This is a genomic window from Mesorhizobium sanjuanii, from assembly GCF_002529485.1.
Classification (GTDB): Bacteria; Pseudomonadota; Alphaproteobacteria; order Rhizobiales; family Rhizobiaceae; genus Mesorhizobium; species Mesorhizobium sanjuanii.
In genome coordinates this window covers 1-56,392 of sequence record NZ_NWQG01000083.1, presented here as the reverse complement: position 1 = coordinate 56,392, position 56,392 = coordinate 1, and the positions used below count along the sequence as shown (strand labels likewise).

The window sequence follows — 56,392 nt, the reverse complement described above, 5'->3', positions numbered from 1 at the left end:
TGTTCGGGGTGGGCGGCGGCTTCCTTATCACGCCGCTGCTGATCTTCTACAACATTCCGCCTGCGATCGCGGTCGCCACCGGCGCCAACCAGGTCATTGCCTCCTCCTTCTCCGGCGCATTGTCGCATGTGAAACGCGGGACGCTCGACTTCAAGCTCGGCGGGGTGCTGTTGGCGGGCGGCATCGTCGGCTCCACCGCCGGCATCTTCGTCTTCGGGTTCCTGCGCCGGCTCGGCCAGCTCGACCTGTTCATCTCGCTGCTCTATGTCGTGCTGCTCGGCACTGTCGGCGGGCTGATGCTGGTCGAGAGCGTCAATGCACTGCGTGCCACCCGCGGTGGCGCCGCCCCGGTGCTGAAGAAACCCGGCCAGCACAACTGGATCCACCGCTTGCCGCTGAAGATGCGCTTCAGGGCCTCGAAGCTGTTCGTCAGCGTCATCCCGGTGCTTGGACTGGGCGCCGGCATCGGCTTCCTGTCGTCGATCATGGGCGTCGGCGGCGGCTTCATCATGGTGCCGGCGCTGATCTACCTCTTGAAAGTGCCGACCAACGTCGTCATCGGCACCTCGCTGTTCCAGATCATTTTCACCTCGGCCTACACCACGCTGGTCCACGCCACCACCAACCAGACGGTCGACGTCATGCTCGCCTTCCTGTTGATGGCGGGCGGCGTCGCCGGCGCGCAATATGGCGCCAAGGCCGGCCAGAGGCTGCGCGGCGAGCAGCTCAGGGCGCTGCTGGCGCTGCTGGTGCTGGCGGTAGCGATCCGGCTTGCCATCGATCTGTTCGTGACGCCGCCCAATCGCTATTCGCTCACCGGCGTGGATCTGGGCTGATGGCAGGCGCGAGGGGGTTCGTTGCCGCTGTCTGTCTGACGCTCTCGGTCGTCGCCGCGTTGCCGGCGTTGGCGCAGACGCCACCGACCGAAAACATCCAGATCGGCCTGTCCACCGACAATGTCTCGATCACCGCTGGCTTTTCCGGCGCCGACCTCACCATTTTCGGCTCACTGGAAAACGCCGACCCGCTTGTCGCGCGTCAGGGGCGCTACGATGTCATCGTCGTCCTGGAAGGGCCGGCCCGGCCGGTCGTCGTGCGCCGCAAGGACCGGGTGCTCGGCATCTGGATCAATCTCGAATCCGAGACCTTCGAGAACGTGCCGGTGTCCTATTCGGTGGCGACGACGCGACCGCTGCAGGACGTCACCGACCCGAACAGCTATAAGCAATTGTCGCTCGGCGCCTCCAACCTTTACATGCAGCCGGCAGATGCCGGCGACAATCCGGCGACAATCCAGGAATTCACCGCGGCGCTGCGCGAGCGCAAGACGGCGACCGGCCTCTACAGCGAGAATGTCGGCGGCGTGCAGTTCCTGTCGCAGAACCTGTTTCGCGCCACTGTCAGGCTCGCGCCCAACGTACCGGTCGGCACCCACAAGGCCCGAGCCTTCCTGTTCAAGAGCGGCCTGTTCATCAAGGAAAGCTCTGCCCAGCTCGAGATCCGCAAGTCCGGCTTCGAACAGTCGATCTTCCGCGTGGCGCACGACTATTCCTTCCTCTACGGCGTGTTCGCCGTGTCGCTGGCCATGCTGACGGGTTGGCTCGGAAGGCTCGTCTTCCGCAAGGATTGACGTCTCGGGAAAATGGAAGCCCATTTTCCCGGCGGAAAGGGGTTTCCCTTTCCGCGATCTTGCGATAGACCGCCGCCTCCCGGCCCACGGGTAAACACGCACAAATCAATCCGGCAGAACGGTCCGGTCCTCCGGACCACGGCGCGCCTTCCGACGCCGCTGGTTCTTTGCCCAAGAAGCCATGACAGGGAGCGACCATGCGACCGGCATTCGGCGGTATCGACTTCGGCACGTCCAATTCCACCGTCGGGGTCATCCATGACGGCCGGCCGCGGCTGGTGCCCCTTGAGGGCGGACAGCCCACCTTGCCAAGCGCGGTGTTCTTCAATTTCGAGGACGGCTACACCTATTACGGTCGCCGCGCGATTGCCGACTACACCGACAGTATCGAGGGCCGGCTGATGCGCTCGCTGAAGAGCGTGCTCGGCAGTTCGCTTGCTCACGAAAAGACCCGCATCAAGGCGCGGTCGATCGGCTTCATGGAGATCGTCGGCCTGTTCGTCGGCCATCTGAAGAAGCGGCTGGAAGAGGATACCGGCGAGATGGTCGAGAGCGTGGTGCTCGGCCGTCCGGTGCAGTTCGTCGACGACGATCCGCAAGCCGATGCGAAGGCGCAGGGCGAGCTTGAGAACGCCGCCCGCGCCCAAGGCTTCAAGCATATCGCCTTCCAGTTCGAGCCGATCGCCGCGGCGCTCGATTACGAGCAGAAGGTGACGCGGGAAGAACTGGCGCTGATCGTCGACATGGGCGGCGGCACGTCCGACTTCTCGATCGTGCGGGTCTCGCCGCAGCGCGCCCGCTCGCTCGATCGCAAGGACGATATCCTGGCCAGCCGCGGCATCCATATCGGCGGGACCGACTTCGACCGGCTGCTGAGCATCGCCCATGTCATGCCCGAGCTCGGTTACTTGACACCGACCAAGGACGGCAAGCGCAATCTGCCGGCCAGCTATTTCATCGACCTGGCGACATGGCAGCGCATCAACCTCGTCTACACCGCCAAGGCGATGACGCATCTCAGGCAGATCCGCTACGAGGCGGAGCGCGCCGATCTGGTCGACCGCTTCGTCCATATCGTCGAGCATCGCTACGGGCACGCGCTGGCCGCCTTGGTCGAACGGGCCAAGATCGAGCTGACCGAGCAATTGTCGGCGCAGGTCGCCGTTGCTCTGCCGGGCGTGGAATTCGCGGCCGAAATCACGCGCGCCGGGCTGGAGGCAACCATCGCGCGAGATATCGGGCAGGTGACGGCCACGGTCGAACAGACCATCAGGGATGCCCGGGTGAAGCCGTCCGACATCACCGCGGTGTTCCTGACCGGCGGCTCGACCGCGATCCCGCTGGCGAGACAGAATATCCTGGCACTGGTGCCACAGGCGTCCGTCATCGAGGGCGACATGTTCGGTTCGGTGGGGCTTGGGTTGGCGTTGGACGCCCAGCGGAAATTTGGCTGATCCGCTTACGCTTACGCTGACGCCACGCGCTTCGCGCCCAGATGCGCCTTGAGCGCCATCTGGGCGAGGCTTGCCTGCCGTTCGCGGTGGGTGATGATGGCGAAGTCGCGCTGCGGCAGGTCGATCGGCACCGAACGCAGGCTGCCTTCGGCGATTGCGCCGGCGACGACAAGCTCCGAGATGATGGTCGCCCCGGCGCCGGCCTCGACCGCCTGGCGGATCGCCTCGTTGCTCGGCAGGACCAGGAATATCTGGAGATCGGCGAGCGAAACCGCCTGGCGGCGCGCCAGATCCTCCAGCACCTCGCGCGTGCCTGAGCCGGCTTCGCGGATGATCCAGCGCAGCTCCCTGATATCAGGGGGGCCGTGCGGCGGCGCAGCGATCTTTGGATGGGATCGGGCCACGACCAGCAGCAGTCTGTCGACATCAACCTTGGCGCGCCGCAGCACGTCGGATTCGGTGCGCCCCTCGACCAGGCCGAAATCCGCCGTGCCATCGAGAACATGGGTCTCGACCTGTCTCGTATTGCCGATAGCGACGCTCAGCCGGACGGCGGGATAGGCCTCATGGAAAGAGGCCAGCCGGCGCGGCAGCCAGTAGCTGGCGATGGTCTGGCTGGCGGCGATGGACAGGCTCCCAGTAATCGTCTGTGAGACATGTTCCAGCACATTGCTTGCGGCGGCGGCGCGCTCGAGCACGGCCTTGGCCTCGGGCAGGAACCGGAGTCCGGTCTGGGCAAGCTCGATGTTGCGGCCGACCCGGTTGAACAGCCGGACGCCATGCTGCTGCTCGAGCGAGCGGATGGCGGCCGACGCCGCCGATTGGGAAATACCCAAAAGCTCGGCCGCCTTGGTCATGTGGCCACGCTCGGCGACGGCGACGAAGATGCGCAACTGGTCCAAGGTCATGCCTCTGATTAAGAAGCAAAATCGATTGGAATTACAAGAGCAAGTTATTAGACAGATCGATTGCTTTGTTCTAAATTTCTGACCGAAGTTGGAAAAAAATCGCAGCCAAACGGCAAAGGCTAGAAATTGATAGGGCGGTTCAAATCGCTGTTTGCCAGTTGGACCCGCAGCCTGCGGCGGCGGCTCGCGGGCGACGGCTATCACCCGGAAGAACATTACATGCGTGAACCCGGGCCAAAGACACGAGCCAAATACTCGGACGACAAAAGCGGATCATGACCCAAGGACCGCCGCGCGGCGCCAATTCCGCACCGTCCCAACGGCCGCTTGACGATACGCGCGCGCCCGATGAGGGCGACGGCGTCGACACTTCGCCCGACGTCTCCGACCGCATCGCCAAGACCACCTGCTACATGTGCGCCTGCCGCTGCGGCATCGACGTCCACATCAAGGACGGCAGGGTCCGCTACATCAATGGCAACAAGGACCATCCGGTCAATCGCGGCGTGATCTGCGGCAAGGGCAGCTCCGGCATCATGCAGCACTACAGCCCGGCGCGGCTGAAGAAGCCGCTGCTTCGCACAGGTGCACGTGGTTCGGGAGAGTTCCGCGAGATCGAGTGGGAGGAAGCCTTTTCGATCGCAACGGAGCGGCTGTCGGCCATCCGCCGGACCGATCCGAAGAAGCTCGCCTTCTTCACCGGACGCGACCAGTCGCAATCTCTGACCGGCTGGTGGGCGAGCCAGTTCGGCACGCCGAATTTCGCCGCCCACGGCGGCTTCTGCTCGGTCAACATGGCGGCCGGTGGGCTCTATACGATCGGCGGCTCGTTCTGGGAATTCGGCGAACCCGACTGGGACAACACCAAATACTTCATGCTGTTTGGCGTCGCCGAGGACCATGATTCCAATCCGATCAAGATCGGCCTGGGCAAGCTCAAGGCGCGCGGCGCCAAGGTCGTTTCGATCAATCCCTGCCGCACCGGCTACAACGCCATCGCCGACGATTGGATCGGCATCCGGCCCGGCACCGACGGCCTCTTCGTGTTCGCTCTGATCCACGAATTGCTGAAGGCTGGCCGCGTCGATCTCGACTATTTGCTGCGCTACACCAATGCGCATCAGCTCGTCATTCAGGATCCGGGCGCGGCCGACGACGGGCTGTTCGTGCGCGACGGCACCGGTAGCCCGCTGGCCTGGGACAGGGTGGCCAAGACCACCGTCAACGCCACGACCCCCGATGCGAAACCGGCACTGACCGGCAGCTTCACGGTGGATGGGCGCCGCTGCGTTCCAGTGTTCCAGCTCATCGCCGACCGTTACCTCGACGAAAGCTATGCACCCGATACGGTCGCGGAGCGCTGCGGCATTCCCACTGAGACGATCCGCCGGATTGCCGCCGAACTGGCGCATGTCGCGTTCGAACAGACGATCGAATTGCCGGTGGCCTGGACCGACTGGGCCGGCCGCCGCCACGAGACGATCAAGGGTCGCCCTGTCGCCATGCACGCCATGCGTGGGATCTCGGCCCATTCGAACGGTTTTCACACCTGCCGCGCCATCCACCTGTTGCAGGTGCTGCTCGGCACGGTGGATGTACCCGGCGGGTTCCGCTTCAAGCCGCCCTATCCCCGGTCGGCGCCGCCGGGACCGAAGCCTGCGGGCAAGCACGTCAGGCCTATGACGCCGCTGGAGGGCATGCCGCTCGGCTTCGTCTGCGGGCCCGACGATCTGCTGGTCGATGAAGCCGGCGCGCCGCTTCGCATCGACAAAGCCTATTCCTGGGACGCGCCGCTGGCCGCGCACGGCCTGATGCACACGGTGATCCGCAATGCCTGGGCCGGCGATCCCTACCCTATAGATACGCTGTTGATGTACATGTCGAACATGGCCTGGAATTCGTCGATGAACACCGTCGAGACGATCGCCATGCTGACCGACGCGGACGAGGCCGGCAACTACAAGATCCCGTTCATCATCTATTCCGATGCCTATTACTCCGAGACCGTGCCGTTCGCCGACCTGGTGCTGCCGGACACGACCTATCTCGAAAGGCACGACTGCATCAGCCTGCTCGACCGGCCGATCAGCCATGCCGACGGGCCGGGCGACGCCATCCGCCATCCCGTCGTCGAGCCTGATCGCGACGTCAGGCCGTTCCAGTCAGTGCTGATCGAGCTCGGCGAGCGGCTCGACCTGCCCGGTTTCGTCGATGAGGATGGCGTCGCCAAATATCGCGACTATGCCGACTACATCGTCAATCACCAGCGCACGCCGGGCATCGGCCCGCTCGCCGGATGGCGCGGCGAGGACGGCGCTTCGATCGGCAAGGGCAAGCCCAATCCAGACCAGTTGCAGCGCTATATCGACAATGGCGGCTTCTGGCACCACGACTTTGCCGCCGACCAGCGCTATTACAAGATGGCCAACCGCTCCTATCTCGACTTCGCCGAGCAGATGGGCTTCATCCCCAAGGCCGAGCCCATCGTCTTCCAGCTCTATTCCGAGCCGATGCAGCGCTTCCGCCTTGCGGCGCGCGGCCATGGCCGCGTGCTGCCGCCGGAAGCCGAACGCGACCGCATCGAGATCTATATGGACCCGCTGCCGTTCTGGTACGCGCCGTTCGAGGAAGCCGCGGTCGACCTCCAGAAATATCCGCTGCACGCGCTGACGCAACGGCCGATGCACATGTATCACTCCTGGGGCTCGCAGAATGCGTGGCTCAGGCAAATCACCAGCCAGAACCGGCTGTTCGTACACGCGAAGACGGCTGCCAATCTGGGCCTCGTCGACGACGACTGGGTGTGGATCGAGAGCATCAACGGCCGGGTGAAGGGGCAGATCAAGCTGGTCGACGGCGTCAACCCCGACACGGTGTGGACCTGGAACGCCATCGGCAAGCGGCGCGGCAGCTGGGGGCTGAAGGACGATGCGGCGGAATCCAACCGTGGCTTCCTGCTCAACCACATCATCGGCGACCAGACCTCTGCCGATGCGAACGGCAAGCGTTACTCGAATTCCGATCCGGTCACCGGGCAGGCGGCATGGTTCGACCTGCGCGTGCGCATCGTCAAATGTGCGGCCGGGGAAGCCGGCTTCACCGAGCCACAGTTCGAGCGTTTCCGCCAGCCGCCGCATTTCGCGCCTTCGCCTGACATACTCCGCTTCGGCGCCGAGTTCCGCATGAAAAGAGAAGCCGCCGAATGACCTGTCTTCCCGCCCACACCGACAAAAGGCTCGGCCTGGTCATCGATCTCGACACCTGCGTCGGCTGCCAGGCCTGCGTCACCGCCTGCAAGGAATGGAACACTGGCGGCCATATGGCGCCGCTGACCGACATCGATCCCTATGGCGGCAATGTCGACGGCGTCTGGTTCAACCGCGTCCACAGCTACGAGCACACGACCGAGATGGGCGGGCGTACGGTGAACTTTCCGCGCTCCTGCCTGCATTGCGAGACACCGGCCTGCGTCACCGTCTGCCCGACGGGAGCCTCCTACAAACGCGCCTCGGACGGCATCGTGCTGATCGACGAGGACAAATGCATCGGATGCAAATTGTGCAGCTGGGCCTGCCCCTACGGGGCGCGCGAGTTCGACACCGATGTTGGTGTGATGAAGAAATGCACGCTCTGCGTCGACCGCATCTACAACGACAATCTGGCCGAGGAAGACCGCGTGCCGGCCTGCGTCGCCGCTTGCCCGACCAGTGCCCGGCATTTCGGCGACCTCGGCGATCCAACCTCGGCGGTGTCGCAACTGGTGGCCGAGCGCGGCGGTGTCGACCTGATGCCGGAGCTGGGCTATCACCCGACCAACAAGTACCTGCCGCCGCGCGCCCATACCACGCGCGCCGCATCGGTGCCGGCGCCAGCCCTCGAACCGGTGCGTACCGAAGGCGGTTTCCTCGGCTGGGTCGACCGCATGCTTTCGAACTGACATCCAATGCATCCAGCTTTCTCGGTCGTCTTCTTCACCACCGCCACGGGCGCCGGTTACGGCCTGCTCGCGCTGCTCGGCGTGCTTGCCGGCGTCGGCGCGATCCCACCCGATTTCTGGCTCGGCTTCATTGGTCTGGGATTGGCGCTCGGCCTGATCGCCGCCGGCCTGTTGTCCTCGACCGGTCATCTCGGCCGGCCGGAGCGGGCATGGCGCGCCTTCTCGCAATGGCGCAGCTCCTGGCTGTCGCGCGAAGGCGTTGCGTCGGTCATCACCTTTGTCCCGGCCGGGGTGTTCGGCATAGGCTGGGTGCTGCTCGGCCGCACGGATGGCTGGGTGGCTATCGCCGGATTGCTGGCGGCCGTCGGCGCGGTCGTCACCGTCTGCACCACCGGCATGATCTATGCGTCGCTGAAGCCGATCGCCCAGTGGCACAGCCGCTATACCTTGCCAGGCTACCTTATCTTTTCGGCGATGACCGGCAGCGTGCTTCTGAACGCGCTGCTGCAGGGCTTTGCCGTCGGCTCGAACATCCTTCTGGTGGTTTGCCTGCTGCTGACCTTGCTTGGCTGGGGCTGGAAGCTGGCGACCTGGCGCTACAATGACCAGCTGGAGCTCCCGACCACCGCCAACACCGCGACGGGCTTGGCCGGCGGCACGGTGCGATCGCTGGAATGGCCGCACACCGAGGAAAACTATCTGCTCAAGGAGATGGGCTTTCGCATCGCGCGCAAGCACGCCGCGAAGCTGCGCCGGATCACGCAATTGCTGGCGTTCGCCCTGCCTGTCCTGCTGCTTGCAATTGTGTTCGCCCTGCCCTGGCCGATTGCGGCGTTGCTGTCGGTGCTGGCGGCTGCGGCCCAGTTCGCCGGGGTGCTGGTCGAGCGCTGGCTGTTCTTCGCCGAAGCAAAGCACACAGTTACGCTGTACTACGGCAGGTAGGTTTCAGCCCGGTCGCAGCATCGAGCGCGAAATGGCGAAGATGCGTTCGGCGCCAAGCATATAAGCCATCAGCGTTTCCAGCCGAAACAGCCCGGCATAGGCGCGGTCGAGCACGTTGAGCGAGCCGGTATAGGCGCCGAAGGCCGGCATGATCATGCGGCCACCGTCGCCGGCAAAGCAGCGCCGCCGAACCGAGCGGCCACGTTGCACGATGCGGGCACAAGGATGCAAATGGCCCGCGATCTCGCCTTCAAGCCTGATCTTCGACGGCTCATGCCGGAACAGCAGCGAGCCGATGGCGAGTTCGCGCACGGTGTCGCCGGGCAAGTCGGCGGGCGCCTCCGGATCGTGGTTGCCGGCGACCCAGAACCAGTCGCGGCCGGCCATCAGTGCTTCCAGCCTTTCGCGGAAGCTTGCGTGCATGCGCGCGGCGCCGCCGCCATCGTGAAAGCTATCGCCCAGGCTGATGACAATGACAGGCTGGTAATCAGCGATTACCGCTTGCAGCCTCAACAACGTCGCGCCGGTGTCATAAGGCGGGATCAGGGCACCGCGCCGGGCAAACGACGATCCTTTTTCGAGATGCAGATCCGAGACGGCGAGAAGCCGAAGCTCCGGAAAATAGAGCACGCCGCGCGGGTCGCAAACCGCACGTTCGCCGGCGATGCCGACGAAGTCGGCCTCGGCGGTCAGCGATGCGCGCGCCAGCGAATAATTCATGCTTCACTCATTCCCGGACCCATTGCCTCCTCGACCAGTGTCGCCGCGTCCATCAGCAGCGTTTCATCGGCTTCGCCATGCACCGGCATCTTGCCGATCTCCAGCATGATCGGCACGGCTAGAGGCGAAATCTGTTCGAGATTCCTATGCACGATTCGTCCCTGGATGCGCGAGAGCATCTCGGCAAGTCTGCTGACATCGAGCAGACCGGTGGCCGCATCGGCACGCGTGGCCTGCAGCAGGATGTGGTCGGGCTCGTGGCTGCGCAGAACGTCGTAGATGAGGTCCGTCGAAACGGTGACCTGGCGGCCGCTCTTCTCCTTGCCCGGATGACGTTTTTCGATCAGTCCCGAGATCAGCGCGCAGTTGCGGAAGGTGCGCTTCAGGAGCCAACTGCCGGCCAGCCAGGCTTCAAGGTCGTCGCCCAGCATGTCCTGGTCGAAAAGTGCGCCGAGCGACGGTTTCTTCGCCGTGAACATTTGGCCCATGTCAGCCAGCGACCATATGGCAAGCGCATAGTCGGTGGCGACGAAGCCGAGCGGCCTGGCTCCAGCCCGGTCGAGGCGGCGTGTCAGCAGCATGCCAAGCGTCTGGTGCGCCAGCCTGCCCTCGAATGGATAGGCGACCATGTAATGCCGGTTGCCGCGCGGAAAGGTCTCGATCAGCAGGTCGTCGCGTTTGGGCAGCACCGATTTGTCGGCCTGGAAACGCAGCCAGTCGGCCACCTGTTCCGGCAGCTGTTTCCATCGCCGCGGGTCGTCCAGCATGATGCGGACCTGTTCGGCGAGGTAGGTTGAAAGCGGAAACTTGCCGCCACCGTAATAGGGCACCTTGGCATCGCTGCCCGGCGCGTTCGACACGAAGCACTCGTTCTCGCGAATACCTTCGAAGCGCAGCACCTTGCCGGCAAACATGAACGTATCGCCATGCGTCAGCGTTTCGAGGAAGGCCTCCTCGATCTTGCCGAGAACCCGGCCGCCCCGCGAGGCCGAACCCTTGCTGCCGGCCTGGACATATCGCACGTTGAGCGCCGGCACTTCGATGATGGTGCCGACGTTCAGCCGGTACTGCTGGGCGACACGAGGATTGGATACGCGCCAGACCCCGTCCTTGTTCTGGCGGATGCGGGCGTATCGTTCGTAGTTCTTCAGCGCATAGCCGCCGGTGGCGACGAAATCGATGACGCGATCGAAGGTCTCACGGTCGAGATCGGCATAGGGCGCCGCCGTTCGTACCTCATCGAACAGCGCGTCGGCATGAAACGGGGCGCCGCAAGCACAGCCCAGCACATGTTGCGCCAGCACGTCGAGCCCGCCATTGACCAGCGGCGGCGTATCCTGGGCACCGAGATAGTTGGCGTCGAGCGCCGCCCGGCACTCCAGCACCTCGAAGCGGTTGGCCGGGATCAGGATCGCCTTGGACGGCTCGTCCATGCGGTGGTTGGCGCGGCCGATGCGCTGCGCCAGGCGGCTCGCCCCCTTCGGCGCGCCGACATGCACGACCAGATCGACATCGCCCCAGTCGATGCCGAGGTCGAGCGTCGAGGTGGCGACGATGGCGCGCAGCGCATTCTCGCCCATCGCCTTTTCGACGCGCCGGCGCTGAGCGACGTCGAGCGAGCCGTGATGCAGCGCGATCGGCAAGGTGTCTTCATTGACCCGCCATAATTCCTGGAACAGCAGCTCGGCCTGGCTGCGCGTGTTGACGAAAAGCAGGGTCGTCTTGTGGCGCTTGATCTCATGATAGATCTCCGGCGTGGCGTAGCGCGCCGAATGGCCGGCCCATGGCACACGCTCTTCCGAATCGAGAATGGAGATTTCGGGTTTGGCGCCCCCCGTCACGACAATCAGTTCGGCCATGCCGGGGCCTGTCGAGTTTTTGGGTGGATTCTGAGCGACCAGCCAGCGGCGCAATTCGTCCGGTTCAGCCACCGTGGCCGAGAGGCCGATCGTCCGCAAGCCGGGCACGTAGCTGCGCAACCGGGCAAGCCCAAGGGCCAGAAGGTGCCCGCGCTTCGAGATCACCAGCGAATGCAACTCGTCGAATATGACGTAGCGCAGATCCTCGAAGAAGCGCCGGGCATCGGGCGCCGCGATCAGCAGCGCCAGTTGCTCGGGCGTGGTGAGCAGGATGTCAGGCGGCGCCAACTTCTGGCGCTGGCGCTTGTGTGCCGGCGTGTCGCCGGTGCGCGTCTCGATGGTAACGGTTAGTCCTATCTCTTCCACCGGCTTGCCGAGATTGCGCTCGATATCGACGGCCAGCGCCTTCAGCGGCGAGATGTAGAGCGTGTGGATGCCGCGATGCGCCTGCCCAGGCTTCCTCCTTGGCCGATCGGCCAGTTCGGTCAGCGACGGCATGAACCCGGCCAGCGTCTTGCCGGCGCCGGTCGGCGCAATCAGCAATACCGACTGCCCTGCTTGAGCCTTTGCCAGCAAATCGATCTGATGAGCGCGCGGCGACCAGCCTTTTTGCGCGAACCATTTGACGAATGGCTCCGGCAAGACCACGGCGGTATTTTGTTCGGCAAGGCGCGGCTGCTCTGTCACGCGCCAGACGTACCGCGACGGCACGCAATCGCCAAGCGGAATCGGAACAAAAAGGGATCAAGATTCGCTCTAAGGCCGTCGGTATCCCGTCGGCCCACCATAGAGATAGCCGATGCGGGCAACGGCATCCTTGAACCCCTCGCGCGAGACCAGCATGGTGTGGCCGTTGGCGTGGATCATGGTCTTGGCATCTGTCATGATAGCGACATGGCCTTTCCAGAAGACCAGGTCGCCGCGCCTGAGCCCGGCAAAATCCGGGCCGGGGTCGAGCGGCGCGCCGATGGTCGCCGCCTGCATGTCGGAATCGCGCAGCACTTGCCTGCCGGCCATGCGCAGCGCCAATTGCACGAGGCCTGAACAGTCGATGCCGAAGCCGGAGACGCCACCCCACAAATAGGGCGTCCCGAGAAACGTCTCCGCGACGGCGACATAGTCCGGGACTGCCTCGCCGACTGACCGCAAATGGCCCGATATGATCGCCTCGCCGGATGGCAGCAGCGCATAGTGCGTGCCGCGCGTTTCAGCAGCACCAGTCACCGTTACCGCCGATCCCATCGAGAGTTGTCCAGTGATGGGAAACCGCAAATCCGGGCCGGGATAAAGGAAAGTGCGCGGCACCGAAACGACATGGGTCGGCGTGTGATCCCGCGCTCCCAGCACAGTGTCGGCAACATAGCCGACATAACCGTCGCGTTCGGCCTGGATCCAGGCCCAGCCTTCGGCGTCCTCGAAGACGAGGACATCGTCACCGAACAGGGCTTGCGTGTTGACGCCGGCATCGGGCCGCGGCGCCTTGCGTATGTCGGCCACTAACGCAGTGATCCGCGCCGGCCGACCAGCGACAAAGCGCTCGGCGGCAACCTCGCCCTTCAGCCTGGCGTCGGCGAGATCGGATCGGAAGGCGTGGAGGCGAGCGTCACGGGCGGTCAAATCGGCAACTCTGTTCTATCTTGTCTGTTTTCATCTTGGCGTTTGAGCTTTTGCCCTAGATGGGCAGTTCCTGGGCTCTGGCGATGATACCATCGCCGAAGCGCTCGACAAAGAGCGCGCCTTCGACCGTGCGCTTGACCAGCACGTTGCGCTTGTCGAGTTCGTCGCGGTGGCGCGAGACCAGCTTCAGCGCGCCCATCGTGTCGAGCGCGCGGGTGATGACCGGCTTGGTGACGTTGAGCCGTGCGGCCAGCCCGCGCACCGTATGCGGCGGTGGATCGAGATAGATGGTGAACAGGATCGCCGTCTGGCGCATGGTCAGATCAGGCGCGCCCTCGCGCACCTGCGACAGCATGACCTGCTGCCACAGTCGCATGGCCTGGCTCGGACGCATCGCGATCGACATCCGGCCAGCATGACGGCAAATTGTTTCGGTTCCGTTTCAGTCGCGAACCTTCGTTGGTTATGAGCCAAAGCGTTTAGAGATGACGCTCTCCAGCGCGCGGATGCCTTGCGCTTCGCCGCCGGCCGGACCATGGGGACGATCGGACGGGTTCCAGGCAAAGATGTCGAAATGTGCCCAGGTGGCCGTTTTCTCGACAAAACGCTTGAGGAACAGTGCCGCGGTGATCGAACCGGCGAAGCCGTCAGTGGTGACGTTGTTGATGTCGGCAATCCTCGACGACAGCTTTGCGTCGTAGGGGCTCCACAGCGGCATGCGCCACAGCGGATCCTCGACCGCAACGGAGGCCGCCGCCAGTTCGGACGCCAGCGCTTCGTCGCCGGTGTAGAAAGGCGGCAGGTCGGGACCGAGCGCGACGCGCGCGGCCCCCGTCAGGGTCGCCATGTCGACCAGCAATTGCGGTTTCTCGTCATCGGCCAGCGCCAGGGCATCCGCCAGCACCAGCCGCCCCTCGGCGTCGGTGTTGCCTATCTCGACGCTGATGCCCTTGCGGCTCGCCAGCACATCGCCGGGCCGGAAGGCGTTGCCGGCGATCGAATTCTCGACCGCCGGGATCAACACGCGCAGCCGGACCTTCAGCCGGGCCGCCATGATCATCGAAGCGAGGCCCAGAACATTGGCGGCACCGCCCATGTCCTTCTTCATCAAGAGCATGCCGGACGACGGCTTGATGTCGAGGCCGCCGGTGTCGAAGCAGACGCCCTTGCCGACCAGTGTCACCTTCGGCGCATTCTTCGGTCCCCAGGTCATGTCGATCAGGCGCGGCGCATCGGCCGATGCACGGCCGACCGCGTGGATCATGGGGAAATTCTGAGTCAGCAGATCATCGCCCCTAGTCACCGACACTTCGGCCTTGTGCGCCGCGGCCAGTTTCCGAACCGCCGCCTCCAGCTGATCCGGTCCCATATCGCTGGTCGGCATGTTGACCAGATCGCGCGTCAGGAAGACGCCGTCGGCGATGCGGCGAATACGCGCCGCATCGACGTCGCGCGACAACGCGAAGCGCAGCGTCTTGCCCGGTTTCTTGCCGTAGCGGGTGAAGACATAGCCACCAAGCAACAGTGCAATCGCCGCGAGTTCCGGCTCGGCCAATGCGGAGGCGAAATGCCAGTCGCCCTCCGGCAAGGCTCTCGCCAGGGCGCCGATGGCGAGAGCACCATCGCCAATGCCAAACAGCGCGCCGGCCAGCGCGCCGCCTTCACCGGGTACGATGAGCGTCCTGCCGGCCTCGCCGGAGAAGCCGTTGGCCCTCGCCCAGGCGATCGAAGACGGCGCAAGGTTCGCTGTCTCCAGGCCGTCCCTGGCGACCAGATGCACCGGCAGTGCGTTCTTGGGTTTCGTCTCGACGAGTTCGACGGGCATGGATGGTCTCCGGCTTTCGAGTCGGCGTTTCTTAACTCTCCGTTAGGGTTAACAGAATATTTCTTTGGGAGGAAAGACGGCCACGCAATGGCCACGCGCACGGATAGAGGCCGACGTTGATGCCGAGCAACCGAACGATGAACGCCACGGGAAAACGGCTGATCACCACGGCGCTTATGATGGCGCTTGCAGCCAGCGTCGCCGGGTGCGCAACCAGCAAGTTCACCACCGGCTCGATCGCGCGTTCCAGCGGCAAGCCGCTGGAAACCATGTCGGCCACCGAGCTGCACAGCGCAACGACCAGACTTGGCGAATCCTATGCCAGGAACCCCAACGACAAGCGGATCGCGACGAATTATGCAGCCGCGCTGCAGATGGATGGCGATGCCGACCAGTCGCTGGCGGTGATGCGCAAGCTGGCGATCGCCCTGCCAAAGGACCGCGACGTGCTTGCTGCCTATGGCAAGGCGCTCGCCGCCAACGGCCAGTTCGAGCCGGCACTCGATGCCGTGCGCCGGGCGCAAACGCCGGAATATCCGGACTGGAAGCTGGTATCGGCGGAGGCCGCCATTCTCGACCAGCTCGGCCAGAAGGACGAGGCGCGCCAGGATTACCGCAAGGCGCTCGACCTCAAGCCGAACGAGCCCTCGATCCTTTCCAACCTCGGCATGTCCTATGTGCTGGAAGGCGATCTGCGCACGGCTGAAACCTACATGCGCTCGGCCGCCCAGCAGCCGAACGCGGACAGCCGGGTCCGCCAGAACCTGGCGCTGGTCGTCGGCCTGCAGGGCCGTTTCGACGAGGCCGAGAAGATCGCTTCGCAGGAACTGTCGCCCGAGCAGGCGCAGGCGAACGTGGCCTATCTTCGCCAGATGCTCGCCCAGCAGAATGCCTGGAGCCAGCTCAAGGACCAGGACAAGGCAAAGCCTGCCACCAACTGACAATAGCAGCTACCTCGACATCCAGCCGCAGAGAAGCGCGTCGCGTTTTTAGAGCTTGCGCGACAGGTACTGGAGCGGCGGTCAGGTCTAACCATGCCCCGCTCTATCTTTTTGTTCGAGCATCGGATTTTCCCAAAACCGGTTCCCACTTTTTGGGTCCGATGCTCTAGACATCAGAGCCGCGCGGCGTCAGCAGCGCGACTTTCTCCTTGACTTCGACAGGTCGCTTACTGGCTGCTGGTTTTCGGCGTATCGCCGAAGATGCCGCGCTCGCTCACCTGGATGCCTGCGGGGCCCAGAATGATGGCGAACAGCACCGGCAGGAAGAACAGGATCATCGGCACGGTGAGCTTGGGCGGCAAGGCCGCCGCCTTCTTCTCGGCGGCGTTCATGCGCATGTCACGGCTTTCGGCGGCTAGCACGCGCAGCGCATGCGCCACCGGCGTGCCGTAGCGTTCGGCCTGGACCAATGCCTGCGATACCGACTTCACCGATTCGAGGCCGGTGCGGCTCGCAAGGTTTTCGTAAGCCTGTCTGCGTTCCTGCAAATAGGAAAGCTCGGCATTGGTCAGGATGAACTCCTCGGCGAGCGCCACCGACTGTGCGCCGATCTCGTCGGCGACCCTGCGAAGTGCCGCCTCCACCGACATGCCCGACTCGACGCAGATCAGCATCAGGTCAAGCGCGTCCGGCCAGGCCATCTGGATCGACTGCTTGCGCTTGGTCGCCCGGTTGTTGACATAGAGCACCGGCGCATAGAAGCCCCCATACGCAACGACGATGCAGACGAATATCTTGATCAAAAGCGGCTGTTCCGGCAATCCGCCGAGCACGAACAGGTATATCGAAGCCAGCGCGAAGCCGACAAAAGGCAGGACCAGGCGGAAGAACAGGAACCGCGTCAGCGGGTTTTGGCCGCGAAAGCCTGCCACTTTCAGCTTCTGCAACGTGCCTTCATCGGCCAAGGCGCGCCTCAGATCGAGGCGATCGACGATGTTGCGCATGCCGATCGATTGTTCCTCGCGCAGGCCCTTGCGACGGCGATCGGCCTCGGCGGCCAGCCGCGCGCGCTGCTTGGCGCGCAACTCGTCACGCTCCAGCGCAACGGATCTCATGCGAGTCTTGAGCTGGTTCCCGCCGAAGGCGGGCAACAGAGTGAGGGCGGTCGCAAACACCGCGATGGCGACCAGCATGGCAATGAGAATTGCCGGGTCGGTAAGGGTTCCGATGACGTGTTCGGTCATGCGCTCTCAATCCTAGACTTCGAAGTTCATCATCTTGCGCATCACCAGGATGCCGATCGACATCCAGACGGCCGAACAGCCGAGGATCAGATTGCCGACGCTGGTGGTGAACAGCGGCATGATGTAGTTCGGGCTGGTCAGGTAGACGAGAAAGCCGACGATGAAAGGCAGGGCGCCGATGATCACGGCGGATGCCTTCGCTTCCATGGACAGCGCCTGGACCTTGGCCTTCATCTTCTTGCGGTCGCGAAGCACGCGCGAAAGATTGCCAAGCGCCTCCGAAAGGTTGCCGCCGGCCTGGGACTGGATCTGGATGACGATGCCGAAGAAGCTCGCCTCGGTGCATGGCATGGTTTCGGCCATGCGCAACGATGCGTCGGGGATCGACAGGCCCATCTGTTGCGAATCGACGATGCGGCGGAACTCGGCCTTGACGGGTTCGGGAGATTCGTTGGCGATCAGGCGGATGGCGTCGTTCAGCGGCAGGCCTGATTTGACCGCACGCACAATGATGTCGAGGGCATTCGGGAATTCGTTGAGGAAAGCCTTGACCCGGCGAGCACGGGAAAACGAGACGAACCAGCGCGGCAGGCCGAGAGCACCCACCAGCAGCACACCCGGCAAGGCAAGCAGCGGCGCACCTATGAAATAGGCAAGAAACGTCAGGACGACGCCGCAAACGGCCGAGTAGACATAGAAACGTTCGAGCGAGACCTTCATGCCGGCCTGGCGGATCTGGGCTTTCAACGGTGGCTTCTTGACGATGCGCTGGTTGGACTTCTGTTTTTGTTCGAGTTCCTTCAACGAGTCCTGCACCGATTTGCGCCGCTTGGCGGCTTCCACCACACGATCGCGCGAGGCCTTGACGACGGCACGATCCGTCTCGGCGGTCTTGATCGTCTCCAGCCGCCTGCCGACCTGCTTCTCCTCGCTGATCTGGTTGAACAGAAAAGCATAGGCAACCCCGCCGGCGCTGAAGCCGGCGAGCACGACAAATGCCAATACGGTGGCGTCAATTCCGAACATCGACCGTGGCCCCTGCCCCTTCGTCAGTCAGCACGTTTCTCCATCGCCTCGAGCGCATTGGCGAGACGCTGTTCCTCGCCATAGTAGCGGGCGCGGTCCCAGAAATGCGGGCGACCGATGCCTGTCGACACATGCTCGCCCAACAGCCTGCCGTTCGCGTCCTCGCCCTTGATGTTGTAGAGGACGAGGTCCTGCGTAATGACGACATCGCCTTCCATACCGATCACCTCGGTGATGTGGGTGATGCGCCGCGATCCATCGCGCAGGCGAGCCGCCTGTATGATCACGTCAATGGAACCGACGACGATTTCGCGCACGGTTTTTTGCGGCAGCGTGTAGCCACCCATCGCGATCATCGATTCGATACGGTTCAGGCATTCGCGCGGACTGTTCGAGTGGATCGTTCCCATCGAGCCGTCATGGCCGGTGTTCATCGCCTGCAGAAGGTCGAACACTTCCGGTCCGCGCACTTCGCCGACGATGATGCGCTCGGGCCGCATGCGCAGGCAGTTCTTGACCAGGTCGCGCATGGTTACCTCACCCTCGCCTTCGAGATTGGGCGGGCGGGTTTCCAGACGCACGACATGCGGCTGCTGCAGTTGCAGCTCGGCCGAATCCTCGCAGGTGATAACGCGCTCCTCGCGGTCGATATAATTAGTCAGGCAGTTGAGCAGCGTCGTCTTGCCCGAGCCGGTACCGCCCGAAATGACGATGTTGCAGCGGACGCGGCCGATGATCTTGAGGATCTCGGCGCCATGCGGCGAAATGGCACCGAACTTGACCAGCTGATCGAGCGTCAGCTTGTCTTTCTTGAACTTGCGGATGGTGAGCGCGGTGCCGTCGATGGCGAGCGGCGGCGCGATGACGTTGACGCGGGAGCCGTCTGGAAGTCGCGCGTCGCAGATCGGGCTCGATTCATCGACACGGCGGCCAACCTGGCTGACGATGCGCTGACAGATGTTGAGGAGCTGCTGGTTGTCGCGGAAACGAATGCCCGTCTGCTCGACCTTGCCGTTGACCTCGATGTAGACGTTCTTGGAGCCGTTGACCATGATGTCGGCGATGTCGTCGCGGGCGAGCAATGGCTCCAGCGGCCCGTAGCCCAACACGTCGTTGCAAATATCCTCGAGCAGCTCTTCCTGCTCGGAAATCGACATCGCGAAATTCTTGATCGCGATGATGTCGTTGACGATGTCGCGGATTTCCTCGCGCGCGCTTTCGGGGTCGAGCTTGGCGAGTTGCGACAGGTCGATCGTGTCAATGAGCGCCGAGAAGACCTGGCTCTTGGTGTCGTAGTAGGTTTCGCTCTTTTCGCGCTGGACCCGTCTGGGTTCCGGCGCCAATGGCGGCGCCTCCACCGCCCGGCGCGCGGGCGCCGATGCAGCCGCGCCGGACGGCGGCGGCGTGGGCTTGGCAAGAACCGCCGTTTCCACCGGGTTTGCCGGCACCGGGGCGGCAGGCGCAGGTGCCGGCTGACGGAATTCCGGCGTAAACCGGCTGCCGTCGTCGCTGCCTCTCTTACCAAACATGATCGACTACCAATTTCGCCACGGAAACATCATTTCTTGTTGCGCGAGAACTTGCCGAGAAGATTGCCAAGGCCCGCTTTCTTTCTCGCTTTGATTTCGCTGCGCCCGGTCAGCACATGCGCAATCTCGTTGACCATGGCGACGACCGGATTCTTGGCATCCATCTCGCCGAGCATGCGCCCATTGTTGGCGGCGTTTCCGAACAGCAGAGGCTCGAAAGGAATGACCGACATTGGCGAGATGCCGAGCGAGTCGGCGAAATCGGACGACGCGATCTCCGGACGCTTCGGCACACCGGTCTGATTGATGATCAGCTTCGGCGGCGGATCGTTCGGGCGAAGCCTTTTGAACATGTCGACCAGGTTCTTGGTGTTGCGCAGATTGGCCAGTTCGGGCGTCGCCGTGATGACGATTTCGTCGGCCTTGGTCAGCGTGTTCTTGGTCCAGCCCGTCCAGATATGCGGGACATCGAGCACCAGAAGCGGCACGCTGCGCTGGGCGATGTCGACAAGCTGCGTGAAGGCGTCGGGATCGAAATCGTAGACGCGGTCGAGCGTTGAAGGCGCTGCAAGCAGCGACAGGTGCTCGGCGCATTGCGCAAGCAGCCGGTCGAGATAGACCTCGTCGATACGTTCCGGTGAAAAGACCGCCTCGGCAATGCCCTGGGCCGGATCCTGATCGAAATTGATGTTGGCGGTACCGAAAGCAAGATCGAGATCGGCGACGAGCACTTCCGACTTGAACAGGGACGACATCGCCCAGGCCACATTGTGGGCGATGGTCGAGGAGCCGACGCCGCCCTTGGCGCCGATGAAGGCGATCGAGCGGCCGATCGGCTCGGCTTCCGGATCGACGAAGATCGACGATATCACGCTGACGATATCGGCCATCGACACCGGCGCGATGACATATTCCGAAATGCCGGAACGGATAAGCTCGCGGTAGAGGCCGACATCGTTGTAGTGGCCGATGACGACGACCTTCGAGGTCGGATCGCAATATTCGGAGAGCTGCGTGAGTTGTTCCAGCAGCTGCTTCGGCTCGCTGCGTGATTCCAGCAGGATCAGGTTCGGCGTCGGCGCCGATTGGTAGAATTCTATGGCGGTCGGGATGCCCCCCATATGGACCTTCAGATGGGCCTTGGCCATGCGGCGGTCCTCGCCGGCGCGCTCGACCGGATTGGCAACACCATCGGTCTCGCAAAATGCCTGGATCGAGATGCGCGGGATCGGCCGCAAGGCCTGCATCGCGGCGATATCCTGCTGCGAGGTTTCGCCGCTGTCCAAAGAGGTTTCGTAGGCCAGATTGCTCATGTCCGCTGCTCCAAACCGCGATCGGTCAGTAGTCGACTTCTGTTTCCGGAGTTGGCGAAAAGAATGGGACGTTTCGATATCCATCAATGACGATCCCACGCCTCTCGGCATCGATGGGCGTCTGCTTGCGCGGCCCGAGCAGATCGGCCGGATTGGACATCTGGGCGGCAAGATTGTTCTGATACGAGCAGCCGAAATCGGCATAGTGCTTGTTTTCCGACGTCTGCAGCAGGTCTTCGGGCCAGCGCCCGCATTTGTCGGTCTGGGCCTTTACCGAGACATAAGCGACGCGGATCGGCGCGGACGCCTCGGCCGAAACCGACTGATAGGTGGTCATGACGATCCGGTTGCGGCTGATGCCGCTGGCAATCGCCAGCCTGGCGAAATCGCGGCCGGCAGCGGTGGCGGCGATTTCGTTGGCCGAGCCGCTCGGGATCGCTATGGTCAGGGTGGGAGCGGCGCTCTTGTCATAGCCGTCGAGGAAGCCCAGCAGCGTATCCCGCTGAGAGCGGGTCATGCCGCGATCGCCGGCGCCGACCGGGAGGTCGATCTTCTCGTTCTTCTCCGCGATCACGATCGGATGGTTGGTGCGATAATCGTCCGGAACAGCGCCGACCGTGATGCTGTCGCGCCTGAGGTCGGCGCAGCCGGCCAGCAATGCCGCGACCGCCAGGACCGGGATGGCTGGCCGATAGACTCGCAAATAGCCGGACCACACCGCCGCGGTGATCGTCCGTGCCTTCGATGCTGACTGAGACATATCCCGCTTCCCCGCTTACTTGTAGATGAAGCCGACAACGCCGTGATAGCGGCCGTTGGGCCTGTCGGTCTGCATGGTGCCGTAGACGCGGTTGACGCGGCCAAGGAACATGGCGGCGCCATCGCTGGCGGCGTTGAAATTGTCGTCCGGCTTGGCGAGATCGTTGCGCGCCACCGGCTTTACTAGATAGGGCGTGATGATGATGACGAGCTCGGTCTCGTTGCGGACAAAATCCCTGCTGCGGAAGAGCGTGCCGAGCACCGGTATCTTGGTCAGGCCAGGCAATCCCGATACCCCCTGACGAACGTCATCGCGAACGAGACCGGCGATCATCATCGAACCGCCAGAAGGCAGTTCAACGGTGGTGTCCGCGAGGCGTTTGCGGATTGACATCAAAGTGAGACCGGGCAGGTCGCCGCCCCCTTCGAGCGTTGTTGCGCCCTCCGACGTGGGTTCCGAAACCGACGTCCTCACCTTGAGACTGATGCGGCCCGCCGAGAGCACCACCGGCTGGAATTCAAGCCCAATGCCATATTCGAGCTTTTCGTTGGTGTACGTAACCTGGCCCGTTTGGTTGTCGTTTGAAACGTTGTTCGTTCGGGCTGTGATAAGATTGAATTCACCGCCGACCTTGAACGTTGCCTTCTCGCCCGAAACGGCAGTGAGGGTCGGTTCGGCAAGCGTCTTCATGACGCCGCTTTGTTCCATCGCGTTGATATAGGCCTGAAGTCCATTTCCCAGCCCGTCGCCCAGTCTCAAGACTGAATTCGCCGAAATTGGCTTGCCCAATCCGTAATTGGGCGAACTTAGCGCGCCGTAGCTGATGCCATTCGCGCTGCCGCTGCCGATCATGTTGACGCCGAGCTGCTTCATCACCGAGCGGCTGACTTCGGCGACCGTCACCTTAAGCGTGACCTGGTCGTCGCCGATGATCTGCAGCAGGTTGACGATCTGGCTGACGCGGCGCTCGGCATCCGGATTGTCGATGGCGACGCCAGCGTCGGCCGAGCCGCCGGCAGCGGTCTGCGAATACTGGCCCGTGGTCGCTTCGCCGCCGGTCACGAATATGTTGGCCAAATCGGCGGCACGCTTGGCATCCAGCGGTGTGTCAACGGTCCCGGTCAGAACGACGTTGTCATTCAGCAACTCGACTTTGACCTGAGACGACGGGATGAAGCGCTTGATATAGTCTTCCAGTCCTGCCACGTCGCGTTCGACCGACAGATCCAGGCTGGCGATCTGTTCGCCATTGGGGCCGAAGACGAAGATGTTGGTCTCGCCAACCTGCTTTCCGAAAAGATAGATGCGCCTGGCGGTGCGCGTCACCGCGTCGGCGACCGCCGGGTTGGCGACGAGAATGTCATAGGCGTCGCTCGGCAGATCGATGACCACCGATTTGTTCAATCCGAGCTTGACGCGCTGGGTGGCGGTCGAAGCCGTCACCTCGGCATTCCTGCCCGCCGCATTCGCCTCGACGAGGCCATGCGTATTCGTTGCAAGCAGAAGGCCGATTACCGCCGCCAGGGTGACCGGTAGTTTGCCGTTTAGCCTCATTTCCTTGTCCCCACTTCGGAAACTTCGCCCGACTTGATCAATCGCACCGTTCCGCGCCGCCCATTGCCGGAAACAAGATAATCGGCCTCGCCCAGATTCTTCTCCTGGGTGTCGGTGATTGACCGCAGCGCCAAGGTCAGGCGATCCGCCATCTGCTGGGCGACGGTGATGATCTCCGCCTGTTGCGGCGTCAATTCCAGCGTGGCGGTCTGGCCGACCCTGGTCTTCTTGCCTTCCTCGTCTTCCTGGATGGTCTGGTCGATCGCCAGGACGCGGATGTTCTTGAGAATGGTTTCGGTCGTGAAGCCAGCGGGCGCGCCGTTGGTGGCATCGGCTCTGCGGGTCATGATAACGTCGACGAAGTCGTTGGGGAGAATGAAGCCGCCAGCCGACGTGTCGGCCGATATGGTTGTCGCGACAGCCCGCATACCGGAGGGCAGGATCGACGACATGAAGCTTTGCCCCTCGCCGACCAGCTTGGAGCGCCGCAGCGGCTCACCGGCATACATCGCCACACGGGCGACTGCGCCTTTCAACTTCTCCAGCGCTTCGGGCTCGGCGGCGCGCGTGATGAAATTCGCGTTGATCCCGTCAGCCGGCCAGGACTGCCAACTGATGTTGTTCTCGAGCTGGCTTCCCATCGTAACATCGCCGGACAGGACAAGGACGTCCTGTAGCGCGATCGCCGGCGCCTGGGGCCCGGACTCGACGATTTGCGGCGGAGGAGCCGCCACCATGTTTTTCGCAACATAGCCTGCGCCACCCGCCGCAGCCACCGCCACGCCTAGAATGATCAGTCGGGATGCTGGCATCTGTCCGAACCTCGCCCTTGGCAAACCACGTAGCCAAGCCGGACATTGCAGCGGCAATCGTCAAAACAAGGTTAATGTAATGCTTACGATCGTGATTAATTTAAGGTTTACATAAATTGGAGCGATCCGGCCTGGCAGGCGAAAAGGCGGCCAAGCCGCCTCTTGCACGGCACGAAGAAAGAGGCGGCCAAGCCGCCTCTTGCGAACACATCCTGGAAAAGAAGCTAGGCCGCCAGCCTTGCGAGAGCCCACGCCATCAATGGCGAAGCCGGAAAGGTGAGCAGCCCGCCAATGCCAAGCGCGATGCCATAGGGAACGCCGGTCTTCTCGTCCGCGAAGTGGCGCAAAAATGGGTTGTGGCTCGTAATGGCCGCGAGCGGCGATTTCCGATAGACGAGAATGGCAAGGGTCAGCAGGCCGCCGATGAATGTCGAGGCCACGAGATATTCAACGAGATGGATATTCAGGCCCATCCAGATGGCGGTGGCGGCCAACAATTTGGCGTCGCCGCCTCCCATGCCGCCGAGCGCAAACAGACCGAACGTCACGGCGAGAACGAGGCCGCCGGCGGCGAAATGCCAGCCATAGGTCGCCCAGTCCATGCCCGTCAACGGCGCGACCAGCGCAAAGACGACCACAAGCAGCACCGGCACGCGATTGGCGATCGTCATCGACAGCATGTCGGAGATCGCGGCGAAAAGCATGCAGAACGGGAAGACGACGAAGATCAAGGCTTCAAGCATCGGCGCGGCGCCCATGGTCAGCTGTGTCCGGTGTATCCGGGGTCAAACTATGCTGGCTCCAGCCTAGGCAAGTTGGATTAACGATTGATGAGGTCGCCAACTGAAAAACGACCGGCACAGCGAAAAAGGGCCGCCAATGAGGCGGCCCTTGCTCTGGAAGACGACGAGACGTCGTTAGTTGGTTTCGTTGAGCTTATCGGCGACGTTGGTGAACTTCGCGTTCAGCGCGTTGCCCAGCGAGCCGGCGCCGACCATGATGGCGAGCGCGATGAGAGCGGCGATCAGACCGTATTCGATAGCGGTCGCGCCGGATTCGTCCTTCACAAAACGTGCAATGAGATTAGACATCAGGAACTCCTACTCCACGTGTTACAGCAATTCCGTCAACTTCTCTTGGTGGTTGATCGGATGCTGCCAATCTATGGAGAAGCTCTTTCGATCGGCTTAATAAACAGCCTTACCGATTCCTTTCGCGCGTCCTGGGCATTGTGTGGTTAACCATCAGCTAAAGTAAGGCCAAGGCGCTGAAAAGCAGACCATGGGGCCCAAAGGACCGGGTTTCGGAATTTGAACCGGGCGATCCGGGCGAGCCATCGGATCACAAGGTTCTTCCCCGGCACCTTCGGGAGTTCCCATTCGCTTAACCGTTGGTTCACCAATCTCGTTCATATTCCGTTGAGCAGTTTGTCGCCGTGGAGCGCTTTAATGACCGGGCCGAGATCGTCATTTTCGATTGCCGCGTTTCTGGCGGCGGCGGCCTTTGTGGTGCCGGCCAAGGCCGGCGCGGGCATCGAGGTCACGATGAACCAGGCCAAGATCGTCAAACTGTCGCGCCCCGCGGACACCGTCGTCGTCGGCAATCCGGCGATCGCCGACGCTTCCGTGCAGGATGCATCGACGATCGTGCTGACAGGCAAGGGCTTCGGCGTCACCAATCTGGTTGTTCTCGATCAGGACGGCAGCCCGATCGTCGACGAGCAGATCACCGTCGTGCGGCAGGCCGCGTCGTCGGTGCGCATTTACCGACGCGCCGAAGTGCAGACCATGTCCTGCGCGCCATATTGCGAAAGCTCGTACAAAAGCGAAGCGGAGAAGACCTCCGAAGCCGAAATGAACGCCAATCGGTAGGCCAACGGACTATTCTTTTCTTCATCTCGCTGAGATGTCGCTTCGGTTATCGGCCGGTTAAAATCCTTCCGCAGAATTTATCGGCCATCCAAACTGGACCTCAATGCATTTCCGCTAATGATCCTCCCACACCGCGTCAGGATCGGCAGGAATAGAGTATGGGCAAAGCAGGGCGAACAGGTTTTTTCGGACGCTTCGTCCGCGACCGGCGCGGCAGCACGGCGCTGGAATTCGCGATCCTTGCCATTCCGTTCGCCCTACTGGTCTTCGCCATACTGGAGAGCTGCATTTCTTTTGCGGGCCAAGAGGTGATGGCCAACGCCACCGACGACGTCGCACGCCGGCTGCGGACGGGCCAGGAAAAGCAGGCCGACATGAACGAGGCCACGCTGAAGGCCATGATCTGCAGCCGGTTGGAGATCATGGTCGCCAAGGACTGTCCCGGATTGGAGGTGGATCTGCGCAAATACGATACCTTCGCCGCAGCCGCGGCCGCGGGCTTCAAGATCCAGGACCGCAAGATCGTGCTGACGGGCACGACTCCAACGACTTTTACGGTGTCCCCGGGCCCGGCTGAATCAATAAACATGCTGCGGGTTTTCTACAAATGGCCTGTCATGACCGATTTGATGGCCAGTTCGATGGCCAATCTGGAAGGCGGCAAGACGCTGCATTTCGCGTCGATTACCTGGCAGAACGAGCCGTTCGACAACTGAGAATTGCACCGTCGTGCGAGCAAAGAAGGACAAGGGCATGGTTCGTGCGGGGGCACATCTGGGCATCGCAGGCTTCGGTACGAGAGCAATCCGGTTTTGCTGCGACCGCCGCGGTATCGCGGCCGTCGAGTTTGCCTTGATCGTGCCTGTCCTGCTGATCATGTACTTCATGACCATGGAAGCATCGCAGGCCATCGAGACCAGCAAGAAGGTCAGCCGCATCGGCAGCATGGTGGCCGATCTCGTCACCCAGCAGCAGTCCGTCAACAAGGCCCAACTCGATGCGATCATGCAGATCGGCAATTCCACTCTTCAGCCCTATAACCGCTCGACCCCGAAAATCATCATCACCGCGATAGAGGTCACGAGTGATACGACGCCAAAGGTCCAGGTCGTCTGGTCGCGCAAGATGGTCAATGACGCCTTCAGCGCCGACGCGGCGAAGAACTCCATCACGGAGGTGCCGCCAGCGCTTAACGTCAAGGGCACTTTCCTCATTCGGGTCGAAAGCGAGCTTGACTATGAGCCGATCATCGCATGGACGGCCGAGAAGGCGAAGCCACTTGGATTGACCGCCGCCTTCGCCAACATAACTATGGGCGAAACCTACTTTCTCAGAGCCCGCAGAAGCCCGACGATCTCCTGCAGCGACTGCTGAAGCAACCGTTTGGGCAATATGCACTATCGTTGATGGTCGCTGCCTGACACCAAGCGCACGACGGCCGCGGCCATTGCGTAATCCCGCGGACGGGCAACGGTGAACCCGCCGGAATGTTTCGCTTCCAGAAGCTCGTAGATATCCGGCGATATCGATCTGAGGTTGGTGAGGAACACGGTGAGCCGCCGCTTGGCCTCGGGGTTGAGGTCGCTGCGAACCGCATGGGGCCCATACCGCAGCAGGCCGGACTTCCACACGACCTGAAGCGCCGTCTTCGAAAGTCCTGCCGCTTCCAGCCTGGCGACGGTGCCGCCCGCAATTTCCGGCCTGTCGTCGGCTGCTGACGGTATCCAGCCGAACAGGGCATCGGCCTCGCCATCGACCAGCATTGCTTCGGCCGCCGCAGCCGAACTGGCGTGTGTCAGAAACGGCGCGTCCTCGCCGACCTTGACGCCTTCAGCGGCCAATCCTGCAAGCGGCAGGAGCGAGCCGCCGACGCTGTCCGAGGGTGACATGACGATGCGGTGCCCTGCCATCGCCGCCAGATCGGGAACCTTGTCATCCCGCGTCAGCAGAACCGATCGGATGCCGAAGGCGCCGTCGGAATCGACCGGCGCCACGAGAGGTTCGACGCAGCCGCAGCGTTCCGACGCGGTGGCGTAGGCGGTCGCCGAATAGATCGCATATTCGATGCGGGCATCGGCCTGCGCCTCGATCAGCGCCGCATAGTCGCGGGCAACGACGAACTCCACTTTCATGCCAAGCGCCTTGGTGTAGGCGTCCGTCAACAGAGCCAGACCCGGAACGCTGTTGCCGGCGCCGGGTTCGGCGACGATGCCGATGCGAAACGTACCAATATCATCCCGCCAATCGGCGCGCGCCGGGCCGGGCCACGAAGCGCCAAGCAGCGCCAGGATGGCAGCGGAGGCCTTCAAGGCATGTTTCATGTGTTCCCCCGCCGGATTTCCATCGAGCCATGCCATTCGGCAATCGCTGTGTCTCAACTATCGCGCCATGCCGTTGCCGTTTGGTTTCCGAATTGCCAATGGCAGCGCGGCCCCCTATGTCTTGGCCAACAGACAGAGAATAATGAATTCCTGATAATGGCGCGCGCCTTCCTTTTCGTTCTCGATTCCTTCGGCATCGGCGGCGCAGCCGACGCCGAGCGCTATGGCGACGCCGGCGCCAATACGTTCGGCCACATCGCCATCGCCTGCGCGGAAGGCCGCGCGGATCGTGAAGGCTTGCGCAAGGGACCACTCGCCGTACCCAACATGTTCTCGCTCGGGCTTGCCCGTGCGGCCGAGACCGCGACCGGGCTGAAACTCGGCAACGGCGAGTTGTCGCAGGCGACGGCTTTTCATGGGGCGGCGGAGGAAGTCTCCAGCGGCAAGGACACGCCATCGGGCCATTGGGAAATCGCCGCCCTGCCGATCCGCTTCGACTGGGGCTATTTCCCGGACACGGTCCCTGCGTTTCCAGCCGAACTGACCGAAGCAATCATCCGGGAAGGAAAGGTGCCGGGCATTCTCGGCAATTGCCACGCCCCGGGCACCGAGATCATCGAGCGGTTCGGCGAGGAGCACATCCGCACCGGCAAGCCGATTTGCTACACCTCCGTCGATTCGGTGCTGCAGATCGCCGCCCATGAAACCCACTTCGGCCTGGAGCGGCTCTACGAATTCTGCAAGGTCGTGCGCAGGCTGGTCGATCCGCTGAACATCGGCCGTGTCATCGCACGGCCCTTCATCGGGGAAACCGCGGGCAGCTTCGAACGAACGCACAACCGCCGCGATTACGCCGTGCCGCCGCCGGAACCGACTTTGCTCGACCGGCTGACGGCGCGCGGCAGCCGGGTCATCGCGATCGGCAAGATCGGCGACATTTTCGCCCATCGCGGCATCTCGGAGGTGCGCAAGGCTGCCGGCAACATGGCGATGTTCGACAAGGCGCTAGGCGCGATGGACGATGCCGGCGACGGTGATCTCGTCTTTGCCAATTTCGTCGATTTCGACACCGAGTTCGGCCACCGACGCGACGTCGCCGGCTATGCGGCGGCACTTGAGGCCTTCGACCGACGCCTGCCCGAAGCACTGGCCAAATTGAAGCAGGGCGACCTGCTCATCCTCACCGCGGACCATGGCAATGATCCGACATGGCACGGCACCGACCACACGCGCGAACGCATTCCGGTGATCGGCATCGGACCGGGGTTGAAGGGCGGCGATATCGGGCTGCGAACAACCTTCGCCGACATCGGTGAAACCGTCGCCGAGCATCTCGGGCTGGCGCGCGGCCGTCACGGTACCTCCTTCCATGCAACGATAGGCGCCCATGCCTGAGCTGCCGGAAGTCGAAACGGTCCGACGCGGCCTGCAGCCGGTGCTGGAAGGCGCACGCATCGCTGGCGTCGAGGCGCGCCGTGCAGACCTCAGATTTCCGTTTCCGGAGAGATTTTCGGAGCGGCTGACCGGCAAGACGATCACGGCGCTCGGCCGCCGGGCCAAATACCTGACGATGCATCTGGACGGCGGTCCGGTATTGATCTGCCATCTCGGCATGTCGGGTTCGTTCCGCATCGAAACGGCCGACAGCAGCGACCTGCCGGGCGTGTTCTATCACGAGCGTTCAAAAAGCGCCGCGCATGATCATGTCGTGTTCGATGTCGTCTCGCCGGAAGGCGGCCGATCGCGTGTGATCTTCAACGACCCGCGCCGATTTGGTTTCATGTTGTTTGCGGAAGGGGCGCCCGACACACATCCGATGCTGGCGGGGCTGGGTGTCGAGCCGACCGGTAACGCGCTGGACGGCGCGCTGCTCGCCTCGCTGCTGAAAGGCCGAAAGGCGCCACTGAAAGCAGCACTGCTCGACCAGCGGCTGATCGCCGGGCTCGGCAACATCTACGTATCGGAAGCGCTGTGGCGCGCCGGCCTGTCGCCGCTGCGCGAAGCAGGCACCATCGCCAAGGCCGGGAAGAAGGCTGGCGAGCAGGCTGAATGCCTCGCCGCGGCGATCCGTTCGGTTATTGCCGATGCGATCGCCGCCGGGGGATCGTCGCTGCGCGACTATATGCAGACCGATGGCTCACTGGGTTATTTCCAGCATTCGTTCGCGGTCTACGATCGGGAAGGCGAACCCTGCTCCAGGCCTGGTTGCGGCGGCCATATCGAGCGCATCGTGCAAAGCGGGCGCTCGACCTTCTATTGCCGGACCTGCCAGGGGTAAGCTAGGACCGATCGACATTCATCGATTGCCTGGAACGAGGAGGCGAAGCCATGGCCTATGAAACCATCATCGTGGAAACGCGCGGCAAGGTCGGGCTAATCACGCTGAACCGGCCGAAGGCGCTCAACGCGCTGAACTCCGAAGTTCTGAAGGAGGTGGTGGCGGCCGTGAACGTGTTCGGCGCGAACCCCGATATCGGCGCCATGGTCATCACCGGTTCCGAGAAGGCTTTTGCCGCTGGCGCCGACATCAAGGAAATGCAGGCGATCTCCTTTGTAGACGCTTATGTGCAGGACTTCTTCGTCGGTTGGGAGGAGCTCACGCGGACGCGAAAGCCCATCATCGCGGCGGTTGCCGGCTACGCGCTCGGGGGCGGCTGCGAACTGGCGATGATGTGCGATTTCATCATCGCCGCCGACAACGCCAAGTTCGGACAGCCCGAAATCACGCTTGGCGTCATGCCGGGCATGGGTGGATCGCAGCGTCTGACCCGCTTCGTCGGCAAGTCGAAGGCGATGGACATGTGCCTGACCGGACGGATGATGGATGCGGCCGAGGCCGAGCGTTGCGGCCTGGTGTCACGCGTCGTGCCTGCCGGCGAGTTGATCGAGGAAGCCCTGAAGGCGGCAGCCAAGATTGCTGATTTTTCGTTGCCGTCGGTGATGATGGCCAAGGAGGCCGTCAACCGGGCCTTTGAAACGACGCTGGCCGAAGGGTTGCGGTTCGAACGCCGCCTGTTTCACTCCCTGTTTGCGCTCGACGACCAGAAGGAAGGCATGGCGGCCTTTGCCGAAAAGCGGAAGCCGAATTTCACCAACCGCTAGGACCTCGGCATTGCCGGCCAAAAAGAGCGAAGCGGCGTTGACGCGCCGGAAAAGCTGAACTATAAGCCGCTCCAACCGAGGCGGCCGCGTGGCTGCCCGTTTGTTTTTTGCGCCCTGCGGCATCCCGCGGGCGCCCACCAGATCAGAAGAGAGGCATCATGGCCAACACCTCCTCGGCCAAAAAGGCAACGCGCAAGATCGCCCGCCGCGCGGCGATCAACAAGAACCGCCGCTCGCGCGTGCGGACCTATGTCCGTCAGGTCGAAGAGGCGCTCGCCTCAGGCGACAAGGCCGCCGCGCAGGCTGCCTTCAAAATAGCGGAGCCGGAACTGATGCGCGCCGCGACCAAGGGCGTGGTGCACAAGAATACGGCATCCCGCAAGGTGTCGCGACTCGCCCAGCGCCTTAAAGTGCTGTCGGCCTAATATACCTTTCCTAAACTTGTCTTCTTCAAGCCCGGCCGATCGCGCCGGGTTTTTTCGTTTGCCGGCAAGTACTTAAAAAGGAAAGCCCGCAAACGACACTGCGGGTGGATTTCAAAGTCCCAAATGCTTTGCCGGCATATACATGTCCGCTGATGTTCGAGTCCTCGAAACAGGCCTGCCTATAAAATATAGGCTGTCATAAATTATCCATTTATTTCAAATAGTTACAGGTGGTCGTCCACAGCTTGTTCACATCGCAGGCGGGGGATCGTGGACAATTGGCTGTCAAGGAAATTATTTCAGAAAATTTCGCGCGGTGCGGCCTTTTTCATATTCGCCGGAAAAGGGTTTGAATCACAATGGCTTTGTCAAAATGTGCGGTTGCAGCATAGCGTCCTGACCAGCCTGTGCTAACCAGATTCCTTAAAAATCCGTTAGTCGTGGCCTTGCCCTATCCACAACGATTTCGTTAATGTCTCTCCATCGAGAGGGACGGGCCATTGGCCCTTGAACCCAGCCTGAATCGGCCAGCTGAAAATGGCGGAATTCATGACGTGGATCATTTCCGCGCACGGGTTTGGTTTGTCTTTCGATGCGGTAGGGGACTGGCGTAACTGTACATGGCAGGTTAACGACGCGCCGGCGTTTTCGCCGGGTGGAATTGCTTTGCCCTGGCATGACCAAAGCGGGCTGACTCTTCAGAGGTCGGCGCCGGTCCCTTGACAACGAGACGACATCATTGCCGGCGGCGGTGATGATGTCGCAGCGAAGACACGGTCGCCGGAAACATGGATGCAGGAGGCGTATCCCCGGCGGAAATAAAGGTACAAAAGGACAAGGAACTCTATCATGCAGAGCGGCATCGAAAGGGAGCTTACGAGCGACCTCTCATTTCCTGGAACCTTGATCGGAGGGGACGACATGTCGGCTTCCAACGACGCGGAACAGAAGTTCGACCGGGTGAAGGCCCAGTTGAAGGCGCGTCTGGGAACCGAGGTCTATTCGAGCTGGTTCGGACGCATGAAGGTCGCCGAGGCTTCCCGGGGGATTGTCCGTATCTCCGTGCCCACCGCCTTCCTGCGCTCGTGGATCAACGGCCACTATCTCGACCTCATCGCCGAGCTGTGGAAACATGAGGATCCCGAAATCCTCAAGATTGAGATCGTCGTGCGCAACGCTACCCGCCCGGGGCGCAATGGCGTCGAGCCCGAAGCGGCGCCGGCGCGCAAGATGACAAGGCAGGCGCAGACGGCGCTGGCCGCCGGTACGGCAAGTCCAGGCAGGGTCGAGCGTGCACCGGCACCTCGCCCAGGCATGCCGACCGAGACCGAGTTCAGGCACAATGTGCTCGGTTCCCCGCTTGACCCGCGCTACACGTTCGGCTCCTTCATCGAGGGACCGTCGAACCGGGTGGCGTTCGCCGCCGCCAAGGCGGTGGCGGAATCGCAATCGAGCGCGGTGCGCTTCAACCCACTCTTTCTCCATGCGACGGTCGGGCTCGGCAAGACGCACCTTTTGCAGGCGATCGCAGCGGAATCGTTGAAGCAGAATCCGAAATCGCGCGTCGTCTATCTCACAGCCGAATATTTCATGTGGCGCTTCGCCACCGCGATCCGCGACAACAACGCGCTGACGCTGAAGGAACAGTTGCGCGATATCGATCTCCTCATCATCGATGACATGCAGTTCCTGCAGGGCAAATCGATCCAGCACGAATTCTGCCATCTTATCAATATGTTGCTCGACAGTGCCAAGCAGGTGGTGGTTGCCGCCGACCGGCCACCGTCGGAGTTGGAATCGCTGGAGCCGCGCGTCCGCTCACGCCTCAATGGCGGCGTCGCGCTCGAAATGTCGGCGCCGGATTTCGCCATGCGCATCGGCATGCTCAAGCTGCGTCTTGCCACCGCCAAGGCCGATGACGCCTCGCTCGACATTTCCGAGGAGATCCTCAACCATGTCGCCCGTACAGTGACCGGCAGCGGGCGCGAACTCGAAGGCGCGTTCAACCAGCTTCTGTTTCGCCAGTCCTTCGAACCGCAGATCACCATCGACCGTATCGACGAGATTCTCGGCCACATCTATCGTTCGGGCGAACCCAAGCGGGTGCGCATCGAGGACATCCAGCGCATCGTGGCGCGCCACTACAATGTGTCGAAGACCGAACTCTTGTCCAACCGGCGCACGCGCACCATCGTCAAGCCGCGTCAGGTCGCCATGTATCTTTCGAAAGTCCTGACGCCACGCTCCTTGCCGGAGATAGGCCGGCGTTTCGGCGGCCGCGATCATACGACGGTGCTGCATGCCGTGCGCAAGATCGAGGATCTCTCGGGCGTCGACAACACGCTGGCGCAGGAGCTCGAATTGCTGAGAAGACTGATCAACGATCAGGCTTGACCGCCCCGAAAAGTGAAAGCGCGCCGCGTTTGGATGCATCATGCGACGCGCTTGATATCTCTGTTTTCATGCATGTCGTCGTCGCAAAACCGCTGCGCACTTTTGCGCGACATGCATTTGTTTTCATGCATGTCGTCGTCGCAAAACCGCTGCGCACTTTTGCGCGACATGCATTGGCAGGCTTTATCCCCAGAAAGCCCCCGTAACCGGCCCGAACCGATCGCGCGGGCTTGCGTTTGCGGGGTTTTTCCTGTCAGTTTGTGCAGATTCTGAGCCTGTTCAGACCTTTCGCGGGGAGCCGCTTGCCGGAGACCCGTTCATTCATTCAAGCGAGCCTGTTTCGTCATGCGTGTTATCCTGGAACGGTCAAATCTCCTGAAGTCGCTCAATCACGTTCACCGCGTGGTCGAGCGCCGCAACACCATACCGATCCTGTCGAACGTGCTGTTGAGCGCCGAAGGCGCCACTCTCGAAATGAAGGCGACCGACCTCGATCTGGAGGTGACCGAAGCCACGCCCGCCAAGGTCGAGCGCGGTGGCGCGACGACGGTCCCGGCGCACCTGCTCTACGACATCGTGCGCAAGCTGGCCGATGGAGCGGAGGTCATGCTGAAGACCGACGAAGACGGCAACGCCATGACGGTGACCTCGGGCCGCTCGAGCTTCCGGCTCCAATGCCTGCCGCAGAGCGATTTCCCGGAGCTTTCGGCCGGGTCGTTTTCGCATATCTTCCGGCTGGATTCGGTGGCGCTGAGGGGACTGATCGAGAAGACCCAGTTCGCCATCTCGACCGAAGAGACGCGCTACTATCTCAACGGCATCTATCTGCACACGCATGAGGCCGGCGGCAAGCTGAAGCTGCGCTCGGTTGCGACCGATGGTCATCGCCTGGCGCGCGCCGAGATCGATGCGCCGGCCGGATCCGAAGGCATGCCGGGCATCATCATTCCGCGTAAAACGGTCAGCGAGCTGCAAAAGCTGGTCGACGACCCCGATGTCGCCGTCACCACCGAATTGTCCGACACCAAGATCCGCTTCACCATCGGCAGCGTGGTTTTGACGTCGAAGCTGATCGACGGCACCTTCCCGGACTATCAGCGGGTCATCCCGACAGGCAACGACAAGAAGCTGATCATCGATCGCCAGAGTTTCGCCGCCGCCGTCGACCGCGTCTCGACCATTTCTTCCGAACGCGGCCGAGCCGTGAAGCTTTCAATCGCCGAGGGGCAGGTCACGCTTGCGGTCAACAATCCGGATTCGGGCAGCGCCACCGAGGAGCTGGCCGCGGACTATTCATCCGATCCGATCGAGATCGGTTTCAACGCCAAATATCTGCTCGACGTCGCCGCCCAGTTGACCGGCACGGAGGCAAAATTCATGCTGGCGGACGCCGGTTCGCCGACGCTTATCCACGACATGGCCGACGAAACCGCACTCTATGTGCTGATGCCGATGCGGGTGTAGCCGCGCTGCGTCGGTGATCCGGCCGCGCCAGACGACAATGATTGCGGCAGCTTCTAATAGCGCGCCGCGTTCGACCGGCCCCATGCGACGCGCTTCAGATCCTTGTTTTATGCATGTCGTTATCGCAAAACCGCTCCACACCCTCGGGTCAGGCCCGTGGGCATGCTTTTGCGCGACATGCATTACAGGCGGATAGCGGTTGCCGGAACAAACCTATATAAGTAAGCTTACACTTACTAACTTCCGCAATTATGCCGCGCTGTCGATCGAACTTGCGCCCGGAGCCGTGGTGTTTTCCGGTGACAACGGCGCAGGCAAGACCAATCTCCTGGAAGCGATATCGCTGCTGACGCCGGGACGTGGCCTGCGCCGCGCCCCTTACGCCGATGTGGCTCGCGAGGGCGGCGATGGTGGCTTCGCGCTGCATGCCCGGCTCGACGGGCCGAATGGTCCGGTCGAGATCGGCACCGGGATTTCGGGCGGCGACAACGCAGGCGACGGCGGCCGGCGGGTGCGGATCAACGGCGCCGCAGCGCGCTCGGCCGACGACATGCTTGAATGGCTGCGCGTCGTCTGGCTGACGCCGGCGATGGATGGCCTGTTTCCAGGCCCGGCCGCCGACCGGCGGCGCTTCCTCGATCGCCTGGTGCTGGCGATCGATCCCGGTCATGGCCAGCGCGCGCTTGACTATGAAAAGGCGATGCGCGGCCGTAACCGACTGCTTACGGAGAATTCGCGCGACGGCGCCTGGTTCGATGCGATCGAGACGCAGATGGCCGAAACCGGCGTGGCGATTGCCGCGGCTCGTGCCGAATTGGTGCGCCTGCTCGCCGCCATGATCGACATGCTGCCAGGCGACAGTCCGTTTCCGCAAGCCGATATCGGCCTGTTCGGCGAACTGGAAGGCGAACTCGCCAACTCGCCAGCGGTCGATGTCGAGGAACGGTTTCGCCGCGCCCTTGCCGAAGGCCGCGATCGCGACCGCGCCGCCGGGCGCACGCTGGACGGTCCGCACCGTTCGGATCTCGTGGTGCGGCACCGGCCAAAGGCGATGCCGGCCGAACTCTGCTCGACCGGCGAACAGAAGGCGCTGCTTGTCGGCATCGTGCTGTCGCATGCAAGGCTGACCGGCGAGATGTCCGGCATGACGCCGATCCTGCTGCTCGACGAGATCGCAGCCCATCTCGACAGCGGCCGGCGCGCCGCGCTGTTTTCGATACTGGAAGAGCTGAACTGTCAGGCCTTCATGACGGGAACCGACGCGGCGCTGTTTTCCAGCCTCAAGGGACGGGCGCAGTTCCTGACGGTCGACCACGGCATGGTTGGGCCAACCATTTGACTCTATGCATGTCGTTATCCCAAAACCGCTACGCACTTTTGGGCGACATGCATTGACACCTGACAAGTTTTTTGCACCGCAGTAAGGTTTGCAGATGACCTCTCTGACCGACCAAGAACTCGAACGCTATGCCCGCCACATCGTGCTGCCCGAAATCGGCGGGCCCGGCCAGCAGAAATTGAAACGCGCGCGGGTTCTGGTCATCGGCGCCGGCGGGCTGGGTGCGCCAGTGCTCGAATATCTGGCGGCCGCCGGCGTCGGCACGCTCGGCATCGTCGACGACGACACCGTCTCGCTGTCAAACCTGCAAAGGCAGGTGATCCATGGCACCGATACGGTCGGCATGGCGAAAACCGGAAGCGCCAAGGCGGCGATTGCCCGTATCAACCCCCACGTCACCGTGGAAGAGCACAATCTCAGGCTGACGGCGGACAACGCCCCTGCCCTCGTCGCCCGCTATGATCTTGTCGTCGACGGCTCCGACAATTTCGAGACGCGTTATGCCGTGGCCGACGCCTGCGCGGCGGAAAAACGACCATTGGTGCACGCCGCCGTCGGCCGCTTCGACGGCTCGGTGACGGTGCTGAAGCCATTCGAGACCGGCACCGACGGCAGGCCGAATCCGAGCTATCGCGATCTTTTCCCCGAGGCGCCGCCGCCCGGACTGGTGCCGTCCTGCGCCGTCGCCGGCGTGCTCGGCGCGCTAACCGGTGTGATCGGCACATTGCAGGCAATGGAGGCGATCAAGCTGATCGCCGGTATCGGCGAGCCGCTCGTCGGCCGGCTGCTGCTCTATGATGCACTGGCCGCGCGCTTCGACACGATCCGCTACAAGAAGAACTAGACCATGGACCGCACCGCGTGTGTTTCAGTCACACAGCTTCCGGCCGATTGCGGTCGTTGGGACGAGGTGCTGGCGCTGATCATGCGTGCCTTTGCCACGATGGACGGCGTCATCGATCCGCCATCCTCGGCGCATCGCCTTACCGCGGAAGATCTCCGGGACAAAGCCGGGCGGGAAACAATCTTCGCGGCGCTGAAGGGCGGCAGAATCATTGGCTGTGTGTTCGTTCTGGAGCGGACTGAGGATTTCTATGTCGGAAAGTTCGCGGTCGACCCGGGCTTTCAGGGACAAGGTATCGGCAGGGGACTGATGCAGGCTGCCGAAGCTCTTGCCCGCAGCCGAGACAAGCGCGCGATCGAGTTGCAGACGCGGATCGAACTGACCGGTAATCACGCGGCCTTCACCCGCCTCGGCTTTCGCGAAACGGATCGGACGGCGCATGACGGCTATAGCCGAGCGACCTCGATCACCATGCGCAAGGTGCTTTCGTAAGCCTGCGCTGATCGCAGATGAGTAAGCGCTGCCAGCCGATCACGCCCGCAACGGCAGCACGCGGTCCGGCGGGCGGTGGCCGTCGAAAAAGGCGCGGATGTTGATGATGACCTTCTCGCCCATGTCGATGCGGCCCTCGAGCGTCGCCGAGCCCATGTGCGGCAAAAGCACGACCTTGCCCTTGGCGGCGAGCTTCAAGAGTTTCGGGTTCAGCGCCGGCTCGTGCTCGTAGACATCGAGGCCGGCACCGGCGATCTTGCCGTCCTGGATCAGCTTGACCAGCGATTCCTCGTCGATGATGTCGCCGCGCGCCGTGTTGACGATGTAAGCGGACGGTTGCATAAGCGCCAGCCGCCGCGCCGAAAGCAGGTGGAAGGTTGCCGGCGTCGATGGACAGTTGACCGAAATGATGTCCATGCGGGCAAGCATCTGGTCGAGGCTTTCCCAGTAGGTCGCCTCCAACTCGTCCTCGACGGCCGGCAGTACGCGATGACGGTTGTGGTAGTGGATCGAAAGACCGAAGGCCTTGGCCCGCCTGGCAACCGCGGTGCCGATGCGGCCCATGCCGACAATGCCGAGGCGTTTGCCCCAGATACGCCGGCCCAGCATCCAGGTCGGCGACCAGCCGGCCCATTTCTTGTCACCGGTCAGCACATTGGCGCCTTCCGCCAGCCGCCGCGGCACAGCCAGCATCAACGCCATCGTCATGTCGGCCGTATCCTCGGTCAGCACGTTGGGCGTGTTGGTGACGGTGATGCCCTTCTTGGCCGCCGCCGCCACGTCGATCTTGTCGACGCCATTGCCGAAATTGGCGATCAGCTTCAGATTCTCGCCAGCCTGGGCGATCAGCGCCGCGTCGATCCGATCGGTCACGGTCGGCACCAACACGTCGGCTTCCTTGACCGCCGCGACCAGCTCCGGCTGCGTCATCGGCCTGTCCTCGACATTCAACCGGGCGTCGAACAGCTCGCGCATGCGGGTCTCGACCGGGTCGGGCAGCTTGCGCGTTATGACCACGAGCGGCTTTTTTTTGCCTGCCATTGTTCCCTCGAATACCGATCCCGTTGAGACCTCTTTAACCAAGACCGGCGAAACTGCGAACCGATCACGGCGCCGGTCATCCATGTAACAAGCGGTGCCGCCGAAGACAAAGAAAAAGGGGCGCCGGGGCCGATGGGCGAGCGCCGAAAGGAACGAAAGTGTCTGGTTTCGCGTCGCTCCGCCTGACCATTTGCGCAGCATTTCTCGGCGCTCTGCTCTACGCCCCCGTTGCGGCGGCGCAAAGTGCGGCAGCGCCCGCACAGACGATCACGCTCGGGCCGAGCGGCTTGCCGCTGCCGCGCTTCGTCAGCCTGAAATCGGGCCGCGTCAACTCCCGCGTCGGACCAGGCGTCAACTACTCCGTCGACTGGATGTACATGAAGCCCGGCCTGCCGATGGAAATCATCCAGGAATTCGATACCTGGCGTCGCGTGCGCGACGCCGACGGCTCGGAGGGCTGGATCAACCAATCGCTGCTTTCGGGCCGCCGCACGGCGATCGTGGCGCCCTGGCAGCGCGGCAAGGGTGGCCGAATCAATCTTCTCGACGACCCGGACAAGGATGCCGGCGTCGTCGCCATCGTCGAGCCAGGCGTGATGGGAACTATCAAGTCCTGCGACGGCCAGTGGTGCGAGATGACCTTCGACGGCCACACCGGCTGGCTTGCCCAGTCGCTTGTCTGGGGCGCCTATCCGGGCGAACGGGTCAAGAACTGACGCTTCTTCCGAACCGAGGTTCGGGATCATGGTCTAGCGGCCGATGCGGCCGAGATGGGTATCCTGAAAACCGCTCGACAGCTTGAGGCCGTAACCCAGCGCGCGATCTACGGCGATGTGGATGATCCAGATCAGCGCGATCGCTGTCGCCATTGCGCTGCCGAAGACGTTTCCGGCAAGCACCAGCAACACCGGGACAATCAAGATGTGGAAGGCGTTGTAGGCAAAAGCGCCGACACGCGGCCCGGCGAGATAGGCCAGCATCGACAGGTCCGGCGCCAGGATGAGCAGGGCAAACAGCCACCAGGAAACGCCTGATATCGCATAGAAGAAAAGAGCCGCGACCGCGACGGCAACCCATTCGAGCCGAACTGCCAGATCGACAGGCTTCATCAAACGGTGCTCAATCGCAGCGTTTGGGGCGCAGCCTCACCACGATGTCGACATTGGCGATCTCCATGCCTTCCGGCGGCTCCGGCAGATTGGAGACAGTGACGGGACCGCTGGCGATGTCGAAGATCCTGTTTTCGCCTTCGATGTAGAAATGGTGGTGGTCGGAGGTGTTGGTGTCGAAATAGGTCTTCGACCCTTCGACGGCCAGGATGCGCAGAAGGCCAGCCTGGGTGAATTGGTGCAGGGCATTGTAGACGGTGGCCAGCGACACCGGCACGCCGGCCTCGATCGCCTCCTCGTGCAGTTCCTCCGCCGACAGATGGCGGTCGCCCTTGGCGAAAAGCAGATCGGCCAGCGCTATGCGCTGACGCGTCGGCCTCAGGCCGGCTTCGCGAACCCGCTTGTCCACAGCGACATTTTCCTTTCGGCAGCCCAGATCCATCTATTCGTCGAAGCTCACAGTTCCGCCCCAAGACGTGCCCAGAATGGCAAAAAACCAATATCGGCCGAAACTGGACACCTCCTGACATATATTCTGTCGGCCGAATACGATCAATAGAGCGACGTGCGTCCTACAAAAGTACGCTCTATCACTTTTTTAGCCTCGCATCGTGCTTTCCGGAATCGATTCCGATTTCCGGGCCGATCGACTCCGATGCGACCGCGCGCATTGACCCGGGCAGACGGGCAGGTTAAGCGCAGACGCCGGTTTCCGGCCCGAAACAGATTGTGTTAGGAAACCAACGACAAGGGCACCTACCGCCCGGGATGATTACGGGGACGATTGATGGCGGGTTCGAAATCCAGCTACGAATACGAGGAATTGCTTGCCTGCGCCCGCGGCGAGCTGTTCGGAGCAGGAAACGCCCAGCTCCCCTATCCGCCGATGCTGATGTTCGATCGCATCACCCAGATCAGCGAGACGGGCGGCGCCTTCGACAAGGGCTTCATCCGCGCCGAATTCGACATCAAGCCTGACCTGTGGTTCTTCGCTTGCCACTTCATCGGCAATCCGATCATGCCGGGGTGCCTCGGCCTCGATGCCATGTGGCAGCTGACGGGATTCTACCTCGGCTGGCTCGGCGAGCCGGGCAAGGGAATGGCGCTGTCGACCGGTGAGGTGAAGTTCAAGGGCATGGTCACGCCATCGGTCAAGAAGGTGGAGTATGGCGTGGACTTCAAGCGCGTGATGCGCGGGCGGCTGGTGCTTGGTATTGCCGATGGCTGGCTGAAAGCGGATGGCGAGCCCATATACGCGGCAACGGATCTCAAAGTGGGTCTGTCGAAGCAGTCGGCGGTCTCCTGACCGTCACCGGACACTCTGGAAGGAGCAGCCCATGAGACGGGTCGTAGTAACAGGCCTCGGCATCGTGTCGTCGATCGGCAACAATGCCAACGAGGTGCAGGCCTCGCTCCACGATGCCAAATCCGGCATCAGCTTCTCCGATTCCTTCGCAGAACACGGCTTCCGCTGCCAGGTCTGGGGAGCGCCGACGCTGGATCCCTCGGGCATGATCGATCGCCGCGCCATGCGTTTCCTGTCGCAAGGAGCCGCCTGGAACCATGTCGCCATGGACCAGGCGATCGCCGATGCCGGGCTTGGCGAGAACGACATCACCAATGAACGCACCGGCATCGTCATGGGGTCTGGCGGACCGTCGACCCGAACCATCGTCGAGGCCGCCGAAACCACCCTCAAGAACGGCAGCCCCAAGCGCATCGGCCCGTTCGCAGTGCCGAAGGCGATGTCGTCGACCGCTTCGGCGACGCTCGCCACCTGGTTCAAGATCCACGGCGTCAACTATTCGATCTCCTCGGCCTGCTCGACCTCGGCGCATTGCATCGGCAACGGCTACGAGCTGATCCAGTGGGGCAAGCAGGACATGGTCTTCGCCGGCGGCCATGAGGATCTCGACTGGACGATGTCGGACCTGTTCGACGCGATGGGCGCCATGTCGTCGAAATACAACGACAGGGCATCGGTCGCGTCCCGCGCCTACGATGTCGATCGCGATGGTTTCGTCATCGCCGGCGGCGCCGGCGTGCTGGTTCTGGAAGAGCTCGAACACGCCAAGGCGCGCGGCGCCAAGATCTATGCCGAGATCGTCGGCTATGGCGCGACCTCCGACGGCCACGACATGGTGGCGCCTTCAGGCGAAGGTGCGGTGCGCTGTATGCGGCAAGCGATCGCGACCGTCTCTTCGCCGATCGATTACATCAACACGCACGGCACCTCGACGCCGGTCGGCGATTCCAAGGAAATGGGCGCGATCCGCGAGGTGTTCGGCGAAAAGATGCCTTTCATCACCTCGACGAAATCGCTGACCGGCCATTCGCTGGGCGCGGCTGGCGTGCAGGAATCGATCTATTCGATCCTGATGATGCAAGGCGGCTTCATCGGCGAAAGCGCCCATATCGAAAACCTCGACCCTGAATTCGAGGGCATGCCGATCGTGCGAAAGCGCATCGATAACGCCAGTATCGACACTGTTTTGTCCAATTCGTTCGGTTTCGGTGGCACCAACGCAACGCTGGTTTTCCAGCGCTATTCCGCATAAGGGATCTCGCCGGCCATGGACGGATTGATGAAGGGCAAGCGCGGGCTTGTCATGGGTGTCGCCAACGACCACTCGATCGCCTGGGGCATCGCCAGGAAATTGTCCGAACATGGGGCGGAACTCGCTTTCACCTATCAGGGCGAAGCGTTCGGGCGGCGGGTCAAGCCGCTAGCCGACAGGCTTGGCGCATCCCTGGTGGTGCCTTGCGATGTCGAGGACAGCGCATCGGTCAGCGCCACCTTCGAGACTTTGGGCAAGGAATGGGGAGGGCTGGACTTCGTCGTCCATGCCATCGGCTTTTCCGACAAGAATGAGCTCAAGGGCCTTTACGCCGACACCAGCCGCGACAATTTCGTCCGCACCATGGTCATCTCCTGCTACTCCTTCACCGAGATCGCCCGCCACGCCGCCAGGCTGATGGGGGACAGCGGCTCGATGATCACGCTGACTTATGCGGGCTCCGTCCGCGTCATGCCGAATTACAACGTCATGGGCGTCGCCAAGGCCGGGTTGGAGGCCAGCGTTCGCTATCTCGCCAATGACTACGGCCCCCGCGGCATCAGGGTGAACGGCATATCGGCGGGACCGGTGCGGACACTGGCCGGCGCCGGCATTTCCGATGCACGCCATATGTTTTCCTACCAGCAGCGCAACTCGCCGCTGCGCCGCACCGTGACCATCGACGAGGTTGGCGGTTCGGCGCTCTATCTCTTGTCCGACCTGTCGTCTGGCGTCACCGGCGAAATCCACTACGTCGATTCCGGCTATCACATCGTTTCCATGCCGACACTCGACGAGTTGAAGCAGACCGACAACGGCAAGGACTAACGGGGCCAGTAAAATTATTAATATTCGCGGCAACTCATTTTAAGGAGATTTCCGCTAGAAGGTCCCGTTACTGGGGACTTTGTAATGGCTGCTGCCGGCAATCCGACTCGAACACCGATATTCCGATTGCTCACCATTGCCAGCTCGGGCATCGGCAGTTTCATCCTCGGGCTGTGGGGCCTCAGGTTCGGTTTCGGTGACAGCCTTGCCGGCATGCAGACCGGAACGATGATCGCTATCATCGCGGCACTTTGCGCGCTCGCTTCGGCGGGAGCAGCGTTGTCCTTCTTTGCCGGCGTCGATGAATCGGCGGACTATGTCTTCAAGGAAACCCATCTCGACAAGCTGACCGGCCTGCTGGCGCGCCCGGCAATGGTCGGCAGGATTGCCGACGCCGCATCCGCGACCATGAAAACCGGTGAACCGGTGTTTCTCATCGACATCGATATCGACCGTTTCAAGCAGATTAACGACGCGATCGGCTACAGCCAGGGCGACGAGCTGATCAGCGCCTTCACCAGCCGGTTGAAGGCATCCATGCCGGAGGGCGCGGTGATCGGGCGCATCGGCGCTGGCGAGTTCGCCGTGCTTATTACCGACCGGCAGATAGAGGGGTCGCTGGAAAGCGCCGTCGAAAAGCTCATCGAGAAGATGATGGAGCCCTACCAGCTCGGCTCCCACCTGCAATCGGTCAGCCTGTCGGTGGGCATCGTGGCCATGCCGAAGGATGGCGTCGATCCCGTGCTCGTCCTGCGCCGGTCCAATCTGGCGCTGCAGAATGCGCGCGCCAGCGGGGTAGGCAATTGGTCGGTCTTCCATTCCGACATGGGCCAGGTCGCGGATTATCGCCAGTGGATCGAATCGGAATTGCACATCGCCTTCGACCGCGGCGATTTCGATCTCCACTACCAGCCGCAACTCGACCTTCCGAGCGGCCGTATCGTCGGCTATGAGGCGCTGATCCGCTGGCGGCATCCCGAACGCGGCATGATCGCGCCCATGGAATTCATCCCGATCGCCGAGGAAACCGGCATGATCGGCCCGATCGGCGAATGGGTGCTGCGCAAGGCCTGCAGCGATGCCCGCCATCTGCCCGAGGACTGTTTTGTTGCCGTCAACATCTCGCCGGTCCAGTTCATGACCAAGGATTTCGTCGGCATCGTGCGCGATACGATGACGAGCACCGGCATCCGGCCGTCACGGCTGGAGCTGGAAGTCACCGAGACGGCGATGATGCAGGACCGCGACCGCGCCGCCACAATCCTGCGGCAGCTTGCCGAGATGGGCATCTCGGTCGCCGTCGACGATTTCGGCACCGGTTATTCCAATCTCAGCTATCTGATCGATTTCTCGTTCGGCAAGCTGAAGATCGACCGTTCCTTCGTCAGCCGCATCGACACCGATTCCAGCTCGGGTGCGGTGGTTTCGACCATTGTCGGACTCTCGCGGGCGCTCGGCGTCAGCATCATCGCCGAAGGCGTGGAGACCGAAAACCAGGCGACGCTGCTCAGGGCGGCCGGCTGCGAAGTGGTGCAAGGCTTTCTGTACGGACGGCCCGAGCCACTCAAGATCGAACTTGGCGAAGCGCTGGCGATCCATGATATCCGAGAACGACGCGTCGCCAACCTGCACTGAGCATCGTTCAGCGGCGTGCCGCGAATATCTTGAACATGCCGTCGCGGGCGATCTCGGCGTGGCTGGAGAAGGCGGCTGCCAGCACCGGCTCGTAGGGGAGTTGACGGTTCGCCACCATGAACAGCCGCCCGCCCGGCTTCAGCGCCTTCGCCGCCGCGCGGATCATGCCGGCGCCGATTTCTGGTTCGGCCGCCCGGCTGCGGTGGAAGGGCGGGTTCATGACGATGACGTCGTAGCGGCGCTCGACCGCTTCGCTCAGCAAATCAATCCAGAAGAAGCGTGGTTCAACGGTGCCTTTGCCGACATTGCCTTTCGCGGCTTCGAGCGAGGCGAAGTCTGCTTCATAGAGGTCGAGCCCTGATATGCCAGGCGAGCGCGCCGCCAGCTCGGCCGCCACATAGCCCCAGCCGGCGCAGAAATCGGCGATGTTGCCACGTAGGTCCACGGGCAGGTTCTCCACGAGCAATCTGGAACCATTGTCGACCTTGTCGAAAGAGAACATACCCGGCGCAGTGTGGAAACGGCCCTCTAACACAAGGTCCGGATTGCCAGCGCGAAGCGCTGCCGCGACCTCTGCAGCGGCCGTCCGGCGAAACCAGAAGGCGATGCCGTGATGTTTCGGCAGATGACCGTCGAGTGGCACAAACTCGTCGATGCGCTTGCGCAGGCTGGCAATGCCGTCCTCCTTGCCACCGGCAACCACGATCAATCCGTTTGATGCCACGCGCTCCAGCGCCTCGGCGATGCGCAATTCGTTTTGTCCCCGATGACGGCCGGCAAGGATCAGCGCCAGGTCAAATGCGCTGCCTTCGACTTGCGGAATGACGCTGAAACCTGAAGCCTGCAAGGCGCGAAAATGTGGCCGGAAACCCTGCACGAGATGGAGCGCTGCCTCAAAACCTTCGGGCAAACGAAAGCCGGGCTCCGCACCCAGAAAGAGCACGCGCTCTCCCTTTCGCGGCAAGGCAATCGCCTCGGCCTCGAACGGATGGAACAGCGTCTTCAGCGGCTCGACGGACATTCTTCGATCTCATGTCTTAAACGAAAACGGGCGCGACATGTGCCGCGCCCGTTTCAACTTCATTGTATGACAGTTCAGGCGGCGTTTTCTTCGCCTTCAGCCTTCTTGTCGCGAGCAATTTCCTTGCCGGTGGCCTGGTCGACGACCTTCATCGACAGGCGGACCTTGCCGCGCTCGTCGAAGCCCATCAGCTTGACCCAGACCTTGTCGCCTTCCTTGACGACATCCGAGGTCTTGGCGACGCGATCGTTGGCAAGCTGCGAGATGTGGACGAGGCCGTCACGCGGACCGAAGAAGTTGACGAAAGCGCCGAAATCGGCGGTCTTGACGACCGTGCCTTCGTAGATCTCGCCGACTTCCGGCTCGGCGACGATGGTGTGGATCCACTTCTTCGCCGCCTCGATTTCCTTGGCGTTGGACGAAGCGATCTTGACCGTGCCATCGTCCTCGATGTTGATCTTGGCGCCGGTCTTCTCGACGATCTCGCGGATGACCTTGCCGCCCGAGCCGATCACGTCGCGGATCTTGTCGGTCGGGATGTGCATGACCTCGATGCGCGGCGCGAACTCACCGAGTTCGGGGCGGGCGCCGGTCAGGGCATGAGCCATTTCGCCGAGGATATGCTGGCGGCCATCCTTGGCCTGGTCCAGCGCGATCTTCATGATCTCCTCGGTGATGCCCTCGATCTTGATGTCCATCTGCAGCGAGGTGATGCCGTTGGCGGTGCCAGCGACCTTGAAGTCCATGTCGCCGAGGTGATCTTCGTCACCCAGGATGTCTGACAGAACCGCGAAGCGCTCACCTTCCTTGATCAGGCCCATGGCGATACCGGCAACCGGCTTGGCCAGCGGCACACCGGCATCCATCAGCGCCAGCGAGGTGCCGCAGACGGTGGCCATCGACGACGAACCGTTGGATTCGGTGATCTCCGAGACGACGCGCAGCGTGTAGGGGAACTGGTCAGCGCTCGGCAGCATCGGACGAATGGCGCGCCAGGCGAGCTTGCCGTGGCCGATTTCGCGGCGGCCGGGCGAACCCATGCGGCCGGTCTCACCGACGGAATAGGGAGGGAAGTTGTAGTGAAGGAGGAACTTCTCCTTGTACATGCCGGTCAGCGAATCGACATACTGCTCGTCCTCGCCGGTGCCGAGGGTGGCAACGACCAGCGCCTGGGTTTCACCGCGGGTGAACAGCGCCGAACCGTGGGTGCGCGGCAGGACGCCGACTTCGGAGACGATCTTGCGAACCGTCTTCAGGTCGCGGCCGTCGATGCGCGAGCCGGTGTCGAGGATGTTCCAGCGCACGACCTTGGCCTGGAGCTCCTTGAACACGCTGCCGATCTGCTCGGAGGTGTACTTGACCTCTTCGCCTTCGGCCGGCGCGAACGCGGCCTTGACCTTCGCCTTGACGGCGTCGACGGCGGCATAGCGCTTCTGCTTGTCGGTGATCTTATAGGCGTCGCGGAGCTCATCGCCGACGATCTTCAGCATCTCGGCTTCGAGCGCCGAATAGTCCGGCGCGGTGAAATCGCGCGGGTCCTTGGCGGCGACTTCGGCCAGCTTGATGATCGCGTCGATCACCGGCTGGAAGCCCCTGTGGCCGAACATGACGGCGCCGAGCATCAAATCCTCGCCGAGTTCCTTGGCTTCGGACTCGACCATCAGCACGGCGTCGGCGGTGCCGGCGACGACGAGGTCAAGTTTGGATTCCTGCATCTCGTCGACATGCGGGTTGAGAACGTATTCGCCGTTGATGTAGCCGACGCGGGCGCCGCCGACAGGGCCCATGAAGGGCACGCCGGAAAGCGTCAGGGCCGCCGAAGTGGCGACGATCGACAGGATGTCAGGATCGTTCTCGAGGTCGTGCTGGACGACGGTGACGACGATCTGCGTGTCGTTCTTGTAGCCGTCGGCGAAAAGCGGGCGGATCGGGCGGTCGATCAGGCGGGAAACCAGCGTTTCCTTCTCGCTCGGACGGCCTTCGCGCTTGAAATAGCCGCCCGGGATCTTGCCGGCGGCATAGGTCTTTTCCTGGTAGTTGACGGTCAGCGGGAAGAAATCGAGGCCGGGCTTCGGCTCCTTCATCGAAACGACGGTGGCGAGAACCTTGGTTTCGCCGTAGGTGGCGAGTACTGCGCCGTCGGCCTGGCGAGCGATCTTGCCGGTTTCCAGGATGAGCGGGCGACCGCCCCATTCGATTTCCACTTTGTGGTGATTGAACATGTCTTGTCCTTACTATGCGGAAAGGGCCGCGCCGTTTCAGCGTGCGCGAATGCCCCTTTCCCTTGGCTTCCTTTCTCGGGCAGCCACGGGCAAGACAACGGGAAGCTCGGGTCAATCCGGCGCGGTGGCCGCACGAGCGTCCTGCAATCCTGCCCCATGACCGTCCATGGGCGGTTTCGAGTGGCCCTCTGCACGCTCGAAACCGGATCTGGCCAATCGATGCGACTGGCAGAATGCGCGACCGGCGGACTTTCCCAAGGAAAGCCCGCCGGCCAATTCGTCAACGGCGCAGACCGAGCTTCTCGATCAGCGTCTGATAGCGCGCGTCATCCTTGCGCTTGAGATAGTCAAGCAGGCTGCGGCGCTGAGAGACGAGAGCGAGCAGACCACGTCGGGAATGGTTATCCTTCTTGTGGTCCTTGAAATGGTCGGTCAGGTTCTTGATGCGCTCGGAAAGGATGGCCACCTGGACTTCCGGAGACCCGGTATCGCCCTTGGCGGTTGCGAATTCACCCATCAATTCCTTCTTGCGCTCGGCAGTAATCGACATCGTGTTTTTCCTTATCTGTTTGAGGAAACGGGTCGCCCTCAGCCGGGATGTCGTCCAGCAGGGGCCGGTGCAAGCAAGGCGTCAGCGCGCGATGCTGCGGCGCATATAGTGCAATTCCCCGGAAAACACCAGCCCAATTCACAAGCCGGCTTTCCCTTGGCTTTTGCGAGAGAAACGAAGACTTTCAAGCTGACGCTAAAGCCACTTCTTCCATTTGAAGAAGGCGACCAGAGAAACCGCGACAAGCAACATGAAGACGAGCGCAGCCGGATAACCATAGTGAGCTTTCAGCTCCGGCATGTTCCATGGTGAGGTTTCGGGGTCGAAATTCATGCCCCGCACACCAACGAGGAAGAGCCGTCACCCGGCAAAGACCCGCTTCGGCTTGAACATGCCTTGCTCGATGGCGCCGATGGCGACCAGCTTGCCGCGCGCGGTGGCGCAGGCTTCCTCGGCCTCAACCGGGGCGTCGCGGCCACGAATGATGACCGGATTGCCGAGGCGGATTTTTGTCGCCGCATCGTCGCTGATGGCAATCTGCGGCAGGCAGTCGAGCGCCGCCGATGTGTCGACCAGAAGCGCATCGATGGCCGTGAAGTCGACCGGCAGATCGGGAGCGTCGGATGCATCATCGGCGGTATCCGGTTCCTCATCGCCCCGTTCGCCGAAACGCGCTGCCTCCAGTTCGGCGATGGTGACGAAGTCTTCCTGCGTGAACGGCTCGACCTCGATCCGGCGCAGCTCTGCGATATGACCGAAACAGCCGAGGTCGCGGCCCATGTCGCGGGCCAGCGAGCGCACATAGGTGCCCTTGCCGCATTCGACCTCGAAAATGGTGTGGTCGGCGGCGTGCTCGACCAGGTCGAGACGGCCGATCTCGACCTCGCGCGCCGGAATGTCGACCGGCTCGCCGTCGCGGGCGAGATCGTAGGCGCGTTCGCCAGCGATCTTGATGGCCGAGAATTGCGGCGGCGTCTGCATGATAATGCCGGTGTATTTCGGCAGCAGTGCGCGAACATCGGCTTCCGCCGGCCGCTCATCGGAACTCTTCGTTACCGGACCTTCGAGGTCGTCAGTCGAACGCTCCTCGCCCCAGGCGACGATGAAGCGATAGATCTTGGCGCCATCCTGCACATAGGGGACGGTCTTGGTCGCCTCGCCGAGCGCGATCGGCAACATGCCGGAGGCGAGCGGGTCGAGCGTGCCGGCATGGCCGGCCTTTTCCGCCTGGAACAGCCATTTGATCTTGGAGACGGCTTCGGTCGAGCCCATGCCGACCGGCTTGTCCAGCACCAGCCAGCCGGAGATCGGCCGACCCTTTTTCTTGCCGCGACGCCCCACTATTTTTCGTCCTTGTCGTTGTCTGTGCCGAGATCATTGTCGCTGCCTAGGTCGCGCGCCACTTCCGGCGAGTGCAGCAATTCGTTGATCTTCTGGAAATTGTCGTAGCTGGTGTCGAGCCGAAAGCGGAATTCCGGCATGTACTTCATCTGCCGGAGCGCGCCGGAAACGCGGCCGCGCACGAATTTCGCATGCTTGTTGAGCGCCTCGACCACGGCGTCCGTATCCTTGACCCCGAGCGGCGAGACGAAGGCTGTGGCGATCTTCAGGTCAGGCGACATCCGCACTTCGGAAACCGAAACCACTGCGTTTTCAATCAGCGGATCGATGATCTCGCCGCGCTGCAAGGTTTCGGACAGCGCATGACGCACCTGCTCGCCGACGCGCAGCATGCGCTGGGACGGGCCTGATGTGGTTGAACGGGGCATTTTTCTTGTCCTGGAATCGTGAGGCTCGGGATGGGACCGCACCACATGTCTCATAGAGGCTGATCCATGGATCGGGCTCTATCTTTTTGTCTGACCATGATCTTATCCGAAAACCGGATTCCACTTTTCGGGATCATGGCTCTAGGCGGCGGCCTTTCGACCACCGCCCGGTCATTCGACAGTCCACAAACTCAGAGCGTCCTGGTCACCATCTCGACGCGGAAGCACTCGATGACGTCGCCGACGCGCATGTCCTCGTAATTCTGGAAGGCCATGCCGCATTCCTGGCCGCCCGGCACTTCCGAAACCTCGTCCTTGAAGCGCTTCAGGGTCTTCAGCGTGCCTTCGTGGATGACGACGTTGTCGCGGATCAGGCGCACGCCCGCACCACGCTCGACCTTGCCCTCGGTAACACGGCAGCCGGCGATCTTGCCGACCTTGGTGATGTCGAAGATCTCGAGGATCTCGGCATTGCCGATGAAGGTCTCGCGACGCTCCGGAGAGAGCAGGCCCGAAAGCGCTGCCTTCACGTCATCGACGAGATTGTAGATGATCGAGTAGTAGCGGATCTCGATGCCCGCCGCCGCGGCAGCTGCGCGCGCCTGTACATTGGCGCGGACATTGAAGCCGATAATCGCGGCCCCGGAGGTTTCCGCCAGCGACACATCGCTTTCGGTGATGCCGCCGGCGCCCGCATGGACGATGCGCGCCCGCACCTCGTCGGTGCCGAGCTTGTCGAGCGCGGCATTGATCGCCTCGATCGAACCCTGCACGTCGCCCTTGATGACCAGGGGGAATTCCTTCAGTCCGCTTGTCTGCAACTGCGACATCATCTGTTCGAGCGAGCCGCGCTGGCCGGCATGCTTGGCCACCGCCTTCTCGCGCGCCAGACGCTGGCGATATTCGGTGATCTCGCGGGCACGGGCCTCGTTGTTGACGACGGCGAAGCGGTCGCCGGCCAGCGGGGTTCCCTGCAGGCCGAGCACTTCCACCGGCATCGCAGGCGGCGCTTCCTTGACCTGCTCGCCGCGATCGTTGACCAGCGCGCGCACCCGGCCCCATTCGTTGCCGGCGACAAGGATGTCACCCGGCATCAGCGTGCCGGTCTGCACCAGCACGGTGGCGACGGGACCACGGCCCTTGTCGAGCTGGGCCTCGATGACAACGCCCTCGGCGGTACGATCCGGATTGGCCTTGAGGTCGAGGATTTCGGCCTGCAGGAGGATCGCTTCAAGCAGCTTGTCGAGATTGGTGCCCTTGGTCGCCGACACCTCGACGTCCAGCACTTCGCCGCCCATCGATTCGACGAAGACTTCATGGCGCAGCAGTTCCGAACGCACCTTCTGCGCATCGGCTTGCGGCTTGTCGATCTTGTTGATCGCCACGATGATCGGAACGCCGGCCGCCTTGGCGTGGCTGATCGATTCGATCGTCTGCGGCATCACGCTGTCGTCGGCCGCCACCACGAGGATGGCGATATCGGTGGCCTGGGCGCCACGGGCGCGCATCGCCGTGAAGGCGGCGTGGCCGGGCGTGTCGATGAAGGTGATCTTGTGACCGTTCTTCTCGACCTGATAGGCGCCGATGTGCTGGGTGATGCCGCCGGCCTCGCCGGACACGACATTGGCGTTGCGGATGGCGTCGAGCAACGAGGTCTTGCCGTGGTCGACATGGCCCATGATCGTCACCACCGGCGGACGCGGCTCGAGATCCTCGGGACGGTCGGCGATGTTGAACAGGCCTTCCTCGATGTCGGACTCGGCGACGCGGCGGACCGTATGGCCGAATTCGGTGGCGACCAGCTCGGCCGTGTCGGCGTCGATGACGTCACCCGGCTTCAGGATCTGGCCCTGCTTCATGAAGAACTTGACCACGTCGACGGCGCGCTCGGACATACGCTGCGCCAGTTCCTGGATGGTGATGGTTTCGGGCAGGATCACTTCGCGCATGACTTTCTCGCGCGGCTCGTTGTGCATCGCGCGCTTGAATTTCTCCTGACGCCGTCGCATCGAGGACAGCGAACGGGCGCGCGCATCCTCGTCGGACAGCGCCGAGTTCAACGTCAGCTTGCCACGGCGGCGATCTTCTTCGCCCTTGGTGGGCTTGGCCGGACGCGCCACTTCGGGCGTAACCAGACGGCGCACAGGAGCACCGGCGCCGGTGCGTTTCGGCTTGACGCCCTCTTCCTCGTCGGCGGTCGCCAGTTCGGCGGCCAACGGGGCGCGGCGGCGCGCCTCTTCTTCGGCCCGGCGACGGGACTCGGCCTCGGTCTGCAGCCGCGCCTCTTCCTCGGCCTGACGGCGCGCGGATTCCTCGCGCTCGCGCTTGCGGCGCTCTTCATCCTCGGCGCGGCGCTTGGCCTCTTCGATGGCGCGCTGGCGATCCTCGACGTCACGCACCTTCGACCCCTCCAGGGCCCGGCGGCGCGCTTCCATCTCATTGCGCGACAATTCGTTCAGCACCATGCCGCTGCGTTCGGCCTGCGGCGGAGGCGGAGGCGCCTTGGGCGCTTCCTGCACGACAGGTGCCGCCGCGACCGGCGGCTTCGGCGTGAAGACGGACACAGGAGCAGCGGCCGGCTCCGGCTTGTCGCCAGGCAGCGAGAACTTGCGCTTCTTGGTCTCGACGACGACCGACTTGGTGCGGCCGTGCGAGAAATTCTGGCGCACCGTGCCCTGTTCCATACCAGGGCGCTTCAGCGTCAAGGTCTTCTTCGGCGTAACACTCAATGTCTTGTCGTCGCCAGATTTCGTATCGCTCATTCCATATCCTCTGCGGCATCATCTTCGTCAGCAACGGCCGCAAGCATTGCCAGATCGTCCGGGGAACCGCCCCGATACCGGTCGAGCGCAACCATGCGCTTCTGGACCGCCCTGCCCGCGTCTCCCGCGAGAACGGCAGCATGTATCACATTTGTACCCCCCAATGCCAAGCTCAACTCGGCTTCGGAGAAAAGTTTGTAGGCAAGGATGGCGGGGCCACCAAGATGGACGGTTGCCCGCCGCGCCTGGCTGATCTTGCGAACCCCATCATCGGACGCCTCGGCTGCGTGGAGCACGAAAAGCGCCAGTCCGCCGCGCACCGCGCTCTCGACCTTGGTGGCGCCGAGCGCGATTGCGCCTGCCTTGCGAGCAAGGCCCAGCATACCCAAAGCGGATCTGGAAAGCAGCCCGTCAACCATGCCACCGAGTTCGGCCGGCACGGTCACTTGCGCCTTGAAGGCGCGGGCAAACAGGTTTTTCGCAGCCGCCTTGTCGATATGTAGGCGGTCGGCCGTCACCCAGCAACCACGGCCGGGCAGGTTTTTCTTGATGTCGGGAACGACGGCCGAATCCGGGCCGATCACGAAACGGATCAATTCATCCGGTTCGGCCTGTCTGCGCGTGACGATGCAGGTGCGATCGTTCATCTCGTCCAAGGGCGGGTTGTGTGCGATGCGGTTTCACCTCACGCACCAACGGCTTCGTCAGCCGGCGCTTCCTGGGTCGCAACCTCGTCCTCGGTGATCCAGCCAGCCTTGAGGCGAGCAGCCAGAACCATCTGCTCGGCATCGGCGCGCGACACACCGTGATTGGCAAGCACCCCAGGGAACACCTTCGTCTCGCCGTCCTTGCGTTCCTTCCATCCGGTCAGATCGTCGGCGGCATAGCCGGCGAAGTCCTCGATCGTCTTCACACCATCCTCGCCGAGCGTCACCATCATGGCGGTGGTGACGCCGGGGATCTCGCGCAGTTCGTCCTCGACGCCAAGGGCCTTGCGCTTCTCGTCGTGCTCGGCCTCGATCTTCTCCAGATATTCGCGGGCGCGGGTCTGGATTTCCGAAGCGGTGTCCTCATCGAAGCCGTCGATCGACGCGATCTCGTCGGCATCGACATAGGCTACTTCCTCGACGCTGGTGAAACCTTCGGAGGCGAGCACCTGGCCTACCATCTCATCGACGTCGAGGGCTTCCATGAACAGCGCCGAACGCTCGACGAATTCCTTCTGGCGACGTTCGCTCTCTTCCTGCTCGGTCAGGATGTCGATATCCCAGCCGGTGAGCTGCGAGGCAAGCCGCACGTTCTGGCCGCGGCGGCCGATTGCCAGCGAGAGCTGGTCGTCCGGCACCACGACCTCGATGCGCTCGGCATCCTCGTCGAGGACGACCTTGGCGACTTCCGCCGGCTGCAGCGCGTTGACGATGAAGGACGCGGCCGAAGGCGACCACGGAATGATATCGATCTTCTCGCCCTGCAATTCGCCGACCACCGCCTGGACGCGGGAACCGCGCATACCGACGCAGGCGCCGACCGGGTCGATCGATGAGTCACGCGAGATGACGGCGATCTTGGCGCGCGAACCCGGATCGCGGGCCACCGACTTGATCTCGATGATGCCGTCGTAGATCTCCGGCACTTCCATGGTGAACAACTTGGCCATGAACTGCGGATGGGTGCGCGACAGGAATATCTGCGGGCCGCGCTGCTCGCGGCGCACGTCATAGACATAGGCGCGGACGCGATCGCCATATTTGTAGTTCTCGCGCGGGATCAGCTCGTCGCGGCGGATGATCGCCTCGCCGCGGCCAAGATCGACGATGACGTTGCCGTATTCGACGCGCTTGACCGTGCCGTTGACGATCTCGCCGATGCGGTCCTTGTATTCGTCATACTGGCGGTCGCGCTCGGCCTCACGCACCTTCTGCACGATGACCTGCTTGGCCGACTGGGCGGCGATGCGGCCGAAATCCATCGGCGGCAGCTGTTCGGCGATGAAGTCGCCAAGCTGGGCGTCGGGGTTGCGCTCGCGCGCCGAGGAAATGGCGATCTGCGTGGCGTAGTCGTCGACCTTCTCGACCACTTCCATCAGCCGCTGCAGCTTCATCTCGCCGGTGTTGGCGTTGATGTCGGCGCGGATATTGGTCTCCTGGCCATAGCGCGAGCGCGCGGCCTTCTGGATCGCATCGGCCATGGCGGCGATGACGATCGACTTGTCGATCGACTTTTCACGCGCGACCGCGTCGGCGATCTGCAGCAGTTCAAGCCTGTTGGCGCTTACAACCATTTCTTTTCTCCCGAGCTTGTTGCCGAGCCTCTGTGCCCGGCGGCCCAATCACATTTCCTGTTCGGTTTCTTCCGCGGCGTCCGCTTCCGCGCCCCCTGGCGCGTCGTCTTCGGGTTCGCCGCGGCGCTTTTTTGCTTCCTTGCGCGCCCTGTTGTCCTTCGACAGGGCATCGCGGATGAGATCGTCAGTCAGCACCAGCCGCGCATCGGCAATCGCGTCGTAAGGCACGCGCACCGTCGGTTCCTCGCCATAGGCGGCCTTGTCGCGAGCGATCAGCACGTCGTCTTCACCGG

53 protein-coding genes and 1 pseudogene are annotated in these 56,392 nt (G+C 62.7%); 25 read left to right on the top strand and 29 right to left on the bottom strand.

The features are described from left to right. The 3 genes from CN311_RS14360 to CN311_RS14350 all read left to right on the top strand — a co-directional run. The coding region (locus CN311_RS14360) for a sulfite exporter TauE/SafE family protein (protein WP_097574433.1) at positions 1-836 on the top strand (836 nt) is incomplete at its 5' end. Beyond that, the gene (locus CN311_RS14355; RefSeq protein WP_097574427.1) at positions 836-1,630 is read left to right on the top strand and encodes a TIGR02186 family protein; all 795 of its coding nucleotides are present in this window, start codon (positions 836-838) and stop codon (positions 1,628-1,630) included. The genes CN311_RS14360 and CN311_RS14355, both read left to right, overlap by 1 nt. A gap of 197 nt (positions 1,631-1,827) precedes the next feature. Next, positions 1,828-3,084: an Hsp70 family protein gene (locus CN311_RS14350; RefSeq protein ID WP_097574426.1), complete on the top strand. Its 1,257-nt coding sequence runs from the start codon at positions 1,828-1,830 to the stop codon at positions 3,082-3,084. A gap of 11 nt (positions 3,085-3,095) precedes the next feature. On the opposite strand, the gene CN311_RS14345 is transcribed toward CN311_RS14350, so the two are convergent. Beyond that, positions 3,096-3,992 (bottom strand): LysR family transcriptional regulator, encoded by an 897-nt coding sequence (locus CN311_RS14345; protein WP_097574424.1) that lies wholly within the window; start codon positions 3,990-3,992, stop codon positions 3,096-3,098. A 275-nt stretch (positions 3,993-4,267) separates the two neighbouring features. Between CN311_RS14345 and CN311_RS14340 the strand changes: the two genes are divergently transcribed. The 3 genes from CN311_RS14340 to CN311_RS14330 are packed head-to-tail and all read left to right on the top strand — an operon-like array spanning position 4,268 to position 8,871. Continuing rightward, the gene (locus CN311_RS14340; protein WP_097574422.1) at positions 4,268-7,198 is read left to right on the top strand and encodes a molybdopterin oxidoreductase family protein; all 2,931 of its coding nucleotides are present in this window, start codon (positions 4,268-4,270) and stop codon (positions 7,196-7,198) included. Continuing rightward, a complete protein-coding gene (locus CN311_RS14335; RefSeq protein ID WP_097574420.1) occupies positions 7,195-7,929 on the top strand; it encodes a 4Fe-4S dicluster domain-containing protein in 735 nt (244 codons plus the stop codon). The genes CN311_RS14340 and CN311_RS14335 overlap by 4 nt, the downstream gene beginning before the upstream one ends. Positions 7,930-7,935: 6 nt before the next feature. Continuing rightward, positions 7,936-8,871, top strand: coding sequence for a dimethyl sulfoxide reductase anchor subunit family protein (locus tag CN311_RS14330; protein WP_097574419.1), 936 nt, complete (start codon positions 7,936-7,938; stop codon positions 8,869-8,871). A 3-nt stretch (positions 8,872-8,874) separates the two neighbouring features. On the opposite strand, the gene pdeM is transcribed toward CN311_RS14330, so the two are convergent. From pdeM to CN311_RS14305, 5 genes are all read right to left on the bottom strand, one after another. Beyond that, on the bottom strand, positions 8,875-9,591 hold the full coding sequence (gene pdeM / locus CN311_RS14325; RefSeq protein WP_097574417.1) for a ligase-associated DNA damage response endonuclease PdeM: 717 nt from the start codon (positions 9,589-9,591) through the stop codon (positions 8,875-8,877). Beyond that, entirely contained in the window at positions 9,588-12,137 is a 2,550-nt protein-coding gene (locus tag CN311_RS14320; protein WP_097574416.1) for a ligase-associated DNA damage response DEXH box helicase, read from the bottom strand. Before CN311_RS14320 ends, pdeM begins: the two co-directional genes overlap by 4 nt. Before the next feature lie 69 nt (positions 12,138-12,206). Further along, on the bottom strand, positions 12,207-13,067 hold the full coding sequence (locus CN311_RS14315; RefSeq protein WP_097574414.1) for a C40 family peptidase: 861 nt from the start codon (positions 13,065-13,067) through the stop codon (positions 12,207-12,209). Positions 13,068-13,122: 55 nt separating this feature from the next. After that, the gene (locus CN311_RS14310) at positions 13,123-13,473 is read right to left on the bottom strand and encodes a MarR family winged helix-turn-helix transcriptional regulator (protein ID WP_097574413.1); all 351 of its coding nucleotides are present in this window, start codon (positions 13,471-13,473) and stop codon (positions 13,123-13,125) included. A gap of 57 nt (positions 13,474-13,530) precedes the next feature. After that, positions 13,531-14,892: a leucyl aminopeptidase family protein gene (locus tag CN311_RS14305; protein WP_097574411.1), complete on the bottom strand. Its 1,362-nt coding sequence runs from the start codon at positions 14,890-14,892 to the stop codon at positions 13,531-13,533. 119 nt (positions 14,893-15,011) lie between these two features. Between CN311_RS14305 and CN311_RS14300 the strand changes: the two genes are divergently transcribed. Continuing rightward, positions 15,012-15,833 (top strand): tetratricopeptide repeat protein, encoded by an 822-nt coding sequence (locus tag CN311_RS14300; RefSeq protein ID WP_097574410.1) that lies wholly within the window; start codon positions 15,012-15,014, stop codon positions 15,831-15,833. Between the two features lie 227 nt (positions 15,834-16,060). Here CN311_RS14300 and CN311_RS14295 read toward each other — a convergent pair whose 3' ends face one another. The 9 genes from CN311_RS14295 to CN311_RS14255 all read right to left on the bottom strand — a co-directional run bounded on the left by CN311_RS14295 (position 16,061) and on the right by CN311_RS14255 (position 25,162). Next, positions 16,061-17,077, bottom strand: a complete 1,017-nt coding sequence (locus tag CN311_RS14295) for a type II secretion system F family protein (protein ID WP_097574408.1) — start codon at positions 17,075-17,077, stop codon at positions 16,061-16,063. Positions 17,078-17,089: 12 nt separating this feature from the next. Beyond that, a complete protein-coding gene (locus CN311_RS14290; RefSeq protein WP_097574407.1) occupies positions 17,090-18,103 on the bottom strand; it encodes a type II secretion system F family protein in 1,014 nt (337 codons plus the stop codon). Positions 18,104-18,126: 23 nt separating this feature from the next. Continuing rightward, positions 18,127-19,632: a TadA family conjugal transfer-associated ATPase gene (locus tag CN311_RS14285; RefSeq protein WP_097574406.1), complete on the bottom strand. Its 1,506-nt coding sequence runs from the start codon at positions 19,630-19,632 to the stop codon at positions 18,127-18,129. A 29-nt stretch (positions 19,633-19,661) separates the two neighbouring features. After that, a complete protein-coding gene (locus CN311_RS14280; RefSeq protein WP_097574405.1) occupies positions 19,662-20,945 on the bottom strand; it encodes a CpaE/TadZ family protein in 1,284 nt (427 codons plus the stop codon). Between the two features lie 25 nt (positions 20,946-20,970). Beyond that, the gene (locus CN311_RS14275) at positions 20,971-21,705 is read right to left on the bottom strand and encodes a CpaD family pilus assembly protein (protein ID WP_097574403.1); all 735 of its coding nucleotides are present in this window, start codon (positions 21,703-21,705) and stop codon (positions 20,971-20,973) included. A gap of 15 nt (positions 21,706-21,720) precedes the next feature. Further along, the gene (locus CN311_RS14270; RefSeq protein ID WP_097574401.1) at positions 21,721-23,259 is read right to left on the bottom strand and encodes a type II and III secretion system protein family protein; all 1,539 of its coding nucleotides are present in this window, start codon (positions 23,257-23,259) and stop codon (positions 21,721-21,723) included. Next, a complete protein-coding gene (cpaB, locus tag CN311_RS14265; protein WP_097574400.1) occupies positions 23,256-24,071 on the bottom strand; it encodes a Flp pilus assembly protein CpaB in 816 nt (271 codons plus the stop codon). Before cpaB ends, CN311_RS14270 begins: the two co-directional genes overlap by 4 nt. A 224-nt stretch (positions 24,072-24,295) precedes the next feature. After that, the gene (locus CN311_RS14260; protein ID WP_097574432.1) at positions 24,296-24,814 is read right to left on the bottom strand and encodes an A24 family peptidase; all 519 of its coding nucleotides are present in this window, start codon (positions 24,812-24,814) and stop codon (positions 24,296-24,298) included. A 174-nt stretch (positions 24,815-24,988) separates the two neighbouring features. Then, entirely contained in the window at positions 24,989-25,162 is a 174-nt protein-coding gene (locus CN311_RS14255) for a Flp family type IVb pilin (protein WP_097574399.1), read from the bottom strand. Positions 25,163-25,519: 357 nt separating this feature from the next. Between CN311_RS14255 and CN311_RS14250 the strand changes: the two genes are divergently transcribed. The 3 genes from CN311_RS14250 to CN311_RS14240 all read left to right on the top strand — a co-directional run bounded on the left by CN311_RS14250 (position 25,520) and on the right by CN311_RS14240 (position 27,316). After that, complete coding sequence (locus CN311_RS14250; protein ID WP_097574397.1) at positions 25,520-25,942, top strand: pilus assembly protein N-terminal domain-containing protein; 423 nt, start codon at positions 25,520-25,522, stop codon at positions 25,940-25,942. 158 nt (positions 25,943-26,100) lie between these two features. Beyond that, complete coding sequence (locus tag CN311_RS14245) at positions 26,101-26,658, top strand: TadE/TadG family type IV pilus assembly protein (protein WP_097574396.1); 558 nt, start codon at positions 26,101-26,103, stop codon at positions 26,656-26,658. 37 nt (positions 26,659-26,695) lie between these two features. Continuing rightward, positions 26,696-27,316 (top strand): TadE/TadG family type IV pilus assembly protein, encoded by a 621-nt coding sequence (locus CN311_RS14240; protein WP_097574394.1) that lies wholly within the window; start codon positions 26,696-26,698, stop codon positions 27,314-27,316. A gap of 23 nt (positions 27,317-27,339) precedes the next feature. On the opposite strand, the gene CN311_RS14235 is transcribed toward CN311_RS14240, so the two are convergent. Further along, positions 27,340-28,263 (bottom strand): phosphate/phosphite/phosphonate ABC transporter substrate-binding protein, encoded by a 924-nt coding sequence (locus tag CN311_RS14235; protein ID WP_097574393.1) that lies wholly within the window; start codon positions 28,261-28,263, stop codon positions 27,340-27,342. Between the two features lie 156 nt (positions 28,264-28,419). Here CN311_RS14235 and CN311_RS14230 point away from each other — a divergent pair, with 156 nt between their 5' ends. From CN311_RS14230 to CN311_RS14190, 10 genes are all read left to right on the top strand, one after another. Continuing rightward, positions 28,420-29,658: a phosphopentomutase gene (locus tag CN311_RS14230; protein WP_097574391.1), complete on the top strand. Its 1,239-nt coding sequence runs from the start codon at positions 28,420-28,422 to the stop codon at positions 29,656-29,658. Continuing rightward, complete coding sequence (gene mutM, locus CN311_RS14225) at positions 29,651-30,541, top strand: bifunctional DNA-formamidopyrimidine glycosylase/DNA-(apurinic or apyrimidinic site) lyase (RefSeq protein WP_097574389.1); 891 nt, start codon at positions 29,651-29,653, stop codon at positions 30,539-30,541. The genes CN311_RS14230 and mutM overlap by 8 nt, the downstream gene beginning before the upstream one ends. Positions 30,542-30,591: 50 nt before the next feature. Then, complete coding sequence (locus CN311_RS14220) at positions 30,592-31,365, top strand: enoyl-CoA hydratase (protein ID WP_097574388.1); 774 nt, start codon at positions 30,592-30,594, stop codon at positions 31,363-31,365. A 158-nt stretch (positions 31,366-31,523) separates the two neighbouring features. Then, positions 31,524-31,790 carry a 30S ribosomal protein S20 gene (gene rpsT, locus CN311_RS14215; protein WP_008872206.1) on the top strand — a complete coding sequence of 89 codons (267 nt, stop codon included), beginning with the start codon at positions 31,524-31,526 and terminating at the stop codon, positions 31,788-31,790. Positions 31,791-32,639: 849 nt separating this feature from the next. Next, positions 32,640-34,184: a chromosomal replication initiator protein DnaA gene (gene dnaA / locus CN311_RS14210; RefSeq protein ID WP_097574387.1), complete on the top strand. Its 1,545-nt coding sequence runs from the start codon at positions 32,640-32,642 to the stop codon at positions 34,182-34,184. Then, complete coding sequence (locus CN311_RS32960; RefSeq protein ID WP_208866494.1) at positions 34,181-34,390, top strand: hypothetical protein; 210 nt, start codon at positions 34,181-34,183, stop codon at positions 34,388-34,390. Before dnaA ends, CN311_RS32960 begins: the two co-directional genes overlap by 4 nt. Positions 34,391-34,529: 139 nt before the next feature. Further along, a complete protein-coding gene (dnaN, locus tag CN311_RS14205) occupies positions 34,530-35,648 on the top strand; it encodes a DNA polymerase III subunit beta (protein ID WP_097574385.1) in 1,119 nt (372 codons plus the stop codon). A 199-nt stretch (positions 35,649-35,847) separates the two neighbouring features. Further along, complete coding sequence (recF, locus tag CN311_RS14200) at positions 35,848-36,987, top strand: DNA replication/repair protein RecF (protein WP_097574384.1); 1,140 nt, start codon at positions 35,848-35,850, stop codon at positions 36,985-36,987. A 94-nt stretch (positions 36,988-37,081) separates the two neighbouring features. Then, positions 37,082-37,831: a molybdopterin-synthase adenylyltransferase MoeB gene (locus CN311_RS14195; RefSeq protein ID WP_165779703.1), complete on the top strand. Its 750-nt coding sequence runs from the start codon at positions 37,082-37,084 to the stop codon at positions 37,829-37,831. Positions 37,832-37,834: 3 nt separating this feature from the next. Beyond that, positions 37,835-38,323, top strand: a complete 489-nt coding sequence (locus tag CN311_RS14190) for a GNAT family N-acetyltransferase (protein ID WP_097574381.1) — start codon at positions 37,835-37,837, stop codon at positions 38,321-38,323. A 39-nt stretch (positions 38,324-38,362) separates the two neighbouring features. Here CN311_RS14190 and CN311_RS14185 read toward each other — a convergent pair whose 3' ends face one another. Then, on the bottom strand, positions 38,363-39,364 hold the full coding sequence (locus CN311_RS14185) for a 2-hydroxyacid dehydrogenase (RefSeq protein WP_097574379.1): 1,002 nt from the start codon (positions 39,362-39,364) through the stop codon (positions 38,363-38,365). Between the two features lie 158 nt (positions 39,365-39,522). Between CN311_RS14185 and CN311_RS14180 the strand changes: the two genes are divergently transcribed. Further along, positions 39,523-40,080, top strand: a complete 558-nt coding sequence (locus tag CN311_RS14180; protein ID WP_097574378.1) for an SH3 domain-containing protein — start codon at positions 39,523-39,525, stop codon at positions 40,078-40,080. Between the two features lie 33 nt (positions 40,081-40,113). Here the strand turns inward: CN311_RS14180 and CN311_RS14175 are convergent, their stop codons facing one another. Continuing rightward, the gene (locus CN311_RS14175; RefSeq protein ID WP_097574376.1) at positions 40,114-40,473 is read right to left on the bottom strand and encodes a DUF4260 domain-containing protein; all 360 of its coding nucleotides are present in this window, start codon (positions 40,471-40,473) and stop codon (positions 40,114-40,116) included. A 10-nt stretch (positions 40,474-40,483) separates the two neighbouring features. Continuing rightward, entirely contained in the window at positions 40,484-40,915 is a 432-nt protein-coding gene (irrA, locus tag CN311_RS14170) for an iron response transcriptional regulator IrrA (protein WP_097574374.1), read from the bottom strand. Between the two features lie 345 nt (positions 40,916-41,260). Here irrA and fabA point away from each other — a divergent pair, with 345 nt between their 5' ends. The 4 genes from fabA to CN311_RS14150 all read left to right on the top strand — a co-directional run bounded on the left by fabA (position 41,261) and on the right by CN311_RS14150 (position 45,494). Further along, positions 41,261-41,779, top strand: a complete 519-nt coding sequence (fabA, locus tag CN311_RS14165) for a 3-hydroxyacyl-[acyl-carrier-protein] dehydratase FabA (RefSeq protein WP_097574372.1) — start codon at positions 41,261-41,263, stop codon at positions 41,777-41,779. Between the two features lie 31 nt (positions 41,780-41,810). Beyond that, a complete protein-coding gene (fabB, locus tag CN311_RS14160; RefSeq protein ID WP_097574371.1) occupies positions 41,811-43,031 on the top strand; it encodes a beta-ketoacyl-ACP synthase I in 1,221 nt (406 codons plus the stop codon). A gap of 15 nt (positions 43,032-43,046) precedes the next feature. Further along, the gene (gene fabI, locus CN311_RS14155) at positions 43,047-43,859 is read left to right on the top strand and encodes an enoyl-ACP reductase FabI (protein ID WP_097574369.1); all 813 of its coding nucleotides are present in this window, start codon (positions 43,047-43,049) and stop codon (positions 43,857-43,859) included. 84 nt (positions 43,860-43,943) lie between these two features. Continuing rightward, a complete protein-coding gene (locus CN311_RS14150; protein WP_097574367.1) occupies positions 43,944-45,494 on the top strand; it encodes a putative bifunctional diguanylate cyclase/phosphodiesterase in 1,551 nt (516 codons plus the stop codon). Between the two features lie 7 nt (positions 45,495-45,501). Here CN311_RS14150 and CN311_RS14145 read toward each other — a convergent pair whose 3' ends face one another. From CN311_RS14145 to CN311_RS14100, 10 genes and pseudogenes are all read right to left on the bottom strand, one after another. Beyond that, positions 45,502-46,515, bottom strand: a complete 1,014-nt coding sequence (locus tag CN311_RS14145; RefSeq protein ID WP_097574366.1) for a class I SAM-dependent methyltransferase — start codon at positions 46,513-46,515, stop codon at positions 45,502-45,504. 74 nt (positions 46,516-46,589) lie between these two features. Beyond that, positions 46,590-48,737 carry a polyribonucleotide nucleotidyltransferase gene (pnp, locus tag CN311_RS14140; RefSeq protein WP_097574364.1) on the bottom strand — a complete coding sequence of 716 codons (2,148 nt, stop codon included), beginning with the start codon at positions 48,735-48,737 and terminating at the stop codon, positions 46,590-46,592. A 280-nt stretch (positions 48,738-49,017) separates the two neighbouring features. Further along, positions 49,018-49,287, bottom strand: coding sequence for a 30S ribosomal protein S15 (gene rpsO / locus CN311_RS14135; protein WP_006337962.1), 270 nt, complete (start codon positions 49,285-49,287; stop codon positions 49,018-49,020). A 195-nt stretch (positions 49,288-49,482) separates the two neighbouring features. Further along, entirely contained in the window at positions 49,483-49,629 is a 147-nt protein-coding gene (locus tag CN311_RS14130) for a hypothetical protein (protein ID WP_280954036.1), read from the bottom strand. A gap of 18 nt (positions 49,630-49,647) precedes the next feature. Then, entirely contained in the window at positions 49,648-50,628 is a 981-nt protein-coding gene (gene truB / locus CN311_RS14125; protein WP_097574362.1) for a tRNA pseudouridine(55) synthase TruB, read from the bottom strand. After that, positions 50,628-51,056, bottom strand: a complete 429-nt coding sequence (gene rbfA / locus CN311_RS14120; RefSeq protein ID WP_097574360.1) for a 30S ribosome-binding factor RbfA — start codon at positions 51,054-51,056, stop codon at positions 50,628-50,630. The genes truB and rbfA overlap by 1 nt, the downstream gene beginning before the upstream one ends. 191 nt (positions 51,057-51,247) lie before the next feature. After that, the gene (gene infB / locus CN311_RS14115; RefSeq protein ID WP_097574359.1) at positions 51,248-53,818 is read right to left on the bottom strand and encodes a translation initiation factor IF-2; all 2,571 of its coding nucleotides are present in this window, start codon (positions 53,816-53,818) and stop codon (positions 51,248-51,250) included. Next, a complete protein-coding gene (locus CN311_RS14110; protein WP_097574430.1) occupies positions 53,815-54,465 on the bottom strand; it encodes an RNA-binding protein in 651 nt (216 codons plus the stop codon). Before CN311_RS14110 ends, infB begins: the two co-directional genes overlap by 4 nt. A 38-nt stretch (positions 54,466-54,503) precedes the next feature. After that, on the bottom strand, positions 54,504-56,099 hold the full coding sequence (gene nusA / locus CN311_RS14105) for a transcription termination factor NusA (RefSeq protein WP_097574429.1): 1,596 nt from the start codon (positions 56,097-56,099) through the stop codon (positions 54,504-54,506). Positions 56,100-56,147: 48 nt separating this feature from the next. Then, a pseudogene (locus CN311_RS14100) lies at positions 56,148-56,392 on the bottom strand (ribosome maturation factor RimP); the annotation flags it as partial.

What these genes read in the sequence shown, in the direction of transcription:
- CN311_RS14355 (WP_097574427.1), top strand. Translation starts at nt 836, where the DNA reads ATGGCAGGCGCGAGGGGGTTCGTTGCCGCTGTCTGTCTGACGCTCTCG.
- CN311_RS14350 (WP_097574426.1), top strand. Translation starts at nt 1,828, where the DNA reads ATGCGACCGGCATTCGGCGGTATCGACTTCGGCACGTCCAATTCCACC.
- CN311_RS14345 (WP_097574424.1), bottom strand. Translation starts at nt 3,992, where the DNA reads ATGACCTTGGACCAGTTGCGCATCTTCGTCGCCGTCGCCGAGCGTGGC.
- CN311_RS14340 (WP_097574422.1), top strand. Translation starts at nt 4,268, where the DNA reads ATGACCCAAGGACCGCCGCGCGGCGCCAATTCCGCACCGTCCCAACGG.
- CN311_RS14335 (WP_097574420.1), top strand. Translation starts at nt 7,195, where the DNA reads ATGACCTGTCTTCCCGCCCACACCGACAAAAGGCTCGGCCTGGTCATC.
- CN311_RS14330 (WP_097574419.1), top strand. Translation starts at nt 7,936, where the DNA reads ATGCATCCAGCTTTCTCGGTCGTCTTCTTCACCACCGCCACGGGCGCC.
- pdeM (WP_097574417.1), bottom strand. Translation starts at nt 9,591, where the DNA reads ATGAATTATTCGCTGGCGCGCGCATCGCTGACCGCCGAGGCCGACTTC.
- CN311_RS14310 (WP_097574413.1), bottom strand. Translation starts at nt 13,473, where the DNA reads ATGTCGATCGCGATGCGTCCGAGCCAGGCCATGCGACTGTGGCAGCAG.
- CN311_RS14305 (WP_097574411.1), bottom strand. Translation starts at nt 14,892, where the DNA reads ATGCCCGTCGAACTCGTCGAGACGAAACCCAAGAACGCACTGCCGGTG.
- CN311_RS14300 (WP_097574410.1), top strand. Translation starts at nt 15,012, where the DNA reads ATGCCGAGCAACCGAACGATGAACGCCACGGGAAAACGGCTGATCACC.
- CN311_RS14295 (WP_097574408.1), bottom strand. Translation starts at nt 17,077, where the DNA reads ATGACCGAACACGTCATCGGAACCCTTACCGACCCGGCAATTCTCATT.
- CN311_RS14290 (WP_097574407.1), bottom strand. Translation starts at nt 18,103, where the DNA reads ATGTTCGGAATTGACGCCACCGTATTGGCATTTGTCGTGCTCGCCGGC.
- CN311_RS14285 (WP_097574406.1), bottom strand. Translation starts at nt 19,632, where the DNA reads ATGTTTGGTAAGAGAGGCAGCGACGACGGCAGCCGGTTTACGCCGGAA.
- CN311_RS14280 (WP_097574405.1), bottom strand. Translation starts at nt 20,945, where the DNA reads ATGAGCAATCTGGCCTACGAAACCTCTTTGGACAGCGGCGAAACCTCG.
- CN311_RS14275 (WP_097574403.1), bottom strand. Translation starts at nt 21,705, where the DNA reads ATGTCTCAGTCAGCATCGAAGGCACGGACGATCACCGCGGCGGTGTGG.
- CN311_RS14270 (WP_097574401.1), bottom strand. Translation starts at nt 23,259, where the DNA reads ATGAGGCTAAACGGCAAACTACCGGTCACCCTGGCGGCGGTAATCGGC.
- cpaB (WP_097574400.1), bottom strand. Translation starts at nt 24,071, where the DNA reads ATGCCAGCATCCCGACTGATCATTCTAGGCGTGGCGGTGGCTGCGGCG.
- CN311_RS14260 (WP_097574432.1), bottom strand. Translation starts at nt 24,814, where the DNA reads ATGCTTGAAGCCTTGATCTTCGTCGTCTTCCCGTTCTGCATGCTTTTC.
- CN311_RS14255 (WP_097574399.1), bottom strand. Translation starts at nt 25,162, where the DNA reads ATGTCTAATCTCATTGCACGTTTTGTGAAGGACGAATCCGGCGCGACC.
- CN311_RS14250 (WP_097574397.1), top strand. Translation starts at nt 25,520, where the DNA reads ATGACCGGGCCGAGATCGTCATTTTCGATTGCCGCGTTTCTGGCGGCG.
- CN311_RS14245 (WP_097574396.1), top strand. Translation starts at nt 26,101, where the DNA reads ATGGGCAAAGCAGGGCGAACAGGTTTTTTCGGACGCTTCGTCCGCGAC.
- CN311_RS14240 (WP_097574394.1), top strand. Translation starts at nt 26,696, where the DNA reads ATGGTTCGTGCGGGGGCACATCTGGGCATCGCAGGCTTCGGTACGAGA.
- CN311_RS14235 (WP_097574393.1), bottom strand. Translation starts at nt 28,263, where the DNA reads ATGAAACATGCCTTGAAGGCCTCCGCTGCCATCCTGGCGCTGCTTGGC.
- CN311_RS14230 (WP_097574391.1), top strand. Translation starts at nt 28,420, where the DNA reads ATGGCGCGCGCCTTCCTTTTCGTTCTCGATTCCTTCGGCATCGGCGGC.
- mutM (WP_097574389.1), top strand. Translation starts at nt 29,651, where the DNA reads ATGCCTGAGCTGCCGGAAGTCGAAACGGTCCGACGCGGCCTGCAGCCG.
- CN311_RS14220 (WP_097574388.1), top strand. Translation starts at nt 30,592, where the DNA reads ATGGCCTATGAAACCATCATCGTGGAAACGCGCGGCAAGGTCGGGCTA.
- rpsT (WP_008872206.1), top strand. Translation starts at nt 31,524, where the DNA reads ATGGCCAACACCTCCTCGGCCAAAAAGGCAACGCGCAAGATCGCCCGC.
- dnaA (WP_097574387.1), top strand. Translation starts at nt 32,640, where the DNA reads ATGCAGAGCGGCATCGAAAGGGAGCTTACGAGCGACCTCTCATTTCCT.
- dnaN (WP_097574385.1), top strand. Translation starts at nt 34,530, where the DNA reads ATGCGTGTTATCCTGGAACGGTCAAATCTCCTGAAGTCGCTCAATCAC.
- CN311_RS14195 (WP_165779703.1), top strand. Translation starts at nt 37,082, where the DNA reads ATGACCTCTCTGACCGACCAAGAACTCGAACGCTATGCCCGCCACATC.
- CN311_RS14190 (WP_097574381.1), top strand. Translation starts at nt 37,835, where the DNA reads ATGGACCGCACCGCGTGTGTTTCAGTCACACAGCTTCCGGCCGATTGC.
- CN311_RS14185 (WP_097574379.1), bottom strand. Translation starts at nt 39,364, where the DNA reads ATGGCAGGCAAAAAAAAGCCGCTCGTGGTCATAACGCGCAAGCTGCCC.
- CN311_RS14175 (WP_097574376.1), bottom strand. Translation starts at nt 40,473, where the DNA reads ATGAAGCCTGTCGATCTGGCAGTTCGGCTCGAATGGGTTGCCGTCGCG.
- irrA (WP_097574374.1), bottom strand. Translation starts at nt 40,915, where the DNA reads ATGGATCTGGGCTGCCGAAAGGAAAATGTCGCTGTGGACAAGCGGGTT.
- fabA (WP_097574372.1), top strand. Translation starts at nt 41,261, where the DNA reads ATGGCGGGTTCGAAATCCAGCTACGAATACGAGGAATTGCTTGCCTGC.
- fabB (WP_097574371.1), top strand. Translation starts at nt 41,811, where the DNA reads ATGAGACGGGTCGTAGTAACAGGCCTCGGCATCGTGTCGTCGATCGGC.
- fabI (WP_097574369.1), top strand. Translation starts at nt 43,047, where the DNA reads ATGGACGGATTGATGAAGGGCAAGCGCGGGCTTGTCATGGGTGTCGCC.
- CN311_RS14150 (WP_097574367.1), top strand. Translation starts at nt 43,944, where the DNA reads ATGGCTGCTGCCGGCAATCCGACTCGAACACCGATATTCCGATTGCTC.
- CN311_RS14145 (WP_097574366.1), bottom strand. Translation starts at nt 46,515, where the DNA reads ATGTCCGTCGAGCCGCTGAAGACGCTGTTCCATCCGTTCGAGGCCGAG.
- pnp (WP_097574364.1), bottom strand. Translation starts at nt 48,737, where the DNA reads ATGTTCAATCACCACAAAGTGGAAATCGAATGGGGCGGTCGCCCGCTC.
- rpsO (WP_006337962.1), bottom strand. Translation starts at nt 49,287, where the DNA reads ATGTCGATTACTGCCGAGCGCAAGAAGGAATTGATGGGTGAATTCGCA.
- rbfA (WP_097574360.1), bottom strand. Translation starts at nt 51,056, where the DNA reads ATGCCCCGTTCAACCACATCAGGCCCGTCCCAGCGCATGCTGCGCGTC.
- infB (WP_097574359.1), bottom strand. Translation starts at nt 53,818, where the DNA reads ATGAGCGATACGAAATCTGGCGACGACAAGACATTGAGTGTTACGCCG.
- CN311_RS14110 (WP_097574430.1), bottom strand. Translation starts at nt 54,465, where the DNA reads ATGAACGATCGCACCTGCATCGTCACGCGCAGACAGGCCGAACCGGAT.
- nusA (WP_097574429.1), bottom strand. Translation starts at nt 56,099, where the DNA reads ATGGTTGTAAGCGCCAACAGGCTTGAACTGCTGCAGATCGCCGACGCG.